Here is a 56133-nt window from a genome sequence, read left to right on the forward strand (position 1 = left end):
CGAAGCGGTGGCCCTGCGGTCGCTCGAGACGGGCCACGATGTCTTCCGCCCCGGAGCGCGCGGTCGAGAACCAGGTCGACTCGGCGCCCGACGAGACGGCCCGTTCGCGCTCCCGACTGGCGAAGGCGTCCTCGAGACGTTCGAGCGCGGCGTCGACGTGTGCCGTCGAGTACCCGTTCTTGGTCAACCCGAAGGCCGTGCGTCGGATGCGGGCGGAGTCGATGCCGAGGCCGGTCTCGCCGGCGTAGGCCTTCCGGGCCTCGACCAGGAACGCGTCGACCTCGTCGACGTCGTAACCCCGCTTGCCCTTGGGAACGATCGGGAATGTGCTGCTCACGGCCACCATCATGCCGCATGGGCCGATGGCAAGCCGCTGGACGCGCGGCCGGTCAGTACCGGCGGACGGGCGTCACGCGAAGAGGAGGTACAGGGCGTAGGCCGCGGCGGCCGAGGGCAACGTGCTGTCGAGCCGGTCGAGGAACCCGCCGTGTCCGGGAAGCCAGGTGCTGATGTCTTTGATGCCCAGGTCGCGCTTGATGAGGGATTCGGACAGATCGCCGATGGTGGCGGTCACGATGATGACGCCACCGAAGACGAGACCGAACCACCACGGCTCGTCGAGCAGGAAGACCGACAACAGCACGGCCGCGATGAGGCTGGCGGCCACCGAACCGGCGAAGCCCTCCCAGGTCTTCTTGGGACTGATGCGGGGCGCCATCGGGTGCTTGCCGAAGTTCAGGCCGGTCGCGTAGGCACCGGTGTCGACCGCGATCACGACGATGAGAGCCGACAGGGTCCACCACTGGCCGTCGGGTCGAGCAGCCATGAGGGCCATGAAGCTGCCGAGGAACGAGCAGTAGATCTGGACGAACGCACCGGCACCGAGATCACGACCCAGCGCGGAGGCGCCGGCTCGGTGCGACGGACGGGCCGTCTCGACGAGGCGCCACACGGAGACGACGACGATGCCGCCCACCAGAGCGGCCCACTGGCCGCCGGCTCCGCCGTAGAAGGCCGCGGGGACCACGGCCACGCCGGCGAGGACGCTCGGGAGGCGGGGCACGTCGCGCCCGGCGAAGCGCAGGGCACTGGCGAGTTCGAAGCACAACGAACCGATCAGGGCCGCCGCCACGATGATGAAGAACGCCTTGACGAAGATCAGGCTCAACAAGACCGCGGCCCCGAGCAGGACACCCACGGCGATGGCGGCCGGAAGGTTGCGACCGGTGCGCGCCGTCAACTTCTCGTTGCGCGAGTCGAGGCGCGCCTTGCCTGCCCGCAGTTGGCTCTCGATGTCGTGGCGGGCCGCTTGCGCTCGAGCGTCGAAGTCGGCCCGGCGACTACCGAGAGTGCTCTTCTGAGCCGGTGACGAGTCGTCGGGGCCGGCGCCGTCGGGTCGCTGTCTCATCAGACCTCGAGCAGCTCCGCTTCTTTCTTCTTCAACGCGTCGTCGATGGAGTCGATGTACCCCTTGGTGATCGACTCGAGCTCTTTCTCGGCACGAGCGACCTCGTCGTCGCCGACCTCGGTCTTCTGGGCGTCGAGCGCCTCTTTCGACTTGCGACGGACGTTGCGCACCTGCACCTTGGCGTCCTCGCCCTTGCTGCGCACGAGCTTGACGAACTCTTTGCGACGCTCTTGCGTCAGCTCGGGGATGGTGACTCGGACGATCGTGCCGTCGTTCGTCGGGTTGGCCCCGAGGTTCGGGAAGGTCGCGATGGCCTTCTCGATCTCTTTGAGGGCCGTCTTGTCGTAGGGGGTGACGATCATGGTGCGCGCCTCGGGCACCTGCAGCGAGGCGAGCTGGGCCAGCGGGGTCGGGGTCCCGTAGTAGTCGATCGGGATCTTCTGGAACAGAGCGGGGTTGATGCGGCCGGTGCGCACCGTCCCGAAGTCGTTCTTGGCGGCGTCGAGCGCCTTGTCCATCTTCTCGCGCGTCTCGGTGAGTACGTCGTTGATCGCCACTGGTGCTCCTTGTTCGGTTCGCGGTCGAGTTTAGTCGTCTAGTTGCTGACGATTGTTCCGATGCGTTCGCCGCGGATGGCGCGGGCGATGTTGCCCTCGCCTTCCATGCCGAACACGTGCATGGGCATGCCGTTGTCCATGCAGAGACTGAAGGCGGTCGAGTCGACGACCTTGAGCCCCTGCATCAGCGCCTCTTGGTACGTGAGCTGGTCGAGCTTGACCGCCGACGGGTCGTGCCGGGGGTCGGCCGAGTAGACGCCGTCCACGCCGTTCTTGGCGACGAGCACCTCGGAGGCCCCGATCTCGAGGGCTCGCTGGGCCGAGACGGTGTCGGTCGAGAAGTACGGCAGGCCGGCGCCGGCACCGAAGATGACGACGCGCCCCTTCTCGAGGTGCCGCTCGGCGCGACGGGGGATGTACGGCTCGGCGACCTGGGTCATCGCGATGGCGGACTGGACGCGGGTGGCAGCGCCGGCCTGCTCGAGGAAGTCCTGGAGGGCGAGGGCGTTCATGACGGTGCCCAGCATGCCCATGTAGTCGGCCCGGCCCCGGTCCATGCCGCGCTGACTGAGTTCGGCACCGCGGAAGAAGTTGCCGCCACCTACCACGATGGCGATCTCGACGTCGGTCGCCGCGTCGGCGATCTCACGGGCGATGGAGCCGACCACGTCGGGGTTCACGCCGAGCTGGCCGCCGCCGAAGGCCTCACCCGAGAGCTTCAGCAGGACGCGTCGTCGTCCGGTCGTTTCCGATGTCATGCGAGTCTCCGTCTCGTCGTGGCCGTAGCCAGGTTAGCGAGTTCGGGCTGGTCGCCGTCCGTCGCCGATGATGCACCCGACGTCGTCACCTCGGCCGGGCATGGGAACGGGGTCCGAGACACGTTCGTCTCGGACCCCGTCACGGTGCTGTCTAGGCGCCGACCTTGATGCGGGCGAAGCCCGTGATCGTCAGTCCGGCCTCGGCGACCACCTTGGCGACGGACAACTTGTTGTCCTTCGCGTAGGCCTGGTCGAGCAGGGCGATCTCCTTGAAGAAGCCGGTGAGGCGTCCCTCGATGATCTTGGGCAGGGCCGCTTCCGGCTTGCCCTCGTTCTTCGCGGTCTCCTCGACGATGGCTCGCTCCTTGTCGACCTGCTCGGTCGGCACGTCGTCGCGCGACAGGTACGTCGGCGCGGCGAAGGCGATGTGCTGAGCGATCGACCGAGCGGTCTCGGCGTCGTCACCCGTGTAGCCCACGACCACGCCGACCTGCGGGGGCAGGTCCTTCGAGGTCTTGTGCAGGTAGATGGCGAACTGCTCGCCCTCGATGCGGTTGACGGTGCGCAGTTCGACCTTCTCGCCCATGAGCGCGGCCTCGTCGTTGACGAAGGCCTCGACGGTCTGGCCGCCGATCGCGGCGGCGTTGCCCTCGGCGGCACTGGAGGCTCCGCCCGCGTGCACCGCCTCGAGGACCTGGTCGGCCAGGGCGACGAACTTCTCGTTCTTCGCGACGAAGTCGGTCTCGCTGGCGAGCTCGATCAGCGTGGCGTACCCCGAACCGGGCTTGGCGGCGACGAGACCCGCGGTGGTCTGACGGCCCTCGCGCTTGGCGACGCCCTTCAGTCCCTTGACGCGGAGGATCTCGACGGCCTTCTCGATGTCGCCGTCGGCTTCTTCGAGGGCGTTCTTGCTGTCGACCATGCCCGCGCCGAGGCGGTCACGGAGGATCTTGACGTCAGCGATGGTGTAGTTGGCCATGTGTCTGACTTCCTTTCGTGGAGTCGGAAGGGTGAAGGAGAGGACTACTTCGAGTCGGCGTCGGCCGGCTCGGCCGCGGTGGCCTCGGTCGCCTCGGCGACGGGCTCGACGACCGGCTCGCCCAGGGGCTTCGCGGCGACCTGCGCGTCGGCGTCGTTCTCCTCGACGGGGGCCTCGGCCACGGGGGCCTCGGCAGCAGGTGCCTCGGCGGCGGCGTCGGCGGCCTTGGCCTCGCCCTGCGCGAGCAGCTCGGCCTCCCATTCGGCCATGGGCTCGACGGGCTGGTCGGCGTCCTCGGGCTTCTGGTGACGCTGCACCAGACCCTCGGCGGCAGCGTCGGCGACGATGCGCGTCAGCAGGCCGACGGAACGGATGGCGTCGTCGTTGCCCGGGATCGGGAAGTTGATCTCGTCGGGGTCGCAGTTCGTGTCGAGGATGCCGATGACCGGGATGCCCAGCTTCTTGGCCTCGTCGATCGCGAGGTGCTCTTTCTTGGTGTCGACGACCCAGAGGGCGGACGGCGTCTTGGTGAGGTTGCGGATTCCGCCGAGCGTCTTGTGGAGCTTGTCGAGCTCACGCTTCTTGATCAGCAGTTCTTTCTTGGTGAAGCCCTGCGTGGTGTCGTCGAAGTCGATGTCCTCGAGCTCTTTCATGCGGGCGAGGCGCTTCGAGACCGTCTGGAAGTTGGTCAGGAGGCCACCGAGCCAGCGCTGGTTGACGAAGGGCTGGCCGACGCGGTTCGCCTGCTCGGCGATGGAGCCCTGGGCCTGCTTCTTCGTGCCGACGAAGAGGATGGTGCCGCCGTGTGCGACGGTCTCCTTGACGAAGTCGTACGCCTTGTCGATGTAGCCGAGCGACTGCTGCAGGTCGATGATGTGGATGCCCGAGCGCTCGGCGAGGATGAAGCGCTTCACCTTCGGGTTCCAGCGGCGGGTCTGGTGTCCGAAGTGGACGCCGCTGTCGAGCAGCTGGCGGATGGTGACGACGGCCATGGTCGTTCTCCTTGTTTCTGGGCACACCCGCGGGTGTGCCTGCTTGTCGGTTGTCGGGCGACCGGTCGGTCGCCACTGCCTGGTGCCCGGGCACACGTCCGCCGAGCCCACCGTGAGGCGGTTCGGACCGAATGGACGTGGAGGCCGGGAGCGGCGCGAGGCGACCAGGTCGCCTCGACGTCGGTGCGTCCGGGGACGCACAGGGCACGCGAAGTCAGCCTGCTGAGCAGGCTGCATCGCTCATGTTAGCACCACCACGGGCCCGGTGAGGTGGAGGTCGACCCCGGGCGGGGACCCCGACGTGCACGAACGTCCCGCCCAGGATCTGGACGGGACGTTCGTGGATCGTGTCGGGCTCAGGCCTTCGCCGACCGCCCCGCATCGGCCTGGACGGCCGAGGTGCCCATCTCCTCGAGCGAGCGCCCCTTCGTCTCGGGGATCTTCGCCAGCACGAAGAAGAACGACACGAGCGCAAAGAACGCGAAGATGCCGTACGACAGCGTGAGGCTGAGTGCGGCGAGGGTGGGGAACGACACCGTCACGATGAAGTTGGCGATCCAGTTGGCCATGCTGCCCACGCCGAGTGCCGTGGCACGGATGCTGTTGGGGAACATCTCGCCGAGCAGCACCCACATGAGCGGGCCCCACGTGGCACCGAACGACACGACGAAGAGGTTGGCCGCGACGAGGGCCACGGGGCCCCAGGCGCCGGGCAGCGACGGGTCGCCGCTCGCCGAGGTGGTCGCCTGGCTGAAGGCCAGGGCGGTGACGGCGAGGCTGACGAACATGCCGATGGAGCCGGTGAGCAGCATGGGCCGACGGCCGACCTTGTCGACGAGCCCGATCGCGATGAACGTGACCGCGACGTTGACGACCGCGGTGATGGTCGAGATGAGGAACGAGTCCTCTTCCTGGAAGCCGACGGCCTGCCAGAGGGTGGTCGAGTAGTAGAAGATCACGTTGATGCCGACGAACTGCTGCAGCACGGCGAGGATGATCCCGACCCAGACGATGGGCTGGAGGCCGAAGCGGGTGCCGCGGATCGACGATTTCTTCTCGAGCTCTGCCTCGGTGCGGATCGAGTCCGTGATCTCCTTCAGGCTCGTCTCGACCGTCTCTGCCGGGACGATCGTCTGTAGGACCTTCTTGGCCTCGGCCTCGCGTCCGTCACCGGCGAGGTACCGCGGCGACTCGGGCAGACGCCAGGCCAGGATTCCGTAGACGACCGACGGGACGATTCCTACCAGGAACATCCAGCGCCACGCGGCGAGGCCGAAGAGCGACGGCTCGGATGCGCCACCCGCCGTGACCGCGAAGAGCTGGTCCGACAGCAGGGCGGCGAAGATGCCGAGGGTGATGGCGAGTTGCTGGAACGACGCCAGGCGACCGCGGATCGCCTTGGGCGACACCTCGCTGATGTAGGCGGGCGCGATGACCGACGCGATGCCGATGCCGAGGCCGCCGATGACGCGCCAGAGGACGAGGTCCCAGACGGCGAAGGCCGCGGCCGCACCGATCGAGCTGATCAGGAACAGACCGGCACCGATCAGCATCACCTTGATGCGACCCATCTTGTCGGCGAGGCGGCCGGCGACGTAGGCACCGATGGCACAACCGATCAGGGCCGAGGCGACCGCGAAGCCCGAGGCGAACTCGGTGAGACCGAACTCGTCGGTGATCGACTGGACCGCGCCGTTGATGACGGACGAGTCGAAACCGAACAGGAACCCGCCGATGGCCGCCGCCACGGCCAGCGCGGTCACCCGCCTGTTCAAGCTCTTCGTCGTTGCAGTGGTGTTCGACACCTGTACTCCTTCACGGCTCGAGGAGCAGGGCTCGTGGCCACGACTCCCCCACAAACGATGTGCACGGGGTGTTCGTGCACGGGTGAACCTTACGCCTCGCCGAGAAAGCTTGCGCAACCGGCAAGGTGCCGGTATGCGCTCTCACCTGCGGCCGACGACGCGGCTTCTCGTCACCCTCACGACGGCGGCCCTCGTCACGGTCCTCGCCGGGTCGCTCTCGGTCACGCCCGCGGTCGCGAACCCCCGGACAGCGAATCCCCGGGCAGCGAGCGCAGGAGGCGCGGTGTGGGCCTGGCCGGTCGCCTCGCCCCATCCGGTGGTCCGGCCCTTCGTCGGGCCGCCGAACCCGTGGTCGCCGGGGCACCGCGGCATTGACGTCGGGACGGTCGAGAGCTCGGTCGTGACGGCCCCGGACGACGGCGTCGTGCACTTCGCCGGGGTCGTGGTGGACCGGCCGGTCCTGTCGATCGCCCACCCGGGCGGGGTGCTGAGCAGCTTCGAACCGGTGGTGGCCGGTGTCTCGAAGGGCGACGCCGTCACGCGGGGGCAGACCGTCGGTGTGCTCGAGCGAGGGCACTGCGCCGACCGACCGTGCCTGCACCTGGGGGCGCGGATCGACGGCGAGTACGTCTCGCCCCTGGTGTTCCTGGGCGGGATCGAGCCGTCGGTGTTGCTGCCGACGACGCCCCGCTGAACACCGCCCGGCACCGGCCGGCACCCGCCGGGTCGACGACCGCAGCACGGTCGGGTGCTCGGAGGGTCCTCGGGCGTCGTGGGCGTCGTCGGGTGGAGCGTCGTCAGGCGCGCGGGTGTGCCGACCGGTAGCTGTCGCGCAGGCGGTCGGTCGAGACGTGCGTGTAGATCTGCGTGGTGCCGAGGCTCGCATGACCGAGCAGCTCCTGGACGGCCCGGAGGTCGGCCCCTCCGTCGAGCAGATGGGTGGCGGCCGTGTGCCTCAACGCGTGTGGCCCCGCCGGCCCGCCGCCCGGGAGGTCTGCGAGCAGCCCGGCGACCAGTCGGTAGACGGCCCTCGTGCCGAGCCGCCCCCCGGTCGACCCCACGAAGAAGGCGCCGTCCGTGACCGGGGTGACGAGCGTCGGGCGGGCGAGGTCGACGTACCGCCCCAGGGCCTCGGCCGCCGGCACCCCGAACGGCACGACGCGCTGCTTCGCCCCCTTGCCGGTCACCCGCACGGTCAGCCGTTCGAGGTCCACGTCGCCGAGGTCCGCCCCGACGAGCTCCGACACGCGCAGGCCCGCGCCGTAGAGCAGTTCGACGACCGCGAGGTCCCGGCGTGCCCTGGGGTCGCCCGTGTCCGCCCGGACGGCGAGGGAGGCCAGCAGGCCGTCGACCTGCTCGCGCGTGAGGACGCGCGGCAGGCGACTCTCGGGCTTCGGCGCACGCAGTCGGGCACCGACGTCGACCGGTGTGCGGTCGGTCTCGTCGAGCCACCGGGTGAAGGCCCGGACGCTCGCCGACCGCCGGGCGAGGGTGGCCCGGGCGAGCCCGGCCTGCGTGCCCTGCCAGAGCCAGTCGCGAAGCAGGTCGAGGTCGAGGTCGCCCACCTCACCCGGGCGACCGAGCCGGTTCTCGGCGAAGGCGACGAGGGAGTCGAGGTCGGCCGCGTACGACCGCACCGTGTGGTCGCTGAGCCCCCGGCCGTCGTGCAGGTGGTCGGCGAACCGTTCGACCTCGCCCAGGAGGCGCGTCACGGCAGCGCCCGCCCCTCGCGTCTCGATCCCGGCTCGTGCATGCCGACAGGCTAACCATCGCGGCGCCCCCTCACTCGTCGCCACCCCGAGCCGGAGCGCCGGGCCGCACCCGACAGGTCGAGCTCGGCGAGCACGTCGCGGACCGTCTCGAGCGACAGCCCGCTTGCGACGGCCAGTTCGTCGGTCTCCCGGGTCGCCGTCGTGCTGAGCGCGTCCAGCACCCGCATCGTCTCGGGGTCGAGCCGTCGGCCCTCGTACGAGGCGACGACGAGGTCGGTCGACACCCCCGCGAGTGCGAGGACCTCGTCGGCACCCGTCACGCACTCGGCCAGACCGGACCGGATCAGGGCGTGGCAGCCGACGGACGACGGCGAGGTGACCGGGCCGGGCACGGCCCCGACCGGACGACCGAGCGACTGCGCGTGGGCGGCCGTGTTCAGCGACCCCGAGCGGCCGCCGGCCTCGACCACGACGGTCGCGGCCGTCAACGCCGCGATCAGCCTGTTGCGTTGCAGGAACCGCCACCGCGACGGCTTGCCCCCGCACGGAGCCTCGGAGATCACCAGACCCGTCTCGATGACGCGTCGCAGCAGGGCGTCGTGACCGGCCGGGTAGAGGTGGTCGACTCCCCCGGCCATGACGGCCACCGTCGTCGCCGAGGCGGCCAGGGCCGCCCGGTGGGCGGCACCGTCGATGCCGTAGGCGGCACCCGAGACGACCGCGAGACCCCGGTCGGCCACGCCGCCGGCGAGCTCGGCCGACACCTGCTCGCCGTAGGCCGTCGCCGCCCGCGAGCCGACGATCGCGATGCTCGACGTCGGCGCCGGAACGGACGCCGGACCTCGTGCCCAGAGGGCCACGGGAGTGTGATGGCCGAGGTCGTCGAGGGCCTCGGGCCACAGCGGGGTGCGCGGCACGAGCAGCCTCGATCCCACCACGGTCGCCGTGCGGAACGACCGGAGGATCACGCTGGTCTCGAGACGGGGCCGCCATCTCGTGAGCGCCCGTACGAGGTCGAGCCGCTCCACGTCGTCGCGGGTGGCCCCTGCCTCGATCAGGGCTCCCGCGAGCAGACCCGCGCGGGGGTCGTCGTGACCGACCGCCGCTTCGAGCACGAGGCGGAGCCCCACGGTCGGTCCGAGCAGTGACCGGACGACGCCACCCACCGCGTCACCCGGTTCGACCACACCTGTCCAGGCGCCCAGGGCGAACGCCTCGAGGGTCTGTGCCTCGCTGAACTCGTGGGCGCCGGGCAGGAGGGGCCGGACGAGGTCGGCCAGCTCGGCGGGGGTCGCCCGGAGCAGGTCGCTCACAGCGACTGCCGCATGCTCAGGGCCCGGACCACGTGACGGCGGACGGGGGCGGGTTCGTCGTCGAGGTCGGCGAGGGTCCAGGCGACCCGCAGCACGCGGTCGTAACCCCTCATCGTCAGGGCACCGGTCTCGAGCGCCCGGTCGACGGGCTGTGAGTCCGCCACGGCCAGGCGGTTCGCCGGATCACGCAGCCAGGTTCCCGGGACCTCGCCGGACGACCGCCAGGGTGTTCCCTCGAGTCGGCGGGCGGCACGGCCGCGCGCCCGGTCGACGCGTTCGCGGGCCTGGCGTGTCGTCGTCGGGACGACGTCGGCCGATGCGCGGAACTGCGACGAGCTGATGCGGGCCACCCGCAACTGCAGGTCGATGCGGTCGACGAGAGGCCCGGAGAGCTTGCCCAGGTAGCGACGCCGCTGGTGCGGGGAACAACTGCAGTCGAAGTCGCGGGAGCCGTATTGCCCGCACGGACAGGGGTTCGCCGCCGCGACCAGTTGGAACCTCGCGGGGAAACGCGCCACCGCCCGTGACCTGTGGACGACGGTCTCGCCCGACTCGAGGGGCTGGCGAAGACAGTCGAGGACCGTCTGTCGGAACTCGGGCGCCTCGTCGAGGAACAGCACGCCCCGGGTCGCCCTCGACGCGGCGCCGGGCCTGATGACCCCGCTGCCCCCGCCGACCAGGGCCGCCGCGCTGCAGGTGTGGTGGGGCGCCTCGAACGGCGGCCTCCGGTCGAGATCGCCCGTGACGGCGACCCCGGCCAACGAACGGATCGACGCGACCTCGAGGGCCGAATCGGCGTCGAGGTCGGGCAACAGACCGGGCAGACGGGCCGCCAGCATGCTCTTGCCTGCGCCGGGCGGCCCCACCATGAGGAGGTGGTGGCCGCCGGCTGCGGCGACGACGAGCGCCTCGACGGCGTCGACGTTGCCGATGACGTCCGCGAGGTCGAGTGCGGCCGGCACCGTCGGTTCGGTGCGCGATCGCGTGATGGCCACGACCGGCTCGGGTTCGAGCCCTGCACCGTGCCAGATCGCCGCCTCGCGCAGGCTCGGCACGGCCACCACGCGGATGCCGGGGACGAGGGCGGCCTCGTCCGCGTTGTCGGTCGGCACCATGACGGTGGCGGCCCCTGCCCGGCGCGCACCCAACACGGCGGGCAGGACTCCGTCGACGGGCCTGAGCCGGCCGTCGAGCCCGAGCTCGCCCAGGTGGACGACGCCCTCGACGGACTCGGCGGGGACGAGTTCGGCTGCGGCCAGGGCCGCGATGGCGATGCCGAGGTCGAAGGACGACCCCTGCTTGGGCAGCGACGCCGGTGACAGGTTGACGGTCAGCTTGCGCGCCGGCAAGGCGCACCCGGAGTTGGTCGCTGCGGACCGGACGCGGTCACGGGCCTCACCCAGCGACGTGTCGGGCAGTCCGATGATCACGAACGCCGGCAGCCCGGCACCCATGTCCGCCTCGATCTCGACCAGGGCTCCGTCGACGCCCAGCAGGGCGACCGCCCGCGTCCGCGCCACGCTCATGCTCCGGCCCCGCGGACGTGGTCGATCCGCTCGTGCCCCGCGCACCGCTCCACCGTGATGCCCACGACGTCGATGCGCACCCCCCGGGGCGTCGAGGTGGGATGCGCCTGGCACCAGGCCCCCGCCAGCCGTCGCAGACGGGCCAGCTTGGTCGGCGTCACGGCCTCGAGCGCGTGACCGTAGCCGGTGCCAGACCGCGTCTTGACCTCGACGACGACCACCTCGTCGCCGTCCAGGGCGACCACGTCGATCTCGCCCTCGCGGCACCGCCAGTTGCGCTCGACGACCCGCATGCCCTGCGCCTCGACGTACTCGGCCGCGACGTCTTCGCCGCGCCGACCCAATTCGTCCTTCTTCGCCATGTCTGACCTCCTGCCAGCAGGCTGGCGGAGGCGCGCCCCTCGGAGGGCCGGCGGAGCATCGGCTGGGGACGCCACCGACCCGGCCGCGGCTGGGGACGAGCCGAGTCGAGACGCGACGAGTCCCGCGCCAGGAGGTCGCGTGGCGACGGACGACTACTCGTCGAGTGCGAGTTCTTTCGGGAGCTCGAGGTCGCGGCTCGTGAGCTCTTCGACGTTCACGTCCTTGAAGGTGAGCACCCGGACCGACTTGACGAAGCGGTCGGAGCGGTAGACGTCCCAGACCCAGACGTCGGTCATCGACAGTTCGAAGTAGAAGTCGTGCTCGGTGTCACGCCGGACCAGGTCGACCTCGTTGGCCAGGTAGAAACGCCGCTCGGTCTCGACCACGTAGCGGAACTGCGACACCACGTCGCGGTACTCGCGGTAGAGCGCGAGCTCGACCTCGCGGTCGTAGTCTTCGAAATCGTCCTCGTCCATCGGAGTCGAGCTTACGCGGCCCTCGGGGCAGCGGACGCCGTCGTCCCTCTGCTGCCGGCGTAGGCGCTCGAGGTCAGTGCAGCCAGGTGAGGCGGTGCAGCGGCGACGGACCCAATTCGGACAGGGCCCCGTAGTGCGCCGACGAGCCGTAGCCCTTGTTGCCGGCCCAGGCGTAGCCCGGGTGGACGCCGTCGGCCTCGATCATCAGCCGGTCGCGTTCGACCTTGGCGATGATCGACGCCGCCGCCACCGACGCGCAGTCGCGGTCGGCCTTGACCCTGGTCGTGATGCGCGGAGGGGTGGCGAGCTGGGGTGACAGGTAGTCGTGGTTGCCGTCGAGCACCACCACGGACTGCATGATGCCGACACCGGCGTGGTGCAGCGCCGTGAGGGCACGCTTGCCGGCGAGCCCGAGGGCGACGACGATGCCCAGCCGGTCGACCTCGTGCGCTTCGGCGAAGCCCACCGCGTGATGGGACACCCACGACGTCGCCAGCGGGTAGAGGGCCTCGCGTCGCTTCTCGGACAGGAGCTTCGAGTCGCGCAGACCCGCGGGGACGTCGAGGCACTCGACGTGGACCGCCCCGAGCCCGACCGCGACCGGCCCGGCGATGGCGCCCCGACCGACCTCGTCGCAGCCGATCACCCAGGTCGCGCCGGCGGCGTGCAGCTCGCGTTCGTAGTCGAGGGTGGGGTCGACGACGGGGCTCATTCGCCCTCTCGCTCGGTGCCGCGGAAGACGTCGGGGTAGTCGCCGAGCCACGTCCAGCGCTCAGTGGGCCAACTGATGACGAAGGCGCGTCCGACGACGTCGCTCATCGGGACGAACCCCTTGCTCGGAGTGGCGCCGTTGTACCGGCTGTCCTTCGAGTTGTAGCGGTTGTCGCCCATCACCCAGAGGGAGTCGGCGGGCACCGTGACCGAGAAGTCGTCGGCCGAGACCCGGGTCTCGCCCGGGGGCAGGTTCACGTAGGGCTCGTCGAGGGGGACGCCGTTGACCGACATCTGGCCGAAGTCGTTGCAGCACTCGACGGTGTCGCCCGGCAGGCCGATGACCCGCTTGATCAGGTGGTCGTTGCTGTCTTGTGCGCCGAGCCCGACCAGCGTGAGGAACCACGAGAAGCCGTCGGACACCGGGTTGCCGGTGGTCGTGCTGATGGGAGCCGTGCCGTCGAGCCAACCGCCCGGGTCGGTGAACACGACCACGTCGCCCCGCTTGACGTCGACGAGGTCGGGTACGAGCTCGTTGACGATGATGCGGTCGTTGATCTGGAGCGTCTGCTCCATCGACCCGGAGGGGATGTAGAACGACCGGATCAGGAACGTCTTGATCAGGAACGAGATCAGGAGGGCCGCCAGGAAGATGACGAGCACGTCGCGCACGAAGGTGCCGATGCCGCGCTTTCCGCCGTCGTCGCGTCGAGGACGCAGGGCGCGCCTCACTGTGTCATTCGTCATTTAACCACCCGAGCTCCCCGCCATCTTAGATGGCGGGGAGCTCGCGTGATGTCGCTGAGGGGCGTGACTAGTTGTCGCGCTTCTCCTTGATCTTGGCCTTCTTGCCACGCAGTTCGCGCAGGTAGTAGAGCTTGGCGCGACGGACGGCACCGCGGCTGACGACCTCGATGTGGTCGATGACCGGGGAGTGCACCGGGAAGGTGCGCTCGACGCCGACCTGGAAGCTCACCTTGCGGACCGTGAAGGTCTCGCGGATGCCCTCGTTCTGCTTGCCGATGACGACACCCTGGAAGACCTGGACGCGCGAGCGCGTGCCTTCGATGATGTTGACGTGCACCTTGACGGTGTCGCCGGCGCGGAAGTCGGGGACGTCCGAGCGGAGGTTGGCGGAGTCAACCGCGTCGAGGATGTGCATTGTCGTTCGCTCTCTGCAACCGCCACAGGTCGACTGCGTGTCTGGGGCGCGTCACGCGCCCGTCATGATGAAGAAGGTGTGCTCTGGATCGGCAGACTCCCCTGTGGCAGAGTCGTGCGCAGGCACAAGCGCCTATTGTGCCACAGCGCGGGCACCCGTGTCAGCCTCGCGGCGTGATGGTGATGACGGGGCCGTCGTCGCCGTAGCCGGGCCGACGCCCCGCGGCGGCCCCGGTGCCCGACGCGACCCGCTCGAGATCGGCGAGCGACGTCGCCATGCGGGCCCGCGCCTCCTTCACGAACTGCCAGAGGGCGCAGGCGAACAGGCCCACGCCCGCCGCGATCGTCACGACGGCGCAGAGGGCGAACAGGGCGGTCGAGAGGTCGAGGGACGAGACCCCGCCGGCGACCTGCGTGAAGGCCGACGCGGACGCGGACTCGGCGGAGCTGTCGACGATGAAGAACCCCAGGCCGAGCTGGCCGAGCCAGGACAGGGCGAGCAGACCCGCGTCGGCCCACGACACGGCCTTCGCCCGCCGGACGCTGCGGCGGCCCACCACCACGCCGGTGGCCACCGCCTGCCCGACGAAGAGCAGGGGAACGAGCAGCAACTGGCCGACGAACTGCAGGCCCAGCGGGACGCCGAAGAACGCCCGACCCAGCAGCACCCAGAGCGGCAGCACGAAGACGGCCACCCAGAGGAGGCGGTAGAAGATCCTGCGCGTCGTCATGCGGTCGAGGCTACGAGGGCTTCGTGAAGAATGGCTGCATGATCGAACTGCGCACCCCCGACGAGATCGAACGCATGCGACCCGCCGGAGCCTTCGTCGCCTGCGTGCTCGAGGCAACCCGTGCGGCCGCGCGACCCGGCGTCGACCTGCTCGACCTCGACGCGCTCGCGCACCGCATGATCCGCGAGGCGGGGGCCGAGAGCTGCTACGTCGACTACCACCCGTCGTTCGGGGCGAGCCCGTTCGGCAAGGTCATCTGCACGTCGGTCAACGACGCGGCCCTGCACGGCCTGCCGCATCGCTACCGCCTGCGCGACGGAGACCTGCTCAGCCTCGACTTCGCCGCCTCGGTGGACGGTTGGGTCGCCGACTCGGCCGTGTCGTTCGTCGTCGGCGAGCGGGCGTCGCCCGAGGACCTCCGCCTGATCGAGACCTGCGAGGTGGCCCTCGACGCCGGCATCGCGGCCTTGAGGCCGGGCGCCAAGCTCGGCGACGTCTCGGCTGCGATCGGACAGGTCGCTCGCGGGGCGGGTTACGGCGTCAACCTGCAGTTCGGCGGCCACGGGGTCGGACGCACCATGCACGGCGACCCCCACGTGCCGAACGACGGGCGCGCGGGGCGCGGGTGGCCCGTCCGACCGGGCCTCGTCGTCGCGATCGAGCCGTGGCTGATGCGCGGCACGGACGCGATCGTGACCGACGCCGACGGCTGGACGCTCCGCAGCGTCGACGGCTCGCGGGCCGCACACGTCGAGCACACCGTCGCCGTCACCGAGGACGGGCCGCTCGTGCTCACCGCGCGCGGGTGACCCGGACGGGCCGTCCCCGGCGGACCCTCCCCGGCGGGTCGGGCCGGGACGCCCGGACCGCGCAGGCTCGGCCCGATCAGTCGAGCAGGTCGGGCCGTACCCGGCGGGTGCGCTCGAGCTGCTGCTCGCGACGCCAGGTCGCGATCGCCGCGTGGTTGCCGCTCAGCAGCACCGGAGGCACGTCGAGACCCCGCCAGGACGCCGGCTTGGTGTAGCTGGGGTACTCGAGCAGGCCGTCTTCGTGGCTCTCTTCGGTGAGGCTCTCGGGGTTGCCCACGACGCCCGGGACGAGACGACCGATGGCCTCGATCATCGCCGTGACGGCGACCTCGCCACCGTTCAGCACGTAGTCGCCCAAGCTGATCTCGCGCACCGTCGCCCGGCTTGCGGCGTGCTCGACGACGCGCTGGTCGATGCCCTCGTACCGGCCGCAGGTGAAGACCAGGTGCGGAGCGAACGCGAGCTCGCGAGCCGTGGCCTGGGTGAAGGGCGTGCCGGCCGGCGACGGAACGATCATGATCGTGTCGTCGGGCGTGGACGTCTCGCCGAAGACATGGTCGAGCGCCTCGCCCCAGGGCTCGGGCCGCATGACCATGCCTGCCCCGCCACCGTAGGGGGTGTCGTCGACGGTGCGGTGCCGGTCGTGCGTGAAGTCACGCAGGTCGTGCACCTCGACGTCGAGCAGCTTCTGCTGCCGCGCCTTGCCGAGCAGCGAGATGTCGAGCACCCCGAAGAACTCGGGGAAGATCGACACGATGTCGATGCGCACGGGTCAGCGCTCGTCGTCGGGAGCGGACTCGCCGTCGGAGGCCGGCTCGTCGACACCGTCGGCGACCGACCGGTCGACGTCGTCGGAGGCCGGCTCGTCGTCGGTGTCGTCGGCCAGCTCTTCGAAGAGCCCCTGCGGCGGGGTCACGACGACCACGCCGCCCTCGACGTCGACCTTCGGCACGAGGGCCGATACAAACGGGACGAGGACTTCGCCCGACGCGGTGTCGACCGCGAGCAGGTCTTGGGCCGGCAGGTGGTCGACCCGGGCCACGGTGCCCACGACGACGCCGTCACGCTCGACGCGGAGGCCGACCAACTGGTGGTCGTACCAGGCGTCGTCCTCGTGGGGCAGCTCGTCGGCGTCCTGGTCGACCCAGAGGATCGCCTTGACGAGCGACTCGGCCGCCGTGCGGTCGTCGACCCCGTCGAAGAAGCCCACCGGGTGGCTGTTGTACCAGCGCAGCTCGGTGAGGGTGAGGGTCTTGTCGTGCCAGGCGCTGTCGGCGGGCACCTGGAGGCGGAACACGGCACCCGGCACGAAGCGCTGCTCGGGGGTGTCGGTGAAGAGTTCGAGCTTGAGGGCGCCCTTGAGGCCGTGGGCCTTGGTCAGGCGCCCCACCCGGAGTTCGGTCTTGCGGTCGGACGGCACGGGTCTAGAGATCGCCGTCGACGACGTCGACCCGGACCCGCTTGCCGTCGGCCAGCGCGGTGATCAGGGTCCGGAGGGCCTTGGCGGTGCGACCGGCACGGCCGATGACGCGACCGAGGTCGTCCGCGTGGACGTGCACCTCGAGGACGTCGCCTCGTGGGGAGTTCTTCTCCACGACCTGCACCTCGTCCGGGTGATCGACGATCCCCCGGACGAGGTGTTCGAGTGCAGGTGCGAGCACCGACTACGCCTCGGTGGTCTCGGCGTCGTCGCTGGACTCGGCGGGAGCCTCGGCCTTGGCCGCGGGCTTCTCGGTCTTGGGCACGAGGACCGGCTTCTTCTTCTCGTCGGCGACGAAGGCCTCTTTCGGAGCCTTGGTCTTGACGGTGCTGACGGCGTCGGCGTCGCCCTTGAACTTGCCCCAGTCGCCCGTGAGCTTCAGCAGAGCGGCGACCTGCTCGGTCGGCTGAGCGCCGACGCCGAGCCAGTACTGCGCACGCTCGGACTCGACCTCGATGAACGAGGGCTCCTCGGTGGGGTGGTACTTGCCGATCTCTTCGATGACGCGACCGTCACGCTTGGTGCGCGAGTCGGCAACGACGATGCGGTAGTAGGGGGCGCGGATCTTGCCCATGCGCTTGAGACGGATCTTGACAGCCACAATTCTCCTGTGTGATGTGATGTGGGCGAGTTGCCAGCCGTGAGCGTGGGGGCACACTCGGCTCGAAAGCTCTGATGGGAGTCGAACGTCGTCTGATTAGAGGGTCGGACGACAGAAGACTCGACCTCCCATTGTTGCAGACGAAAGGCCATCTGCACGAATTGCGTCCCGTCGTGTCCGGCACCGCGCCTCCTCGGCGTCACCGGACGTCACGGGCGGCGCAGGCCGGCCCGCCGGACGGCCCCGACCGGCACCCGACTGGCAGGATGGAACCGCCCTGACGCCCATGGGAAGGCCACGCGGATGCGCATCGATTTCACGACCTCAGAGCGGTCGACCCTCGGCGTCGAGTGGGAGCTCGCCCTCGTCGACCACGAGTCGGGAGAACTGGCGCCGCACGCCCCGGCGATCCTCGCCGACCTGGCCCACGTCAACGACGGCGGTCCGGAACGGTTGACCACCGAACTGCTCACCAACACGGTCGAGGTCGTCACGGGCGTGCACCGTCGGGTCGCCGACGCCGTCGACGACCTCAGGGGCACGATCGACCTGGTCCGGGGCCCGGCCTCCGTGCTCGGCGCCGACCTCATGTGCGCCGGGACGCATCCCTACAGCCGCTACGCCGACCAGGAGGTGACGCCCGACAAGGAGCGTTACGCCACCCTGATCGACCGGACGCGGTGGTGGGGCCGCCAGATGATGATCTGGGGCGTCCACGTCCACGTCGGCATCGACGACCAGGACAAGGTGCTGCCGATCCTCAACGGCATGCTCACCTACCTGCCGCACTTCCAGGCGCTGACGGCGTCCAGCCCGTTCTGGGTGGGCGAGGAGACCGGGTACGCCTCGAACCGCGCCCTGATGTTCCAGCAGCTCCCGACGGCGGGCTTGCCGCCCCAGTTCGCGACCTGGTCCGAGTACGAGGCCATGGTCGCCGACATGACCCACACCGGCGTGATCGACGACCACAGCGAGTTGCGCTGGGACCTCCGCCCCTCACCGAAGTGGGGCACCCTCGAGACGCGCGTCTTCGACGGCATCGCGACGACCGACGAGCTCGCCGCCGTGACGGCACTGGTGCAGTGCCTCGTCGACGACATGTCCGAGCGGCTCGACCGCGGCGAGACCCTGACGAGCATGCAGCCGTGGTTCGTCCGTGAGAACAAGTGGCGCGCCGCCCGCTACGGCATGGACGCCATCGTGATCCAGAACGCGGCCGGCGACGAACGACTGGTGACGGACGACCTGCGCGAACTCGTGACGTCGCTCGAGCCGGCGGCCGAACGCCTCGGCTGCCTCGACGAACTGCACTCGCTCGCGACGATCACCGACCGCGGGGCCAGCTACCAACGTCAGCTCACCGTCGCCGCCGCGCACGGGGGCGACCTGCGCCCCGTCGTGGCGTCGCTGGTCCGCGAGTTCGACGAAGGGCTGTCCGCAGCCGAGTGACCAGCCGCCTGCGGTGCGGCGGGCACACGACGACGCCCGCCCCGCAGCAGGCGGGGCGGGCGTCGAGGGCCGTCAGGAGGCGCGGGTCGGCTCAGCCGCGTCCGAGCATCTTCTGCAGCGACGCGAGTTCTTCGGGTGAGGGCGCCGCGCCACCCGCGGCGGCCCCGCCGCCGCCGAGCCCGAAGCCCGAGCCGCCCGGAGCCGAGGACGCCGACCTGGCACTCGTGGTGAGGGCGGCGTTCTGTGCGGCACGCTTGGCCGGGTTGCCGGCCTTTGAGCCCTTCTTCTTGGGCTGCGCCTTCTTGCCGGCGTACGAGGCCCCGGGGATCGGCCCCATGCCGGGCACCTGGGGCACGCCGCCCTTGGCGACGGTCTTCATCATCTTCGACGCCTGCTCGAAGCGCTGGACGAGCTGGTTGACGTCGGTGACCGTCATGCCCGAACCGCGGGCGATGCGGAGGCGACGCGAGCCGTTGAGCAGCTTGGGCATCGCTCGCTCTTGCTTGGTCATCGACTGGATGATCGCCTCGGTGCGGACGATCTCGCGTTCGTCGAAGTTCTCGAGTTGCTCGCGCATGCCCTTGGCACCCGGCAGCATCCCGAGCATGCCCTTGATCGAACCCATCTTGCGCAGCTGCTGCATCTGCGTGAGGAAGTCGTCGAGCGTGAAGGAGTCGGTCGCGATCTTCTGCGCGACCGCCATCGCCTCTTCTTCGTCGAAGGCCTGCTGGGCCTGCTCGATGAGCGAGAGGATGTCGCCGAGGTCGAGGATGCGGCTCGCCATGCGGTCGGGGTGGAACGGCTCGAAGTCGTCGAGCGACTCGCCCGTCGAGGCGAACATGATGGGGCGGCCGGTGACCGAGGCCACGCTGAGTGCGGCACCACCGCGGGCGTCTCCGTCGAGCTTGGAGAGCACGACGCCGGTGAAGTCCACCCCGTCTTGGAAGGCCTTGGCGGTCGCGACGGCGTCCTGACCGATCATCGCGTCGATGACGAAGAGCACCTCGTCGGGATCGACCGCCTTGCGGATGTTCGCGGCCTGCTTCATGAGCTCGGCGTCGACGCCGAGACGGCCGGCCGTGTCGACGATGACGGTGTCGTACTGCTTGTCGCGGGCGTACTTGATGGCCTGCTTCGCGACTTTGACGGGGTCGCCGACGCCGTTGCCCGGCTCGGGCGCGAAGACGTGGGCACCGGCCTGCTCACCGACGACCTGCAGCTGCGTCACCGCGTTGGGGCGCTGGAGGTCGGCCGCCACGAGCATGGGCGTGTGGCCGTCCTTCGCGAGCCACTTGGCCAGCTTGCCCGCGAGGGTCGTCTTGCCGGCACCCTGGAGGCCCGCGAGCATGATCACGGTCGGCGGGTTCTTCGCGAACTCGAGCCGGCGCTGCTGACCACCGAGGATCTGCACCAGTTCTTCGTTGACGATCTGGACGACCTGCTGCGCCGGGTTCAGGGCCTTGCTGACCTCGTCGCCGAGGGCGCGGTCGCGGACCGTGTTCGTGAAGGCCTTGACGACGTCGAACGCGACGTCGGCGTCGAGCAGGGCACGACGGATCTCACGCACGGTGCCGTCGACGTCGGCGGGGCTCAGCTTGCCCTTGTTGCGGAGGTTCTTGAACGTTTCCGCGAGGCGGTCGGAGAGGGTTCCAAAAGTGGCCATGGTGCGCCCATCTTAACCGACCGTCGGCCTCCTGTGCTGCGTGGCCGCGCCTCCTCGGTCCGTCGTTGTTGTACCGAGTGCATCAATGGGCTTAGCCTCGGCGTGTGACCACGACGCGACGCACGGGCCTCACGGGCCCGCCACTCGACTACGACGAGGGCCTGCGCCTGCAGCGCGAGCTGCACGCCGACGTCGTGGCCGGCCGGCTGGACTCGGCCCTCGTCCTCTGCCAGCACCCGTCGGTGTACACGGCGGGCACGCGGACGCAGCCCGCCGACCTGCCGCGCGACGGCTCCCCCGTGACCCGGGTGGACCGCGGCGGACGCATCACGTGGCACGGCCCCGGCCAGCTCGTGGCGTACCCGATCGTGCGCCTGCCCGAACCGCTGGACGTCGTCGCCCACGTCCGGGCGCTCGAGGCGTGCCTGATCGCCGTGTGCTCGGGCGTCGGGGTGTCGGCCGTCCGCGTCGAGGGGCGCAGCGGCGCCTGGGTGCGCGGACCGCTCGGCGACGAGAAGGTCGCGGCGGTCGGCGTGCGGGTCGCCGAGGGAGTGACGATGCACGGCGTCGCCCTCAACTGCGACGCCGACCTGTCGTCGTACGCCGGGATCGTGCCCTGCGGCATCACCGACGCCGGCGTGACCAGCCTGACCCGCGCCTCCGGGAGGCGCGTGGCCGTGACCGACGTCGCGGACGCCCTCGAGACCTCCCTGACCGCCTACCTGACCAGCCTCGAGACCGCCGGCCGCGTGCCGGCCCGACCCGACCCCGTGGGAGCCCACCGATGACGACGACCGCCCCCGAGGGACGACGCCTGCTGCGCGTCGAGGCCCGCAACGCCGAGACCCCGATCGAGAAGAAGCCGACCTGGATCAGGACGACCGCGAGGCAGGGCCCCGAGTACCGCGCCCTGACCGAGCTCGTGGTCGACAAGAAGCTGCACACGGTCTGCCAGGAGGCCGGCTGCCCGAACATCTTCGAGTGCTGGGAGGACCGCGAGGCCACGTTCCTGATCGGCGGCTCGCAGTGCACGCGGCGCTGCGACTTCTGTCAGATCGACACGGGCAGGCCGAGCCCGATCGACCGCCGCGAGCCCCTCTCGGTCGCCGAGTCGGTGCGCGAGATGGGGCTGCGCTACGCGACCGTGACAGGCGTCGCGCGCGACGACCTCGACGACGGAGGCGCGTGGCTCTACGCCGAGACCATCCGTCGCATCCACGAGCTGAACCCGGGCACGGGGGTCGAGATCCTCGTCCCCGACTTCAACGGTCGCCCCGACCTGCTCGCGCAGGTCTTCGACGCCCGTCCCGAGGTCTTCGCCCACAACGTCGAGACCGTGCCGCGCATCTTCAAGCGCATCCGCCCCGCGTTCACCTTCGAGCGGTCGCTCGACGTCATCCGGCAGGGGCACGACGCCGGCCTAGTCACCAAGTCGAACCTCATCCTCGGCATGGGCGAGGATCGCGACGAGGTGATCGACGCCCTCGAGCGCCTGAGGGAGGCGCACACCGACGTCATCACGCTGACCCAGTACCTGCGTCCCAGCCCGCGACACCTGCCGGTGGCGCGATGGGTGCACCCGGACGAGTTCGTCGACTTCCGGGAGATCGCGGAGGACATGGGGTTCAGCGGCGTGCTGGCCGGGCCGCTCGTGCGCTCGTCGTACCGGGCGGGCCGCCTCTGGGCGAGGGCGACCGAGGCGCGGGGCGAGGTCGCGCCCGAGGCCCTGCGACACCTGCTCGAGGCCGGGGCCGGGCGCCAGGCCGTGTGACCCGTGCCCGCCGGGGCTCGCTACGCGATGAGGTTCTGGACGAACACGTGCGGCGTGAAGCCCGTGAGGTCGCCGATGCCTTCGCCCTGCCCGACCAGCTTGATCGGGATGCCCGTCTGTTCTTGCACCGCGAGGACGAAGCCGCCGCGGGCCGAACCGTCGAGCTTCGTCAGCACGAGGCCCGTGACCCCGGCGTGCTCGATGAAGGCCTGCGCCTGGGCGAGGCCGTTCTGACCCGTCGTCGCGTCGAGCACGAGCAGCACCTCGGCGATCTCGGTCTGCTTCTCGACGACGCGCTTGATCTTGCCGAGCTCGTCCATCAGGCCCGACTTCGTCTGCAGGCGCCCGGCGGTGTCGATCAGGACGATCTCGATGCCCTCGCGCATGGCGAGCTCGACCGTCTGGAACGCCACGGACGCGGGGTCCTGCCCCTGTTGCTGCGGGCGGACGATGCGCGCCCCCGCCCGATCGGCCCAGGTCGCGACCTGCTCGACGGCCGCGGCCCGGAACGTGTCGGCCGCGCCCACGACGACCGAGCGGTCGTAGTTGCGGAGGAACTTGGCGAACTTGCCGATGGTGGTCGTCTTGCCGACGCCGTTGACGCCGACCATGAGCACGACGGCGGGTCGCGCGCTGAGCTTCAGGGTCGAGTCGAGCTTGGAGAGGCGCTCTTCGAGGGTCTCGCGCAGCATGCGCTTGAGGTCGGCGGGGTCGGTGGTCGAGTAGCGCTGCACCTTCGCCTGCAGGTCGTCGATGATCTGCTCGGTCACGTCCGGGCCGAAGTCGGCGCCGATCAAGGCGGCCTCGAGGTCGTCCCACGTGGTCTCGTCGATCGTCTTCTTGGCGAACATGCCACGGAGGGCACCGGAGAGGGACCAGGGAGAAGCCATGCGGGCCAGCATATTCGGCCCCGGGCGAGACCGCGGACGTGCAGAGGCTGTAAGCTCGCCAGGTTGAAGGGGAGTACTCCCACGCGGTGGCGTCGTCAATACGGAAGAGACCGATCTCGACCCGGTGCACCGGTTCGCAGCCGTCCTGATCAGGACGCGTCGCGAGTGGAGGAGACCTTCGGTACCCGCTGCGTACTGGAGGTACACACATGGACGTCCACTTCTTGACCTGGGCGATCACCATCGCCGGCATCATCGGCCTGCTGTTCTTCGACTTCTTCAGTCACGTGCGCACGCCGCACGAGCCGACCATCCGCGAATCGGCCATCTGGTCGGGCGTCTACATCGGCATCGCCGTCCTGTTCGGCGTCGGGGTCGGCGTCTTCTCGAACTGGACCTTCGGTGGCGAGTACTTCGCCGGCTACATCACCGAGAAGGCCCTCTCGGTCGACAACCTGTTCGTCTTCCTCATCATCATGACGAGCTTCGCGGTGCCCCGCATCTACCAGCAGAAGGTGCTGCTCGTCGGCATCGCCATCGCCCTGCTGTCGCGTGGTCTGTTCATCGCGGCGGGCGTCGTGATCATCGAGAACTTCTCGTGGGTCTTCTACCTCTTCGGCATCCTGCTCTTCTGGCTCGCCTACAGCCAGGTCAAGGGCGGCCACGGCGACGACGAGAAGGACGAGGCGGACAGCAAGCTCATCCGCGCCCTGCGCCGCGTCATCCCCACCTCGCAGGACTACGACGGCCAGAAGCTGACCACCAAGGTCGACGGCAAGCGCCTCTTCACCCCGCTCTTCCTCGTGATGGTCGCGATCGGCCTGACCGACGTGCTCTTCGCGCTCGACTCGATCCCGGCCATCTTCGGCCTCACGCAAGAGGCCTACATCGTCTTCACGGCGAACGCGTTCTCGCTGCTCGGCCTGCGCCAGCTGTACTTCCTCATCTCGGGCCTGCTCGAGCGCCTCGTCTACCTCGCCCAGGGCCTCGCGGTCATCCTCGCCTTCATCGGCGTCAAGCTGCTGTTCCACGCCCTGCACGTCAACGAGGTGCCGTTCATCAACGGCGGCGAGCCGATCACCTGGATCCCCGAGATCCCGATCTGGTTCTCCCTCGGCTTCATCGTGCTGACGATCGCCGTCGCGACCGTCGCCAGCCTCGCGAAGACCCGTCGGGACGCCCGCGCGAAGGCCGGCGTCACGGCGAGCACCGACGACGACCACTGATCCCCCGACGGGCGGTCCCCACCGGGGCCGCCCGTCGCCACTCCCCGCGGCACCCCCGCGGCCGCACCACGGAACGGAACACCCCGATGCGCCTCGAACTCATCCGCCACGGTCAGACCGACTGGAACCTCGCCGACAAGCTCCAGGGCTCCTCGGACATCCCCCTGAACGACACGGGCCGCGGCCAGGCCCTCGAGGCGGCTCGCCTGCTGGCCGGCGTCGAGTGGAGCGCCATCGTGTCGTCGCCGCTCGGGCGTGCCCGCGAGACCGCGGAGATCATCGCCGCCGAACTGGGCATCGAGCTGGGTGACGCCTACGACGAACTGATCGAGCGCGACTACGCGTCGCACGAGGGCCGCACCCCCGAGTCGCCGATCCCCGACCAGCCGAACGCGGACTACCCCGACATCGAACCGCGGGAGTCGGTCGCGGCCCGCGGCCTCGGCGCCCTCGAGATGATCCGCGACACGCGGCTGCCCCTCGACGGTGACGACGCCCACATCGTCGTCGTCTGCCACGGCACGATCATCCGGTTCACCCTCGCCGAGATCCTCGGTCGCGAGGTGCCGCACATCGAGAACGCCGCGGCGAACACGGTCGAGTGGGACGGCACCGCCTGGCACGTGCTGAGCATCAACGGCGGGGTCGTCGACACGCCGATCGACTGACACCCCGGTGCCCCACGGGGCGCGACGAGAACGCAGGAGGCGCGGCCACGCAGGTCGCGCCTCCTGCGTTTCACGTCGGGGCCGGGCTCAGGAGGCGTCGGCGATGTCGCGCTCGGCCGTGCCGCCCGCGGCGGTGCCGGGCTCGGCGACGACGCGCTGGCCGACGACGGCACTGACCCCGTCCTGACGCATCGAGACGCCGTAGAGCGCGTCGGCGATCTCCATCGTGCGCTTCTGGTGCGTGATGACGATCAGTTGGCTCGACTCGCGGAGGTCCTCGAAGATCGTCAACAACCGGCCGAGGTTGGCGTCGTCCAGGGCCGCCTCGACCTCGTCCATGATGTAGAACGGGCTCGGCCGGGCCTTGAAGATCGCGATCAGCAACGCCACGGCGGCCAACGACCGCTCGCCCCCGGACAGCAGCGAGAGCCGCTCGATCTTCTTGCCGGCGGGCTTCACCGTCACCTCGATCCCGGTCGCCAGCAGGTCGTCGGGGTCGGTCAGGTGGAGCGAACCGCTGCCCCCCGGGAAGAGGATCGGGAAGACCCGGTCGAAGGCGGCCTGGGTGTCGGCGAACGCGCTCGCGAAGATGGTCTGCATCTTGTCGTCGATCTCGTCGATGATCGTCAGCAGGTCCGCGCGGGTGCCGGTCAGGTCGGAGAGCTGCTCGGTCAGGAAGAGATGGCGCTGCTCGAGCGCCGCGAACTCCTCGAGGGCCAGGGGGTTCACCCGGCCGAGCCGGGCCAGCTTCTTCTCGGCCACGGCGAGCCGGCGCTGCTGCGTCGCCCGGTCGAAGGGCACGCCCCGAGGAGGCGCGGTGGCGGTCCCGGCGAGGGGCGCGTCGTCGAGGCCGGCGGCACCGTCGGCTCCCCGGGCGGCACGGCCAGCGCCGTCCCCCGTGGCGTCGTCCTCGCCCGCGGCGCCGTCCTCGCCCGCGGCGTCGACGTCGACCAGGTCGACCTCGTCGTCCACGGACGGGCGGGTCGCGACCTCGTCGTCGCTCGGCACGAGGACGTGTGGGCCGTACTCGGCGACGAGGACGTCCTCGACGAGGCCGAGCTCGGAGCCGGCCCGTTCGAGCAGCCCGGACAGGTGAAGAGTCTTCTCGTAGATCTCCATCTCGAGGCCGTGCACGCTCTCGGTCACGGTGGCGAGCCGGTCGCGCAGCTCGCGCTCGGCTCCGCGGAGCGCCTGCAGCTCGGTGTTCTGCTCGGTCCGGGCCGCCTCGGCCTCCGCCAGGACCGCGCGCGCCTCGGCCACCGACCGGGCCGCGGCGTCCAGGGTCGGCGGCAGGGCCTCGAGCACGGACGACGTGGCGGCCATCTGGCGATGCCGCACCACCGTCTGACGGGCCTGGAGTTCGGCGGCCGCCCGCTGCTCGTCGAGTTGTCGCTGCAGGGCCTCGGCCCGGGCGATCTCGGCCCGGACCCGTTCGCGGACGGTCTCGAGGGCGATGCGGCGCTCGGTCTCGACGGCGCGCGCCGTCTCGACCTCGGCCAGCAGGCCGTCGCGCGCCGACGCGTCGAGCAGCGGACGCGGGCGGGCGGCGTGTTCGTCGTGGGCGGCCGCCGCGGCGTCGACGGCGCGGCTCGCGGCGTCGACGGCCTCGACCGACGCGTCGAGCGCGACCGAGAGCCGATCGACCTCGGCCTCGGCGGCCTCGACCCGGGCACGCAGACGACCGAGCTGCTGCCCGTGGGAGGTGACCCGCGCCTCCTCGTCCCGGGCGGCGGCCGCTGCCTCTTTCGCTCGGGTACGCGTCGTGGCGAGCCGTTCCCGGAGCTCGGCGAGCCCGGGAGCGAGCCGCTCGATCTCGGTGGCCACGCCGGTGAGCCGCTCGGCGGCCGCATCGCGCTCGGCGACGAGCTCGAGACGCGACCGCTCGACGCCCGACCCGCCGCGCAGCACGTAGTCGGTCAGCACCTCGCCGGCCCGCGTGATGACGGTCACGGGGATCGGGTGGCCGGCGAGTGCCCGCCAGGCCGAGCGAGCGACCGCGAGGTCGTCGGCCACGACGGTGGCGGCCAGCAGTCCGAGCACCCCGGGAGGCGCGGTGACGACGGCCGTGGCGGCGACGGTCCCGGCCGGGAGATCGACGTCGAGCGTCGACCGGAGCCGCTCGGGCTCGGCCACGACGACCTCGACCCGACCGAGCTCGGCCTCGGTGGCGTGCGCGACCGCGTCGACGGCGGCCTCGACGTCGTCGGCCAGCACCGAGTCGACCACGCTGCCGAGCGCCGCCGCGACGGCGGCCTCGTAGCCGGGACTCACCTGGACGTGCTCGGCCACCAGGCCGCGGATGCCCGGTCGGCCCGCGGCGACCAGGGCGGCCGTGGCGTCGTTCTGGTCGAGGGCCAGCGAGAGCGCGCTGCGGCGGGCCGCGAGGGCGTCGCGCTCACGCTCGGCCGCGTGCAGGCGGTCGCGCCGCTCGTCGACGCTCGCCGTGAGGGTCGACAGCTGTTCTTCGGCCTCGGCCTGGACGGCGGCGTGGTCGACGCCGTCGGCGTCGGCCCGCGGGGACCGCTGCTCGAGCTCGGCGTACTCGGCCCGCCCGGCGTCGCGACGCGCCTCGGCGGCCTCGAGTGCCGCGCGCTGCCGCAGCTGCTCGCCCCGGACGGCCGCGAGCCCCGACCGTGCCGCCTCGAGGGCGCCGCGCAGGCGGGTCGCCTCGAGGTCGTGCTGCGAGACGAGGACGCTCTGGGCCTGGATCTCGACGTCGAGGGCGTCGAGGGAGGCCCGGGCCGTGGCCAGGTCGGCCCCGGCCTGCCCCACCGCCGCCTCGGCCTGCGAGACGTCGCCGCGCAGGCGCTCGGCCTCGTCGCGGGCGTCGGCGACCATGCCCGAGCTGACGGTGGTCGCCACGGCGGGTCGGTCCCCCTGCTGAGCGAGCAGCTGGAGTCGCTGCTGCGCGAGGCTCGACAGGCTGCGCAGGCGCTCGTGGACCGATTCGAGTCCGAAGACCACCCGGCGGGCCTCGTCGACGGCGTCGCCGACCATGGCCTGCTCGAGGCGGTGCTCGCGCTGCTTGTTCTCGTCCAGGCGGCCCTGCAGGACGAGGCGCTCGCTCTTGCGCTCGGCCTCGCTGCTCGACCGGGCCGTGAGCGACTCGCGGAGGGCGACGACCTCGTCGGCCAGCAGACGGGCGCGGGCGTCGCGGACGACCGCCGCGATGGTCTGCGCCTCACGGGCGATCTCGGCCTGGCGCCCGAGCGGCTTGAGCTGGCGGCGGATCTCGCCCGCGAGGTCGCTGAGGCGCGTGAGGTTCGTCTGCATGGCCTCGAGCTTGCGGAGGGTCTTCTCCTTGCGACGACGGTGCTTGAGGATGCCGGCGGCCTCCTCGACGAAGCCCCGGCGGTCCTCGGGAGTGGCGCGCAACACGGCGTCGAGCTGCCCCTGCCCCACGATGACGTGCATCTCGCGGCCGAGGCCGGAGTCGCTGAGGAGCTCTTGCACGTCGAGCAGCCGACAGCCCTCGCCGTTGATGGCGTACTCGCTGCCCCCGTTGCGGAAGAGCGTCCGACTGATCGTCACCTCGGTGTAGTCGATGGGCAGGGCCCCGTCGGAGTTGTCGATCGTCAGCACGACCTGCGCCCGACCGAGCGGACCGCGGGTCGACGTGCCGGCGAAGATGACGTCCTCCATCTTGCCGCCGCGCAGGTTCTTCGCCCCCTGCTCGCCCATCACCCAGGCGAGGGCGTCGACGACGTTGCTCTTGCCCGAACCGTTCGGGCCGACGACGCAGGTGACCCCCGGCTCGAAGGCGAACGTGGTCGCGGAGGCGAACGACTTGAAGCCCTTGAGCGTGAGGCTCTTCAGGTACATGCGCCGCGCCTCCTCGGGACTCGTGACGGGTGGTGACCCGCGCTCAAGGATAGGGGCGGAGGCCCCGCGGACCGGGGAGGCGGACGCCCCCGGCCGTCGGGGTTCAGCGCGTGCGCACTCGCTGGCAGCGGGGGCAGAAGTGGCTCGACCGGTTCATGAAGGCCTCGCGCACGATGAGCGTGCCGCACCGAGGGCACGGACGCCCCTGCTGCCCGTACGCCGCGAGGCTGTGGCTGAAGTAGCCCGACTGGCCGTTGACGTTGACGTACTGGGCGTCGAAGCTCGTGCCCCCCTCGCCGAGGGCCTTGAGCAGCACGACCCGCACCTCGGCCAGCAGCACCCGCGCCCGAGCCCTCGACAACGACTCGGTGGGCTGTTCGGGGTGGACCCGCGCGGCCCAGAGGCTCTCGTCGGCGTAGATGTTGCCCACCCCGCTCAGCAGACCCTGGTCGAGGAGCGCCCGCTTCACCGCCGTGCGGCGGTCCAGCAGACGGGTGATCACCCGCGCTTCGTCGAAGGCGGGGTCGAGCGGGTCGCGCGCGATGTGCGAGACCTGCTGCGGGACGCGGCGCACCCAGGCGGCCGGGTCGGCGTCGGTGCCGACGGCCGTGGTGGCGGTCGTGGTGCCGGGTGTGGCCTCCCCCGCGGCCAGGACGTCGGAACCCAGGAGGCGCGGGCCGGCGAACCCCGCCGCGCGCCCGTCCAGGGTGGGCACCGTCTCGTCGAGGGCCATCGAGCCGAAGATGCGCTGGTCGACAAAGGCGAGCCGCACGGGGCCGAGCGACGGGCTCTCGACGTCGAGCCGGATGCGCATCAGACGGTCGGGCTCGGCATCCCGGCTGCGGAGCAACACCTGCCCGCTCATGCCGAGATGCGCGACCAGGGCCAGGGGCTGCTCGTGCCGCTCGACCGGTTCGAAGGGGAACCAGAGGAACTTGCCCCGGCGGACGGCCGAATCGATCGTGCCGCCGACGAGCCGGTCGACGAAGTCGTCGCTCGGACCACGGTGTCGCTTGAGCGACCGCTGGTCGAGCACCTCGACGGCCGTCACCACGGCGCCGGACACCACCGGGTGCAGACCGGCACGGACGACCTCGACCTCGGGCAGTTCGGGCACGGTCAGTCGACGGAGGCGGCGGCCCGACGGGCGGCGGCGACGCCGGCAGCCGACGCGTTGAGGGACGTCCACGCCCCGAGGGCGGCGGCCATCTCGGCCTGCTTCTTGCTGCTGCCGGACCCCTCGGCGACTCCCTGGTCGTCGCCCAGGGCGACGACGGCGTGGAACCGTTTGTCGTGGTCGGGCCCGCTGTCGGTCACCGAGTACGAGGGCATGCCCCGGCCGAGGGTCGCTGCCAGTTCTTGCAGGCTGGTCTTGGGGTCCATCGCGGCGCCGAAGCGATCCGGGTCGACCAGCAGAGGAGCCACGAGACGCAGCACGAGCGCCGTGGCGGCTTCACCGCCGGCCTCGAGGTAGGTCGCCCCGATGATGGCCTCGACCGTGTCGGCCAGGATCGAGTGCTTGTCGCGACCACCGGTCAGCTCTTCGCCGCGACCGAGGCGCAGGTGCGGGCCGAGGCCGATGATCCGCGCCACCTCGGCCAGGGCGACGGTGCTGACCAGGCTGGCCCGACGTTTGGCGAGGTCGCCCTCGTCGAGGTCGGGGTTCTCGGTGAAGAGCATGACCGTGACGGCCTGGCCCAGGATCGAGTCGCCGAGGAACTCGAGGCGCTCGTTGTTGCCCACGCCGCCGTGCTCGTACGAGTACGACCGGTGGGTCAGCGCCTGGTCGATCAGGTCGTCGCTGAGCTCGATCTGCAGTCGGGACAAGAGAACAGCCCGGTCGGCACCAGGGCTCGACTCGGGCTGACTCATGCGCTCACCGCGAGGGTGGACGGGTTCACGTCGGTGATCAGACGTCGGCGACCTTGCGGCCCTTGTACTCCATGTACAGGGCAGTGCCGGCGCTGTCCTCGACGACCTTGGCACGGTGCGGGAGGCTGTAGGTGACCTTGCCGTTCTCGATCGTCTTGACGAGCTGGACCGGCGTGGCCTTCCACTGCGAACGACGAGCGTGCGTGTTGGAGCGTGACTGCTTGCGCTTCGGGACGGCCATGGGTTTCTCTTCTCTCTGTCGGCACCCTCACGGGTGCCTGGGTCTGACGATGGTGGGTGACGCGGTGGTGTTCAGTGCTGCTCGTCGGCCGGGCGCTGGTCGTCGTGACCGGTGCCCTGTGACGTGCCGTCGGCGGGTGCCGATTCAGCCTGGAACCCTGCCAGTGCCGACCAGCGGGGGTCGGCGATCTCGCGGGGCTGGTAGTCGGGGATGTCGTCCACGCGCTCGCCCGTTTCGGGGTCGAGGCCCGGACAATCCGGCCGACAGACCGGCTGGAAGGGCAGTGACAGAACCACTGCGTCTCTGACCACGGGTTCAAGATCCACGTGATCGTCTTGAACCTGATAGTCAAAAGCTTCGTCGACATCGTACGCGAAAAGCTCGGCGAAATCGACTTCGACGGGCTCGGAGATGTCACGGAGGCACCGGCTGCACTCGCCGACCGCCGTGCCCGACACGTGTGCGGACACCAGGATGCCGTCGTGCAGCCCCTCGAGCTTGACGTCGATAGCGATCTCGGCACCCTTCGGCACCGAGATCTGGCCCTCGCCGAGTTTCTCGGGCACGACGACGTCGAGCTCGTGCTCGCGCATTTCGCCCGGACGGTGCACGAGGTCGAACACCGGGACGGTGTAGGGGGTCTGGGTGAAATGAGGCACGAACGAAGAGTTTACGCCGTCGAGCCGGACGCCGCCTCCGTGCCCCCGACGAGCGACCGCGGCGCGATCGTGGCGGTGAGTCGCTGCCCCACGGACGACGAGGCACGGAGCCCGGCGATGACCCGACGCGCGTCCGCCTGCACCCGTCGGGCGGCCGATTCGGCCCCGAAGCGCTCGGCCTGCAGGGCGTCCAGCAGCGCGACGGACGCGGCCCGCGCCTCCTGGGCCGTGGCCGTCCGGCCGGCGGACGGTGCCGGTGACGTCGTCGCCGTCGCCGCGGCACCGTCGCCGAGAGCCGCCAGTCGCTGCGCCAGCAGGTCGACGACGGCCGGAGGGGTCATCGCGGCCGTCACCGGGACGCCGAGGTCGCGAGCGGTGTCGACCACCTCGTGCCAGGCGTGCAGGGCCAGGTCGGGAGGCGACGCCGACAGGCGGCGGCGACGGCGACCGGCCCGCAGCCCCGAGGGAACGACGAGGGCCGCCAGCGCGAGCGCCGCGAGCACCGACAGGGCGATCGTCGGCACGGGACCGCCGCCGGCTCCCTGGCCGGAGGCGGTCGACGTCGGCGTGGCACTCACGCCCGGGACCGCGCTCGTCGGGGCGGCCGACGCCGAGGGCGCCGTGCTCGCGTCGGGCGCGGTGCTGGCGTCGTCGCTCGGGACGTCGCTCGGTTCGACGCCGGTCTGCTGCAGGTACTGCTGCGGTGCGCCGAGGCCGACGGTCGGCTCGAAGGGGACCCACCCGAGTCCGGCGAAGTACAGCTCGGGCCAGGTGTGCAGGTCGTCGCTGCTGACCCGGAACGCGGCGTCGTCGCCGACGCCCTGCAGGTCGCCCGGCAGGAAGCCCACGGCCACCCGCGACGGGATGCCCAGCGTCCGCGCCATGACGGCCATCGCCGAGGCGAAGTGCACGCAGTACCCGCTGCGGACCTGCAGGAACGTCTCGATCGCGTCGAGGCCGCTGCCGTCGTAGCCGCGCTCGACCGGGGTGTCCTCCGAGTAGGTGAAGTCGCCGTCGCGGAAGAAGTCCTGCAGCTCGACGGCCGCGTCGAAGGGGTTCGCGGAACCGGCCGTCACCTGCGCCGCGAGGTCGGTGACGGACTGCGGCACCTCGTCCACCGAGAGATAGGGCGCCATGTCGGGCCCCGTGTCGTCGAGCGAGGCGACGACCTGCTCGGGGCTGGGATCGACGGGCCGGCTCGTCACCTCGTACTCGAGGCCCTGCGTGCCCTCGGAATCGCTGCGGACGGTGACGCCGCTCTCGTCGACGAACCGCCACCCGTCGTCCAGGCCCTCGATGGTCGCGGGCGGCACCGGCACGGGCAGGTACGGGCTGCGGAGCGCCCCGATCGTGACGTCGGTCGTGACGTCGCGTCGAGCGGTGCCGGGGTCGATGCCGGGAGCGTCGGGCAGCGCGTCGAGCGTGTTGAGCGGGTCGAGCGGCACGTCGGCGGGGCTCCAGGTGCGGCCCGAGAAGTCGACGAGGTCGACGAGCTTGAGGTAGCTGCCCTGCGGGTCGTCGGTCCGGTACGACAGGACGGTGACCGGGGCCCCCCGCCGGAGGTCGTCGCCGAGGTCGATGATCGGGTTGACGCCGGTCGCGAGTCCGGTCCCGGTGCCCGAACCGGTCAACGGCGCCACGCCCGTGAGCGGGACGACGGCCGTCAGCAACCCCGCCACGGCGACGGACGCGGCGGCTCCGACGAGGCCGGCGCGCGAGGGTCGTCGGCCGGTGGACACCATCAGCAGCACCAGGAAGGCCAGCACGGTGGCCACCACCCAGGGCCAGCTCGTGACGACGCCCGGGACGAAGGTCGGCACCGCCAGCACGAGGGCGGGGAAGACCCCGGTCACGACCGGCAGCTGCCCCACCGACGACAGCAGGTCGGTGACGACGGCGATGACAAGCACCGAGAGGGCGACCGTGACCAGCAGGCCGTCGTTGACCTCGACGGGGGCCGAGCCCTCGACGATCGCCGCGTTCGCCTGCGCGGACAGCTCGGGGAGGCGCGCGAAGGTGGACCCCGTCGGCACGACGCCCAGCAGGGCCGTGCCGCCTGAGGCGAACGCCGTCGTGACGAGGGCGCCCAGCACCGCCCCACCGACGACGCCCAGCCAGGAGGCGCCCCCAGCGCCCGCACGACGAGGGAACCGCCCAGCACGACGGCGGCCACCACGGCCCCGGCCACCCACCAGCCGATCCCGACGAAGACGGGGTGCAGGCTCGCGAGCGACAGGACGAGCACGAGCCAGAGCAGGGCCGTGGTCTGCCCGCGAACGGCGCCCGTGGGCTCGGCACCGAAGAACCCCGTGCGGGTCGGCGACTCAGTCATCGAGGACTCCCGACGTCGTGATCAGGCGGCCGACGTCGACGCTCGAGTCGGTCTCGACGACCCGCCAGCCCGAGTCGCGCAGCGTACCGGCCACCTCGTCGGGGGCCAGCACGCGGTCGTCGGCCCGAGCACGACCGTCGGCGGGGCGGGTGGGTCGCGAGGTCAGGCCGGCGCCGAGGGGCAGCGCGGCCGTGACGACGACCGCGACCGCCGACGACCCGGGGGCCCTCGAGGCGACGAGCAGGTCGAGGTCGGGTCGGCCCAGCCCGGAGACGACCGCCACGACGGGCTCCCGGGGTGACGGGGCCGGAGCGGGCGCCCCGGGCGCGTCGTCAAGCCGCAGGTCGGCGAGGTCGTCGAGGAACATCGTGGGCGAGTCGGGATCGTGCCGGGCGACGAGCGTGCCGCCGGGTGTCGTCAGCACGGTCGCCGAGCCCGCGTGGCCCACCTCGACCGCGACCGTCGCGGCGAACGACACCGCCCATTCGAAGGCGTCGCTGACGAGAGGAATCGCGGCCGACGCCGCCCTGACCCCGACGCTGCTCGTCGGGGGCAGGGTCGGACGGGCGTCCGGCCATCCCTCGGCCGCGACGGCGATGACGACCCGCGCACTCGGCAGGCCGTGCTGCTCTTCTTGCCGCACCATGAGCTCGCCGTGCCGTGCCGTGGCCTTCCAGTGCACCCGTCGCATCGGATCGCCCCGGCGGTACTCGCGGGTGACCGGATCGTCCTCGCCGCCGGCCAGGCTGTGCTCGCGCTGACGCCTCGACCCGTCGCCCAGCGCACGGGACTCGCGGCCGAGTCCCACCTCGACGACCTCGGGCACCACGACGAACTCCGCCACGCCGGAGGCCACGACCCGTCGACGGGCCACGCCGTACGACTCGACGAGGTCGACGTGCAGCGGGCCGATGCGGTGTCGGCCGCGCGGCAGGTCGTGGTGGCGGAAGACCGCCGAGGAGGCGCGGCCCGGCACCAGCAGGACGGCTGCGGCCTCGGCGTCGGACAGTCGTCCGAACGGCAGCTGTTCGCGGACCCGCACGGTGCCGGAGGTCCGCCCCCCACGAGGGAGGACCGCGACCGTCTCGACGGCGGACCACCCCGCGACGCCCCGGTCGGGAGTGAAGCGACGGGTGACCCGCACGTCGGCCGTGCGGAACAGCAAGGAGATCGTGACGGCCACGATGAGCACGACCAGGGTCGTGCCGGCGAAGACGAGGGCGGGGGCCTGGAGCAGCCAGCCCACGAGCACGACCAGCACCCCGGCGGCGAGCACGCCGACGCCACGGCCGGTCGGCCTGGGGACCCCACCCCGTCCCATGCTCAGCGCGCGTCGGCCGCGTCGCCGAGCGGGACGGCGGTCTGCTCGACGATCTCGGCCACGAGGTCGTAGGCCGCCGAGGCGGCACCGGCACCGGCTCGACCGGCGAGGATCACCCGGTGACCGAGGACGGGACCGGAGAGGGCGTCGACGTCGTCGGGGACCACGTAGCCGCGGCCGTTGAGCGCGGCCCAGGACTTCGCCGCGCGCATGAGCTGCAGGGTCGCGCGGGGACTGGCCCCGAGCCGCACGTCGGGGTGGACCCGGGTCGCCTGGACGATCCGCACGGCGTACTCCTCGACGGCCTGGGCGGTGTAGACGGTGCGGACGGCGGCGATCATGCGCGTGAGCTCGTCGAGCGACACCAGCGGGCGCAGGGTGTCGAGAGGGCTGACCCGCTCGCGTTGCTGCAGCATGCGCAGCTCGCTGCGGGCGTCCGGGTACCCCAGCGAGATGCGGGCCATGAACCGGTCGCGCTGGGCCTCGGGCAGGTTGTAGGTGCCCTCCATCTCGACGGGGTTCTGCGTCGCCACGACGAGGAAGGGCGACGGGAGGGGATGCGTGATGCCGTCGACCGTCACCTGGCGCTCTTCGAGGCTCTCGAGCAGCGCCGACTGCGTCTTCGGCGAGGCACGGTTGATCTCGTCGCCGATGACGACGTTGGCGAAGACCGGACCGGGCTTGAACTCGAAGCCGCCGCTCTGCCGGTCGTAGACCGAGACGCCCGTGATGTCGCTCGGCAGCAGGTCGGGGGTGAACTGGATGCGGGTCACGGTCGCGTCGACGGCCTTGGCGAGCGCTCGGGCGAGCTGGGTCTTGCCGACGCCGGGGACGTCCTCGATCAGCAGGTGGCCCTCGGCGAGCAACACGGTCAGCGCCGTCGAGATGGCGCCGTCCTTGCCGTCGATGACGGTGGCCACGGCCTCGAGGACGCCCCGTGCCCGCTGCTGGACCTCGTCGAGCGACATCGTGGGCCCGGAGCCGGCCGCCCGGACGTCGGCGGGCTCGACGGTGGGGTCGTTGGTCGTGGTCATCGCGGCGTCCTCGTCGGGTGGGGTCGGGGTCAGGTCGTGCTGAGGTAGGCGGCGACGGCCGCCGGAACGTAGGGCGACACGTCGCCGCCGAGCGAGGCCACCTGTCGCACCAGCGAGCTCGACACGTGCGCGTGGGCGGGATCGGGCAGCAGGAAGACGGTCTCGACACCGGCCAGACTGCGGTTCATGATCGCCATCGGGGTCTCGTAGGCGACGTCGACCTGCGAGCGGATGCCCTTCACGAGCACGCTCGCCCCGACCTCGGTGCAGTAGTCGACGAGCAACCCGACGCTCCAGCTGTGCACCGTGACGGTGTCGGGCAGCCCCGCCGCCCGGAGCGACTCGGTGAGCAACGAGACCCGCTGCGCCAGGGGCAACAACGCGCTCTTCTCGGGGTTGTGCACCACGAGGACGTGGACCTCGTCGAAGATGTTGGCGGCCCGGGCGATCACGTCCACGTGACCGAGGGTCACCGGGTCGAACGAACCCGGGACGACGGCGATCCTGCTCATCCGGTCACTGTAGCCCGCCGACCCCGGACGGATGCCCAGGGCGAGGACCGGGTCGAGGACGCGTCACGCGTCACCACCGGCTCAGTTCTTGCCCATGGCCTCGCGGCCCCGGTCGTCGAGGCGCCGCGCGATGGCGGCGGCGAGGGCGGGGTGGTCGACCAGGCGGGGATCGGCGTCGAGGACCTCGGCCGCGTGCTCGCGGGCGAGTCCGATGAGGTCGCCGTCGCGGGCGACCCTCAGCAGCCGGAGCGACGAGCGGCCGCCCGACTGGAGGTTGCCGAGCACGTCGCCCTCTCGGCGCAGGTCGAGGTCGACCTGCGCGAGCTCGAAGCCGTCGAGTGTGGCCGCGACCGCGTCGACCCGCTCGCGGGCCACGGTGTCGGCCGCCGCGTGGGTGACGAGCAGGCAGAGGCCCGGGTGGCCGCCACGGCCGACGCGGCCGCGCAGCTGATGGAGCTGCGAGACGCCGAAGCGGTCGGCGTCGAGCACGACCATGGTCGAGGCGTTCGGCACGTCGACCCCCACCTCGACGACCGTCGTCGCGACGAGGACGTCGATGTCGCCGGCCGCGAAGCGGCGCATGACGTCGTCCTTCTCGTCGGACGACATGCGGCCGTGCAGGGGCTCGACCCGCAGGCCCTGCAACACGGGGATGGTGGGCAACCGGGCCATGACCCCCTCGACGCTGGCGCGTTCCGGCGCCGGTGCGTCGGAGGGCTCGGCACCGTCGGGGTCGTCACCGGGCACGACCTCGGCGTCGGGCGGGTCACCCGGCTCGGCCGTCACCGCGTCGATCGCCGGGCACACGACGAAGACCTGTCGCCCCTTCGCGACCTCTTCGGCCGAACGTTGCCAGATGCGGCCGCCCCAGGTCGGGTGGTCGGCCAGGGGGACGACGAACGACTCGATCGGCTGACGGCCCTTCGGCAGCTCGGCGATGGTCGAGACGTCGAGGTCGCCGAAGACCGTCATGGCCACGGTGCGTGGGATCGGCGTCGCCGTGAGGACGAGAACGTGCGGCGGCGTGGCACCCTTCTTGCGGAGCGCCTCGCGCTGGTCGACGCCGAAGCGGTGCTGCTCGTCGACGACGACGAGGCCGAGGTCGAAGAACTCGACGGCCTCGCTGATCAGTGCGTGGGTGCCCACCACGACGTGCGCCTGCCCGCTGACGATGGAGAGCAGTGCCTTCTTGCGCTGGGCCACCGTCATCTGGCCGGTCAGCAGGGTCGGGCGCAGTCGGGCGGCGAGGTCGGGCCCGAGGGTGGCCGTGATCGACCGCAGGTGCTGAGCCGCGAGCACCTCGGTCGGAGCCAGCAGGGCCGACTGCCCACCGCTCTCGGCCACGGCGAGCATCGCCCGGAGGGCGACGAGGGTCTTGCCCGAGCCGACCTCGCCCTGCACGAGGCGGTTCATGGGCACCTCGGCCTCGAGGTCGCGGGTGATCTCGTCGCCGACCAGGCGCTGGTCACCCGTCCGCTCGAACGGCAGGGCCGCGTCGAAGACGGCGAGCAGGCCGTCGGGGGCGGCACGACGGGGGGTCGCGGCCGATCGACGCACGAGGGCCCGCTGTTGGAGCAGCGCGCTCTGCAGCACGAAGGCCTCGTCGAACCGCAGGGTGTCACGAGCCGTGAGGTGGTCACGATCGCTCTCGGGCCGGTGGATGCGCTCGTACGCCTCGGACACGGGCATGAGGTCGAGCTCGGACCGGACCGACGCCGGCACCGCGTCGTTGATCGGCGGCAGTCCGTCGAGCAGCACCTCGACCGACTTCTGCACCTGCCAGGACGCCACGGAGGCGCTGGCCGGGTAGATCGGGATGGGCTGCTTCGCCCACTTCTGGGCCTGCTGGTCGCCGACCCCGGCGACGGCCTCGTGCGAGGCGTCGAAGAGCTCGTAGTCGGGGTGCGCGAGCTGACGGAGCCCCCGGTAGTCGCCGACCTTGCCCGCGAAGATGCCGCGGGCGCCGGGCACGAGGTCCTTCGCCCGCCAGGCCTGGTTGAAGAAGGTGAGCGTGAGGATGCCCTGGCCGTCGCCGATGCGCACCTCGAGGATCGACCCGCGCCGGGCCCGCATCGTGCGTTCGCGGACGTCGAGCACCTGGGCCACGATGGTGACGGACTCGCCGAGCGGCAGCTGGTCGAGGGCCGTGAGCTCGCCCCGGCGGGCATAGCGCCGAGGGAAGTGCGTCAGCAGGTCGCCGACCGTGCGCAGGCCGAAGGCCTTCTGCAGGGCGGTGGCCGTCCGGCCGCCGAGGGCCCCGGCCAGCGACGCGTCGAGGGGTGAGTCGGGCACGCACACCACGCTAGCGCCCGCCCCCGACAGCGCCCGCCCCCGGCGGACGCGCCGCCCGGCGTCAGAGGGTGAAGGAGTACCCGCCGGAGGCGCGGGTCGCCTTCGCGAGGTCGGCCCCGTGCCCGTCGTCGTTGACCTCGAGGGCCCTCAGCTGCCGCCCCACCCCGCGCGCGGACTGCTTGCAGAAGCCGACGGCGAGGTGACGCTCCGCGTCGGAGTCGGCCCGCGCCTCCTGGAGGGCCGTCGAGGCGCGGGACAGGACGGCCGTCTGCGCGTAGATGCCGCTCGCCGCGTCGGCGAGGCGCTTCTGCACGAGCTGCTTCTCCTGGACCTTCTTGCCGTGCTTGCGGAGCGCGCCCTCGGTGCGCTCGCGCAGTCGCGAGACCTGGTCGCCGAGCTCGGCGGCCTGCTTGGCGAGCGCGGGATGGACCCCGACCGGCCGTTCGGGCCGGATGCGACGCTGGACGCGGCCCGCGACGTACGGCGCGAGCACCCCGAGCGCCCGCCCCGGGTCGCCGATGCGGAGCGACGCCACGTCGGGCAGTTCCTCGCTGAGCGTCTTGAGCCCGTTGAGGGCGACGAACGCGCGGAGGACGTCGTTGGCCCCCTCGAAGATCGGGAAGATCCGGAAGTCGCGCAGGGCCTTCGACAGCGGGTGACCTTCCATGTACGCCTCGCCGCCGTGCAGCTGGACGGCCCGGTTGAGGGCGTACCAGCCGGTGTCGCTCGCCGCGACCTTGGTCAGGGCGGATTCCAGGGCGAAGTCGGTGTCGCCGCGGTCGACGAGGCCCGTGGTCAGGTACGACATCGATTCGACGCCGTAGATCTGCTGGGTCATCCACGCGAGCTTGTCGCCGACCATCTCGAAGTCCGCGAGCGGTCTGCCGAACTGGTGCCGCGCCTCCGTGTGCTCGAGGCTCAGCTCGAGGAACCGCTTCATGCCGCCCGCGATGGCCGTGCCCATCGACATGCGACCGTTGTTGAGCGTGTTGACGGCGATGCGGAAGCCGTCACCGGGCTCGCCGAGCAGGTTCTCGGCGGGCACGCGGACGTCCTTGAAGTGCACGCGCTGCAGGTGGTTGGCCTTGAGGCCGTGCGTCTCGAACCGCGGGCCGGCGCTCAGCCCCTCCATGCCCTTCTCGACGATGAGCGCGACGTGCCCGAGGTCGCTCTGCGCGAAGACCGTCAGGACGTCCTTGTCGCCGTTGCCGATCCACCGCTTCTCGCCGTTCAGGAGCCAGCTGCCGTCGCTCTGCCGCTCGGCCCGGGTCTCGAGCGCGTAGGCGTCGCTGCCGACGTTCGGCTCGGTGAGCACGAACGCCGCGAGCTTGCGGCCGCTCGCCAGGTCGGGCAACCAGCGGGCCTTCTGGTCGTCGGTGCCGAAGAGGTGCAGCGGCTTGGTGCCGATCGACTGGTGCACCCCCATCACCGTGGCCAGGGTGCCGTCGACCCGACCGAACTCCTCGTACACGCGGCAGTAGGCGCTCTGGCCGAGCCCGAGACCGCCGTACTCCTCGGAGACGAAGAGTCCCATCAGGCCCCGCTCGCCCAGCTCGCGCACGAGGTCGTCGCCGATCCACCCCTCGCGTTCCGCCTTCAGCGGGTCGTAGCCGGCGAGCACCTCGCGGGCGGACGCGGACACCGTCTCGACCCGGGACTTCTCGGCCGCCGTCATGTGCGGGTACGGGAAGGCGAGTTCGGAGGCGATGCGCCCCGCGAACAGCGACTTGGTGAACGAGGGCCTCACGGTGCGATCGACGCTGGTCATGGGACCCGATGCTGCCGACGCGGGCGGGCGGCGACAACTCGGTTGTGCAGGTCCGACGACCGGGCGCGGGAGTCGACGGTCGCGCGTTGTCGGGATGCTCGAACCCGACGGGCGACGGGTGGCGGGCGTCGACCTGGCAAGGTTGACCCCATGTCCCGCATCATCTCCGGCTTCGCCGACAACCTCTCGCTCGTCGTACCCAAGGTCGGGACGCGGCCCACGAGCGACCGGGTCCGCGAGGCGCTGTTCTCGTCGCTGGACGCGCGCGACGAGATCCGGGGTCGGCGCGTCCTCGACCTCTACGCCGGGACGGGCGGCCTCGGGCTCGAGGCGGCGTCGCGAGGAGCCGCCTCGGTCGTGCTGGTCGAGAAGGCCCCCGGCGCCGCGAAGGTGCTGCGTCGCAACGTCGAGTCGGTGCTGGCCCGGGCTCCCCGCCCGCCGCGCGGCACTCCCCCGCGCGTCGACGTCGTGACCCAGCCCGTGCGGTCCTACCTCGAGGGCGGCTCGGCTCTCGTCGACCTCGTCTTCTTCGACCCGCCCTACGAGTTGTCGGCCGCCGACCTCACCGCCGACCTCACGGCCCTGCTGCCCTCGCTCGACGATCAGGCCCTCGTCGTGGTCGAGCGCGCCTCGCGCGACGGCGAACCGGGCTGGCCCGAGGGCCTCACCCTCGACGTGAAGAAGCAGTACGGCGACACGACCGTCTGGTTCGCGCTGCGCGACTGACCCCCGCAGGAGGCGCGGGTCGGCTCGTCAGCCCTGCGCCCCCGACCACAGGCGGTACGGGTCCCACCCGCCGGCCTCGCCGGGTTCGGAACCGTCGACGGTGACGCGGGGCGCGCCTCCTGCCGGGTCACGGACCGTGCCGACGGCGCGGAACCCACCGGGCAACGCCACGTCGGGCGGGAACGTGGCGAACAGGGAGTGGTCCTCACCACCCGAGAGCGCGAGCCGTGGGTCGTCGCCGAGGGCAGGGCCCCACAGGTCGACCACGACACCGCTGGCGCGGGCCACCCGACCGGCGTCGAGGGCGAGGCCGTCCGACAGGTCGAGCATGGCGGTCGCCCCTGCCAGCGCCGCCGAGCGGCCGTCGGCCACGGGCGGGGTCGGGGCGAGGTGCCAGCCGACGTCCGGGTCGCGCTCGCGCAGGGCGGCGGCCGCGGCGGTGTCGGGCGACCCGTCGTGGTCGACGCCGAGACGGAACAGCAGGTCGAGCCCCCGCGCCGAGCGGCCGAGCGCGCCCGACACGGCGACGACGTCGCCGACGCGCGCCCCGTCCCGCCGCACGGGCGCGCGCCCCTCAAGGTCACCGAACGCCGTCACCGCGACCGTGAAGGTCGGCGACACCGAGAGGTCGCCGCCGACGACCCCCGCGCCCGGGGCCATCACGGAACACCCCGCGCGCAGACCGTCCGCGAAGGCCTCGAGTTCGGTGACGCCCGTGTCGCCGGGCACCGCGAGGGCGACCACCAGCGCCGTGGGCCGAGCGCCCATCGCCGCGACGTCGGACAGGTTCGACGCCGCGGCCTTCCAACCGAGGTCGTACGACGTCGACCACGCGCGCCGGAAGTCGGGGCCGTGCACCATGAGGTCGGTCGTCACGACGAACCGACCGTCGGGCGCCGCGACGACGGCGGCGTCGTCACCGGGACCGAGCAGCGTGTCGTCGCCGCGGGGCAGGCGGGGCAGGATGCGGGCGAGGGTGGCGAGCTCGCCGACGCCCTCGACGGCGTCGGCGTCGTCCGGGCGGGGGTCCGTGGAGCGTCGTTCCATGTGCTGAACGGTAGCCTGGATGCGATGTCGAACCCGTCCTCGCGCCTCACCGCGCGCCTCCGTCCCCGCCTTCGCGTCCCGGCCCTCGTGCTCGTCGGGGCCGGTCTCGCGACGACGCTCGTCGGCTGCTCGCAAGCGGTCCCGATGCAGCCCGCCGCGGGGGCGAACGACCCGGCCTGCGCGCAGGTCACCGTCCACCTGCCCGAGGTCGTCGACGACGGCCAGGACCGCCGCGAGACCGACGCGCAGGCGACCGGCGCCTGGGGTTCGCCGACGAGCGTGCTGCTGCACTGCGGCGTCGAGACGCCCGCCGTGTCCGACCTGCCCTGCTACGACATCCAGGGCGTGGACTGGCTCGTCGACCAGGACCCCGACGATGCCGACACCTCGATCCTCACCACGTACGGCCGTGAGCCGGGCGTGCAGGTGATCGTCGACACCACCAAGGCGAACGGCGGCAACGTGCTGCGCGACCTGGCCGACTCGGTCGGCTACCTGCCGAACGACGGCAAGGAGTGCGTCGGCGCGGGCGACCTGCCGGGCTCGGCCGGATCGGCCGACGACCCGTCGGCGACACCCACGCCGTAGGCCCGGTGGCCGGGACGGACGGGTTCCGTCAGCGCTCGGTCTCGAGGCCGAGGGCGATGAGCTCGTCGATCAGCTCGGGGTAGCTGAGGCCACTCGCGAGCCAGCAGGCGGGGAACATCGAGATGGGCGTGAAGCCGGGCATCGTGTTGACCTCGTTGACGACCCAGCCGTCGTCGGTCAAGAAGAAGTCGACGCGGGCGAGGCCCGTGCCGTCGATGGCCTCGAAGGCCAGAGCGGCGAGACGCTGCATCTCGGTCAGGTCGCCGGGTGCGAGGTCGGCGGGGCAGACCAGGTCGGCCCCGGGGGCACCGAGGTACTTCGACTCGAAGTCGTAGAACGTGTCGCCCGCGAGGACGATCTCGCCCGCGACCGAGGTGCGAGGAGGCGCGCCGTCGCGTCCGCCGAGCACGGCGCACTCGATCTCGCGGCCGACGACCGCGGACTCGACGAGCACCTTGTGGTCCTCGGCGAAGGCCTTCCGCATGGCCGCCGGGAGGCCGGCGGGCGAGTCGACGCGCGACACCCCCACGCTCGATCCGGCTCGGGCGGGCTTGACGAACAACGGGTACCCGAGCGCCTCGACGTCGGCGGCCACGCGCTCGGGCGCGGCGTCCCAGTCCCGACGACGCACGGTGCGCCAGGGGGCGACGACCACGCCGGCGGCCTGCAGCACGGTCTTGGTGAAGTGCTTGTCCATGCCGAGCGACGAGGCGAGCACGCCCGCGCCGACGTAGGGCAGCCCGGTCAGCTCGAGCAGGCCCTGCACCGTGCCGTCCTCGCCGAACGGACCGTGCAGGATCGGGAACACCACGTCCACCTCGCCCAGCAGACGCGTCGTGCCGTCGGGCTCGGTGACGGTCAGCTCGCGGGTGGTGGACGACTCGGGCCAGTGGATGCGGGTGCCGTTGTCGACGACGGTCGGCAGCGTCTCGGCGTCGAGCTCGAACCGTGCCGCGTCGTCGGGCTGGAGCGTGAACGCCCCCTCGACGGTGATGCCCACGGGCACCACGTCGTAGCGGGAGCGGTCGATCGCCGAGAGGACTCCCCCGGCCGTCGCGCAGCTGATCGAGTGCTCGCTCGAGCGGCCGCCGAAGAGTACGACCACGACGGTCTTCGCCACCCCGGGTGTCGAGGCACCGACGGACGAGGCGTCGTTCGCGGCGACGCGCGGGGTCGTGGTGGGCTCGGTGCTCGCCATGAGGGGCCTTTCGTCGGTGTCACGGCCCGCGGGCCGACCCGCGGTGGGCGGGCTCTGGTCGTCACGCCTCCCGGCACGACCGACCAGCGGTCACTCGCCCTGCGGCTCGTCCGTCTCGGTCAGGTGCGGGGCGATGTTGCGCGGGTCGAGTGTACCGGCGAGCACCTCGGCCACCTGCTGGACGATGGGCATGTCGACGCCGCGGGACCGCGCGAGTTCGAGGATGGGAGCGACCGAGGCCAGTCCCTCGGCGGTCTGATTCATCTGGCGCACGACGTCGCCGAAGGCGTATCCCTGCCCGAGCAGTCGTCCCGCGGTGTTGTTGCGCGAGAGGGGCGACTCGCACGTGGCGATGAGGTCGCCCAGGCCGGCGAGGCCGGCGAGGGTCTCGGCCTTGGCCCCGAACGACACCGCGAACGCGGTCATCTCGGCCAGTCCGCGCGTGATGATCGAGGCCTTGGTGTTCTCGCCGTACCCCACGCCGTCGACGATGCCGATGGCGACGGCGATCAGGTTCTTGAGGACCCCGCCGAACTCGGTGCCGATCACGTCGGTGTTGACGAACGAACGGAAGTACGGGTTGGTGGCGGTGGCGGCGACCAGGGTCGCCGTGTCGAGGCTGTACGACGACACGACCGCGGCCGTGGGCTGCCGCTTCGCGATCTCGAGGGCGAGGTTGGGCCCCGACGCGACGGCGATCAGGTCGCGGTCGATGCCGAGCTCGGCCTCGATCACCTCGCTCATGCGCAACCCGGTGGCCTTCTCGACGCCCTTCATCAGGCTGACGACCGGCACGCCGGACGGGACCATGCCGCGGATGGCGGTCAGGTTGTCGCGGAGCGTCTGGCTGGGGACCGACAGGTAGACCTGCTCGGCACCCGCCAGAGCCTGTTCGACCGAGGGGGTGGCGACGAGGGTGCGGGGCAGGTTGATGCCCGGCAGGTAGTCGCTGTTGCGCTTGCTCTCGGTGATCTCGCGGGCCACCTCGGGACGGCGGGCCCAGAGCGTGACGTCCGCGCCCCCCTCGGCGAGGACCTTGGCGAAGGTCGTGCCCCAGCTGCCCGACCCCAGGACGGCGACCCGGCGCGGGATCGAGTCGCGCATGACGATCGAGATCGCCTCGGTCGTGACCGCCCCTTCTCCGAGGGCCTCGATGGCGCCTTCGCGTGACTCGGAGCTACTCAAAGCGGCCTGTCTCCTTCTGGTGGTTCTTGGTGGGGTTCCAGCGTTCGACGGGTGCCTTCTCGCCCCGCAGCTGCTCGACCAGCTCGGTGACGGCGTCCATCACGAGGGCGGTGGCGGCCGTGACCGAGGCCTGGTCGAGGGGACGATCGCGGAAGGCCGAGAGGTCGACGGGGTCGCCGATCACGACGGTGATGCGCTTCCGGGGGAAGGCGTGCAGCCGACTCGAGTAGCGACCCATGAGGTGCTGACTGCCCCAGTGCGCCATCGGGACGAGCGGCACCCCGGCGGCGAGGGCGAGGCGCACGGCACCGCTCTTGCCCTTCATGGGCCAGAGGTCGGGGTCGCGGGTGAGGGTGCCCTCGGGGTAGACGATCACGCCACCGCCCCGGGCGACGAGCAGACGCCCGGCCGCCAGGGGGTCGTGGTCGTGGGTGCGACCCGCCCGCTCGACGGGGATGTGCCCCATCGCGTGCATCATGCGACCGAAGACGGGGACCCGGAAGAGGGACGCCTTCGCGAGGAAGCGCGGCACCCGCCCGAGAGACCACATCACACGGCCCACGACCACCGGGTCGATGTTCGTGTAGTGGTTCGGGGTCAGCACGAACGCACCCTCGGCCGGCAGCTTGTCGCCGTCGACGACGTCGATCCGGGCCATCAGGTCGAAGAGCGGTGCCGCCGGAGTCGCGAGGACGCGGAAGAACGCACCCTTCTCCTTGCGACGCCTCCGCGCCGGGACCGGGACGACGGGAGCGTCGGGGTCGGCTGTCGACACCGGCCGATCAGCCCTTGAAGTCGAAGTCGGCGCCCAGCTTGCGCAGCTTCGCGATGAAGTGCTCGTAGCCGCGGCTGATGATGCCGACGTTGCTGATCTTGGACTCGCCCTCGGCGGTCAGGGCCGCGATGAGGTGGCTGAAGCCGCCCCGCAGGTCGGGAACGCGGATGTCGGCACCGTGCAGGGCCGTCGGTCCGTTGATGACCGCGGCCTGCTCGAACTCGCGACGCGCGACGCGACGGTCGTGGCCGGGCAGTCCGTCCTTGTGCACCGTGATGTCGGCGCCCATGTCGTTGAGGGCCTCGGTGAACTGGAAGCGGTTCTCGTAGACCGTCTCGTGCACGACCGAGGTGCCCTGCGCCTGCGTCAGGGCGACGATGAGCGGCTGCTGCCAGTCGGTCATGAACCCGGGGTGGACGTCGGTCTCGACGACGACGGGCTTGAGCTCGCCACCGGGGTGGAAGAAGCGGATGCCGTCCTCGTGGACGTCGAAGTCGCCGCCGACCTTGCGGAAGACGTTGAGGAACGTCATCAGGTCTTTCTGGTCGGCGCCCTCGACGAAGATGTCGCCCTTGGTCGCGAGTGCGGCCGAGGCCCAGCTCGCGGCCTCGTTGCGGTCGTTGATCGCCCGGTGCGTGTAGCCGCGGAGCTTCTCGACGCCCTCGATGAAGATCACGCGGTTCGGCTCGACCGAGACGACGGCGCCCATCTTCTGCAGGATCGCGATGAGGTCCATGATCTCGGGCTCGATGGCGGCGTTGCGCAGCTCGGTGACGCCCTTGGCGAGGACCGCGGTCAGCAGCACCTGCTCGGTGGCCCCGACGCTCGGGTAGGGCAGCTCGATGTTGGCACCGGTGAGCCCGTCGGGCGCGGTGAGGTGGATGCCGTTGTACGACTTGTCGACGACGGCGCCGAAGGCGCGGAGGGCGTCGAGGTGGAAGTCGATGGGCCGGTCGCCGATGCGGCAGCCGCCGAGGTCGGGGATGAACGCCTCGCCCAGGCGGTGCAACAGCGGCCCGCAGAAGAGGATCGGGATGCGGCTCGACCCGGCGTGGGCGTCGATCTCGGCGAAGTGGGCGGACTCGACGTTGGACGGGTCGAGGATCATCTCGCCGCGGGCCGGGTCGGTGATGCGCACCCCGTGGACCGAGAGGAGGCCGCGGACGACGTTGACGTCGCTGATGTCGGGGACGTCCTTGAGGATGCTGGGGGTGTCTCCCAGGAGGGCGGCGACCATGGCCTTCGTGGCGAGGTTCTTGGCACCGCGCACCTCGATGCGACCGATCAGCGGTTTGCCGCCCCGGATGACGATCTCATCGGAGGTGAGCCCCACACGGGCACCTGCTGCTGCTGCGTCTTGGACGAGAGAGTTCACTTACTTCACCGGCAATGTCTTCGGGCGCCAGGCGGCGCGGCGGGATTCGAATTCTGTGATGGCCGCTTCGTCGCGGAGGGTCAGGCCGATGTCGTCGAGGCCTTCGAGGAGTCGCCACTTAGTGTAGGCATCGACTTCGAATCCGACGGTGAGGCTGCCGACCGTGGCGGTCTGCGCCACGAGGTCGACCGTGATCTCGACGCCCGGCTGCCGGTCGATCTCGGCCCAGATGCGCTCGACGTCGTCCTCGGCGACGGCCGCCGCGAGGAGCCCTTGTTTGCCGGAGTTGCCTCGGAAGATGTCGCCGAACCGCGAACTGATGATCACGTCGAAGCCGAAGTCGCGCAGCGCCCAGACGGCGTGCTCACGGCTCGAGCCGGTGCCGAAGTCGGGACCCGCGACGAGGACGCGCGCGCCCTGGAACTCGGGTCGGTTCAACACGAACTCGGGGTCGTTGCGCCACCCGAAGAAGAGGGCGTCCTCGAAGCCGGTCTTGGTGACCCGCTTGAGGAACTGAGCCGGGATGATCTGGTCGGTGTCGACGTTCGAGCGCTTCAGCGGCGCGGCGACACCGGTGACGGTGGTGAACTTCTGCATCAGCGGACCCCTGCCCGATCGGTGCCGTCGGCGAGGACGGGTTCGTCGGACGTGCGGACGGCCGTGGAGGCCGCCGCGTCGTCGTCGGCCTGGAGGTCCCACGGCGAGGACAGCGTCCCGCGCACCGCGGTGGCCGCGGCGACGAGGGGCGACACGAGGTGCGTCCGACCGCCCTTGCCCTGGCGACCCTCGAAGTTGCGGTTCGAGGTCGACGCACATCGCTCGCCCGGTGCGAGCTGGTCGGGGTTCATGCCCAGGCACATCGAGCACCCGGCGAAGCGCCACTCGGCACCGAAGGCGGTGAAGACCTCGTCGAGCCCCTCGGCCTCGGCCTCGAGGCGGACGCGAGCCGACCCCGGCACGACCATGACGCGCACGCCCTCGGCCTTGGTGCGCCCGCGGATGATCGACGCGAACGCACGGAGGTCTTCGATGCGGCTGTTGGTGCACGACCCCATGAACACCGCGTCGACCGGGATGGCCTTCATCGGCGTGCCGGCCTCGAGGGCCATGTACTCGAGCGCCCGCGTCGCCGCGGCCTTCTCGTTGGGGTCGACGACGGTCTCGGGGTCGGGCACGGAGTCGCTGAGCGACACGCCCTGGCCCGGGTTGGTGCCCCACGTGACGAAGGGCTCGAGCGTGTCGGCGTCGAGGAAGATCTCGGCGTCGAACACCGCGTCGTCGTCGGTCGGCAGGGTGTCCCAGTAGGCGATCGCCTCGTCCCAGTCGGCACCCGTGGGGGCGTGCGGACGACCCTGCAGGTAGTCGTACGTGATCTGGTCGGGAGCGACCATGCCGGCCCGGGCACCCGCCTCGATCGACATGTTGCAGATCGTCATGCGCCCCTCCATCGAGAGGGCGCGGATCGCGCTGCCGCGGTACTCGAGCACGTAGCCCTGGCCGCCGCCGGTGCCGATCTGCGCGATGACGGCGAGGATGATGTCCTTCGCGGTGACGCCGGGGCGCAGCGTGCCCTCGACGGTGACCGCCATCGTCTTGAACGGCTTCAGCGGCAGGGTCTGCGTCGCCATGACGTGCTCGACCTCGCTGGTGCCGATGCCGAAGGCCATGGCGCCGAAGGCCCCGTGGGTCGAGGTGTGCGAGTCGCCGCAGACGACGGTGATGCCCGGCATGGTCAGTCCGAGCTGCGGGCCGACGACGTGCACGATGCCCTGCTCGGCGTCGCCCAACGGGTGCAGGCGGACGCCGAACTCGGCCGTGTTGCGACGGAGCGTCTCGATCTGCGTGCGACTGGTGAGGTCGGCGATCGGCTTGTCGATCGCCAGGGTGGGTGTGTTGTGGTCCTCCGTGGCGATCGTCAGGTCGGTCCGACGCAGCGGCCGATCGGCCTGGCGCAGTCCGTCGAACGCCTGGGGGCTGGTGACCTCGTGCACGAGGTGGAGGTCGATGTAGAGAAGGTCGGGGGCGCCGTCTTCGCCCTTGACGACGACGTGGTCGTCCCACACTTTCTCGGCCAGCGTCCTACCCACGGGCACGCCCCTTCTCCTGTATCGACGGAAAGATGATCCGTGGAGTCTACGCCAGTGCCTCCGGCACGTTTCTCGACGGTCGTGGGGTGAACCCCGCCCCGAGGGCGGCCATTCCCGGCGCACCCGGGGGCTGCGGCGAGCGCGTGGGACGAGGGCTCCGAATAGCATGACGACACCCGTCGGGCGGACGACGGCTGCGCTCGACGAGGAGGCCGACCATGAGCCACCCCGAGCGCGCACGCGACCACCCCGGGGAGGCGCGGGTCGTCGGTCGCTGGCACCGCGCCTCCCCGGGTCGTCGCGTCGCCGCCGTGCTCGGCGCCCTGGTGGTGGCGTCCACGATCGTGGCCGCCGGGGCGGTCTCGGTGGCTCCGCACTACGGGGACGGCCGCCCGTGGACGGGGCTCGCGGTCGACGACCTCCGACGGTCGCCGGACGCGACCGGTTGGACGCTCGACCTGGCGGCGACGCTCGCGCCCGACGCCCCGCGGCGGTGCCTGAACTTCTGGACGTCCCCCGCGGTCGACGGACTCGTGGCGGTCGGCACCTCGGTCGACCTGGACTTCGGGGACGCCCTGGGGGCGCCGGCCTGCCGCTCGTACGCGTCCGAGGCGAGCACGAGCCTCGTCGGGCTGGTCGAGACGGCCACGGGCACGGTCCGCTGGGTGCACGACCTGGCCCGAGACGTCCCCGACACCGACGCCCTGAGCATCCCCGCGACGCAGGTCGTCCCCTCGGCCGGTCGCGTGCTGGTGCAGACGCAGACGACGGGGGCGACCGTGCTGGCCGCCCTCGACCTGCGTGACGGCTCGCTCGTCGAGTCGACCCGCGGCCGGCGCGACCTGCCGAGCGTGAGCGTCGACTCGCGGGGACCCCTGCAGTTGCGCACCTTCTCGGGCATCGCCGGGTCGGGCGATCGGTACCAACTCGTCGAGGCCTCGCGTCTGGCCGACCCGGTGTGGGAGGGCGGGGTCGACTCGGGCAGTTCTCCGGCGCTGCTGAACGACGGCGCCCTCGTGTCACGGGGCGGTGAGACCGTGTTCGTCGACGCCGCCACGGGCCGGGAACGTCCCTTCGCGGCCTCACCGGACGAGATCGCCGTGCCGCCCGTCGGCTCGCCCGTGACGACCGGGGACGGGCGCCGCGTCGTCGCCTTCGGCATCGAGAGGACCAGGGCCGACGGCACCGTCGAGGCGCTCGACGAGGACGGGGAGGCCGTCTGGAGCCGACCCACCTCCGGGCGCCGTCTGGCCGTCACGCCGTCCTGCGTGGTCATCGTCACCGACGGCGACACGGCCGCGGAATGCCTCGATCCCCGCGACGGCTCGGTCCGCTGGAGGACCGACCTCGGCGCCCCGTTCGCGGTCGAGGCCGTGCCGGGTCAGCGCGCGACCGACGTCTTCGTCGTCGTGCAGCGGTCGGGCGGGTCGCGCCTGCTCGCCCTCGACGGCGCCGACGGGCACACCCGCTTCAGCTCGTCCGTGGGGCTGCTCGACGACCTCGCGGCGGCGGGCCGGTCGGTGCTCTACCTGCAGACGGAGGACGGTCGCTCGTCGGGGCGGGAGGTCGCGGCCCTCGACCTGGACGACGGTCGGCCGCTGTGGGCGACCTCGTCCTCGGGCACCGTGGTGTTCTGGGGCGGTCATCTCGTGCGCATCGACGACCAGGGGGTCGCCCGACGACTCGTGGACACCGCCCGCGTCGGGGCGACGTCGTGAGGGCGGGGCGTCGACTCGCCGTGGCCTACGCCGCCGTGGTCCTGGCGACGCTGGCGACCACGGTGCTGGTCGCGCCGACGCAGCCCGAGTACGGGTCGGACCCGCCGTGGCAGGGCATCGCCGTCGACGACCTCCGACAGGAACCCGGCACCACCGGGTGGCGCGTCGACCTCCGTGCCGCTCTCGCCCCCGGGGCCCCCGCCGAGTGCCTCCGCTACCGGGCGACGCCCGTCGCGCAGGGGCTCGCGCTCGTGAGCGCGGCCGGCGCCTGGACCTACGGATTCGCCAACGACGGCGACTGCGCCACCCCGACCCAGGGAGTCGGCACGCGCATCGGAGCACTCGACGTCGACCGCGGCACCTTCCGCTGGGTGCACGACGTCGCCGACGACCTCGCCGGGCTCGGCCTGACCGGCCCGGCCCTCGTCTCGTCCGTGACGGCGGTGCACGAGGCGGGCCTCGTGCTCGTCCGGGCCTCGGTCGACGGCGAGCAGGTGCTGATGACGTTGTCGGTCGAGACCGGGCGACCCGTCGAGGTGGTCGAGACCGGTTCGGCGGGTGACGGGGACCAGTTCCAGACCGTGGGGGCCGTCGTGGTGACCGGTCGGCAGCAGGGCGTCGGCGGCGTCTACCGCTACGACCTGCGCGACGCCCGCGACCTCGACCGCGTGACGTGGAGCGGACCCGCCTCGACCACGGGCGTCGCCCTCGCGCTGAGCGACCGGTTGGTCGTCGCGCGGGCCGACGGCTCGGTCCAGGTCGACCTCGCCACCGGTACCGAGCGCCCCTGGGCGGCACGGCTCGACCGCCTCATCGGCTACGTCGTCCACGACGACGTCGTCTACGCCCCCGAGGAGGCGCGGCCACGGGACGAGGGGACGCCGGCTTCGTCGCGTTGACCGCCGACGGCGAGCGCCTCTGGAGCTCGGACCGGGACGTCCGGGGCGGCTACTCGGTGACGCGCTCCTGTCTCGCCGTCACCGACGTGCGCGCGCAGACGGTGACCTGCCTCGACCTCGCGACGGGAGACGTGCGGTGGACCGACCCGGCGTCGAGCTCGTCCGCCGTCGACGGCCTGCCCGGCCAGACCGACGACCGCGTCTTCGCGACGGCGACCGCCGCAGGCCCGGGGCCCGTGGTGGTCCGTGCGCTCGACGGCTCCAGCGGCTCGGCCGGCGCCCGCCTGTCGCTGCCCGACGGAGCCGTCCTCGCGGCGGCGGGCCGGACGGTCGGCTACGCCCTGGCCTACGGCACCTCGGGTGGGCGGTCGACCCTCGTCGCGTTCGACCTCTCGAGCGGGCGCGCCCTCTGGGAGCACGCCGCGGAGCTGCAGGTCTACGCCTGGGCGGGGCGGCTGGTGGACGTGGACGTCGAGGGGGTAGCGCGGGTGCTGGTCTCCCCCGAGCGCCTCGCCGTCCCGACGGTCTCCTCCGGGGGGTGACGCTTCGCCCACTCCGTTCGAACACGTGTTCGAATCGGGCGTAGGGTGTCGGCATGAGCCTCCCCTTCACCGCCTCGCTGCTGGACGGCCTGTCCGACGGCCCCGACCTCGCGCCGCTCGTCGGGCGAGTCGACCACCTCGACCTCGGCGAGGGCGCCTGGCTGGACGTCGTCCCGGGCTGGGCGTCGAATTCCGACGCCCTGTTCGAACGTCTCGTGACCGACGTGCCGTGGCGAGCCGACCGCCGCCAGATGTACGACCGGGTGGTCGAGGTGCCCCGGCTCGTCTCCTCCTACGACGCGGGCGACGCGCTCCCCGATCCGGTGCTCGCCCAGGCTCGAGACGACCTCAACGCGTACTACGCGCTCGAGCGTGGCGCCCCCGTCGAGCAGCGCTTCGACCGGGCGGGGCTGTGTTTCTACCGGACGGGCGACGACAGCATCGCCTGGCACGGCGACCACGTGGGGCGCACGATCGACCGCGACACGATGGTGGGCATCCTCTCGCTCGGGGCACCGCGCACGCTCGCGGTGCGGTCCCGATCGACCGGCACGACCCGGCGGTTCCCGCTCGGCCACGGCGACCTCCTGGTGATGGGCGGCAGCTGCCAGCGGACCCACGAGCACGCCATCGCCAAGACCAAGAAGGCCGTCGGCCCGCGAATCAGCGTGCAGTTCCGACCAGTGTGGCCCACCTAGCCCGCCTCTGACGGACCGGCCGGCCGCGCGGACCACGGGGCCGTCGCTCGTATGCTGTGCACACGATCGACGACGAGGTGGACGAGTATGCCGGCAACCCGTGACGACGTGGCGCGTCTGGCAGGCGTCTCGTCGAGCACCGTGTCGTACGCCATCAGCGGGCGACGGACCATCTCCGTCGCCACCCGCCGCCGGGTCGAGGCGGCGATGGCCGAGCTGAACTACACCCCCAACGCGTTCGCCCGGGGTCTCGCCGGAGCACGGGGCGGCATCCTCGCCCTGCACTACCCCTACGGACGCCGCGGCGTCACGTCGTCCGAGTTCGAGTACGTGGCGGCGGCCACCGACCGGGCGAGAGAGCGCGGCTACCACCTGCTGCTGTGGTCGAACCCCATCGACGACGTCGAAGGACTCGGCAGCCTCGTCAGCGAAGGCCTCGTCGACGGCGTGATCCTCATGGAGCTCACCGCGCGCGACGACCGCGTCGCCGTGCTGTCGCGGTCGCGCCTGCCGTTCACGAACATCGGTCGCCCCGACGACGTCGAGGGACTCTGGTTCGTCGACGCCGACTACGACTCGCTGGCCCGACAGGCCGTCGACCACCTCGCCGACCTCGGCCACCGACGCGTGTTCTTCCTCGGTCAGAGCATCCGGGCCCCCGAGCGCGGGTCGGGTCCGCTCGACCGCACGACGAGGGCGTTGCGCGGCCCGGCCGACGAGCGGGGCCTGTCGCTCGAGACGCACGCCGCCACCGACTCCGTCCCGGGCGGCCGCCGGGCCTTCGACGCGTTCGCCGCCTCGACGGCCCGCCCCACGGCCGTGCTGGCGTTCAACGAGATGGCCCTCGCCGGCTTCGTGCAGGCCGCCGCGGCGGCAGGCCTGTCCATCCCGGACGACCTCACGGTGGTCGCACTGAGCATCGGCGACCTCGCCGCCGAGATGACCTCGCCGCCGCTCACGACCGTCAACCCTCCCGGAGCCGACATCGCGGCCGCCGCGGTCGACGACCTCGTCGACCGCATCGAGGGTCGACGTCACGACGCCCCCCACGTCCTCGTCGCACCCCGTCTGGTCGTGCGGGGCACGTCGGCCGCCGCCCCGTCGGAGCGGGCTCGATAGCAGACGCGGTTGCGCGCCTCCTGCGAGTATGTGACACTCATCGTCGACGCGCGTCGACGACGACGTGCGGCGGACGATCACCCCGACAGCACGGGCCGTCCGCTCTTGCGACTCAATGAGGAGACACCAATGCGAGCATCCCTGCACCGCCGCTTCACGGGCCCCCTGGCCATCCTGGCGGCGTCGAGCTTCCTGTTGGCCGGATGCTCCGGCACGGCCGACCCCAACGACCCCAACGCCGGAGGCGCGGGTGGCGGTGACGTCGGAACCGCCGACGGCGTGGTCAACGTCTACGGCACGATCAACGGCGACGAGGCGACCCTGCTCGAGCAGTCGTGGGCCGACTGGGAGAAGGCCAACGACATCGAGATCAAGTACACGGGCGACAAGGAGTTCGAGAAGCAGATCGGCATCAAGGTGCAGGGTGGCGACACCCCCGATCTCGCGATCTTCCCCCAGCCCGGCCTGCTGGCCGACACGGTCGCCTCGGGCAAGGTACAAGAGCTGCCCGCCGACGCCCTGGCCAACGTCAAGGAGGGCTGGTCCGAGGACTGGCAGAAGTACGGTCAGGTCGACGGCAAGCAGTACGGGGCCCCGTTGATGGCGAGCGTCAAGGGCTACGTCTGGTACTCCCCCGCCAAGTTCGAGGAGTGGGGCGTCGAGGTCCCCAAGACCTACGACGAACTCGTCGCCCTGTCCAAGACCATCCAGGAGAAGACCGGCGGCCCGTCGTGGTGCGCCGGCTTCAACTCGGGCGAGGCCAGCGGCTGGCCCGGCACCGACTGGGTCGAGGACCTCGTCCTGCGCGAGGCCGGACCCGACGCCTACGACTCGTGGGTCGCGGGAGACACCGAGTTCACCGACCCCGAGATCAAGGCCGCGTTCGACTCGGTCGGCGACATCCTGCTCGACCCGACCCTCGTCAACGCCGGCTACGGCGACGTGAAGTCGATCAACTCGACGGCCTTCGGAGACGTCGCGACCAACGTGGCGAACGGCAGCTGCGCCCTGACCCACCAGGCCTCGTTCTTCGAGGGCTTCCTGACGGCGGCGAACAACGCCAGCGGACAGCCGGCGACGGTCGCCGAGGACGGCGACGTCTGGGCCTTCCTCACCCCGCCCATGAAGGAAGGCGACCCCGCAGCCGTCACCGGCGGTGGCGAGTTCGTCGCGGCGTTCTCGAACGACGACGACACCGCCAAGGTGCAGGCCTACCTCGCCAGCGCCGACTGGGCGAACAGCCGCGTCTCGCTCGGCGGAGTCATCTCGGCCAA

The 56133-nt window shown here is 71.5% G+C and carries 55 protein-coding genes (2 of these 55 cut by a window edge); 15 read left to right on the plus strand and 40 right to left on the minus strand.

The annotated features are described in order from the left end of the window. From OVA02_RS13650 to OVA02_RS13680, 7 genes are all read right to left on the minus strand, one after another. Positions 1–346: the 5' portion of a DivIVA domain-containing protein gene (locus OVA02_RS13650; protein WP_056047652.1), read on the minus strand. 209 nt of this gene lie to the left of the window's left edge; 346 of the gene's 555 nt are visible here — the first part of the coding sequence; it begins with the start codon at positions 344–346; its stop codon lies off the left edge, out of view. Positions 347–409: 63 nt separating this feature from the next. Continuing rightward, on the minus strand, positions 410–1408 hold the full coding sequence (locus tag OVA02_RS13655; RefSeq protein ID WP_082460278.1) for a phosphatidate cytidylyltransferase: 999 nt from the start codon (positions 1406–1408) through the stop codon (positions 410–412). Beyond that, positions 1408–1926, minus strand: a complete 519-nt coding sequence (frr, locus tag OVA02_RS13660) for a ribosome recycling factor (protein ID WP_054145670.1) — start codon at positions 1924–1926, stop codon at positions 1408–1410. The genes OVA02_RS13655 and frr overlap by 1 nt, the downstream gene beginning before the upstream one ends. Before the next feature lie 77 nt (positions 1927–2003). Further along, a complete protein-coding gene (gene pyrH / locus OVA02_RS13665) occupies positions 2004–2723 on the minus strand; it encodes a UMP kinase (RefSeq protein ID WP_056046162.1) in 720 nt (239 codons plus the stop codon). A gap of 151 nt (positions 2724–2874) precedes the next feature. Further along, positions 2875–3702 carry a translation elongation factor Ts gene (gene tsf / locus OVA02_RS13670; protein ID WP_056046164.1) on the minus strand — a complete coding sequence of 276 codons (828 nt, stop codon included), beginning with the start codon at positions 3700–3702 and terminating at the stop codon, positions 2875–2877. Between the two features lie 44 nt (positions 3703–3746). Then, positions 3747–4694 (minus strand): 30S ribosomal protein S2, encoded by a 948-nt coding sequence (gene rpsB / locus OVA02_RS13675; RefSeq protein WP_056046166.1) that lies wholly within the window; start codon positions 4692–4694, stop codon positions 3747–3749. Between the two features lie 356 nt (positions 4695–5050). Then, positions 5051–6499 carry a sugar porter family MFS transporter gene (locus OVA02_RS13680; RefSeq protein WP_056046168.1) on the minus strand — a complete coding sequence of 483 codons (1449 nt, stop codon included), beginning with the start codon at positions 6497–6499 and terminating at the stop codon, positions 5051–5053. 133 nt (positions 6500–6632) lie between these two features. Between OVA02_RS13680 and OVA02_RS13685 the strand changes: the two genes are divergently transcribed. Continuing rightward, on the plus strand, positions 6633–7193 hold the full coding sequence (locus tag OVA02_RS13685) for a murein hydrolase activator EnvC family protein (protein WP_056046170.1): 561 nt from the start codon (positions 6633–6635) through the stop codon (positions 7191–7193). 103 nt (positions 7194–7296) lie between these two features. Here OVA02_RS13685 and OVA02_RS13690 read toward each other — a convergent pair whose 3' ends face one another. The 9 genes from OVA02_RS13690 to OVA02_RS13730 all read right to left on the minus strand — a co-directional run bounded on the left by OVA02_RS13690 (position 7297) and on the right by OVA02_RS13730 (position 14492). Further along, positions 7297–8211, minus strand: a complete 915-nt coding sequence (locus OVA02_RS13690; RefSeq protein WP_082460279.1) for a tyrosine recombinase XerC — start codon at positions 8209–8211, stop codon at positions 7297–7299. A 50-nt stretch (positions 8212–8261) separates the two neighbouring features. Then, complete coding sequence (gene dprA, locus OVA02_RS13695; RefSeq protein ID WP_056046173.1) at positions 8262–9524, minus strand: DNA-processing protein DprA; 1263 nt, start codon at positions 9522–9524, stop codon at positions 8262–8264. After that, positions 9521–11050 (minus strand): YifB family Mg chelatase-like AAA ATPase, encoded by a 1530-nt coding sequence (locus OVA02_RS13700; protein ID WP_056046175.1) that lies wholly within the window; start codon positions 11048–11050, stop codon positions 9521–9523. The genes dprA and OVA02_RS13700 overlap by 4 nt, the downstream gene beginning before the upstream one ends. After that, complete coding sequence (locus OVA02_RS13705) at positions 11047–11412, minus strand: YraN family protein (protein ID WP_056046177.1); 366 nt, start codon at positions 11410–11412, stop codon at positions 11047–11049. The genes OVA02_RS13700 and OVA02_RS13705 overlap by 4 nt, the downstream gene beginning before the upstream one ends. A 153-nt stretch (positions 11413–11565) precedes the next feature. After that, on the minus strand, positions 11566–11889 hold the full coding sequence (locus OVA02_RS13710) for a DUF2469 domain-containing protein (protein WP_056046179.1): 324 nt from the start codon (positions 11887–11889) through the stop codon (positions 11566–11568). Between the two features lie 73 nt (positions 11890–11962). Next, the gene (locus OVA02_RS13715) at positions 11963–12601 is read right to left on the minus strand and encodes a ribonuclease HII (RefSeq protein ID WP_056046182.1); all 639 of its coding nucleotides are present in this window, start codon (positions 12599–12601) and stop codon (positions 11963–11965) included. After that, positions 12598–13347 carry a signal peptidase I gene (lepB, locus tag OVA02_RS13720; protein ID WP_056046184.1) on the minus strand — a complete coding sequence of 250 codons (750 nt, stop codon included), beginning with the start codon at positions 13345–13347 and terminating at the stop codon, positions 12598–12600. The genes OVA02_RS13715 and lepB overlap by 4 nt, the downstream gene beginning before the upstream one ends. A 67-nt stretch (positions 13348–13414) precedes the next feature. Continuing rightward, positions 13415–13762, minus strand: coding sequence for a 50S ribosomal protein L19 (rplS, locus tag OVA02_RS13725; RefSeq protein WP_043596315.1), 348 nt, complete (start codon positions 13760–13762; stop codon positions 13415–13417). Between the two features lie 160 nt (positions 13763–13922). After that, positions 13923–14492 carry a hypothetical protein gene (locus OVA02_RS13730; RefSeq protein WP_056046186.1) on the minus strand — a complete coding sequence of 190 codons (570 nt, stop codon included), beginning with the start codon at positions 14490–14492 and terminating at the stop codon, positions 13923–13925. A 38-nt stretch (positions 14493–14530) separates the two neighbouring features. Between OVA02_RS13730 and map the strand changes: the two genes are divergently transcribed. After that, positions 14531–15301: a type I methionyl aminopeptidase gene (map, locus tag OVA02_RS13735; protein ID WP_056046188.1), complete on the plus strand. Its 771-nt coding sequence runs from the start codon at positions 14531–14533 to the stop codon at positions 15299–15301. Between the two features lie 76 nt (positions 15302–15377). Here the strand turns inward: map and trmD are convergent, their stop codons facing one another. Genes trmD through rpsP form a run of 4 tightly spaced genes read right to left on the minus strand, consistent with a single transcriptional unit; the run spans position 15378 to position 17382 of the window. After that, positions 15378–16070, minus strand: a complete 693-nt coding sequence (trmD, locus tag OVA02_RS13740; protein ID WP_056046189.1) for a tRNA (guanosine(37)-N1)-methyltransferase TrmD — start codon at positions 16068–16070, stop codon at positions 15378–15380. 3 nt (positions 16071–16073) lie between these two features. Next, the gene (gene rimM, locus OVA02_RS13745; protein ID WP_267658698.1) at positions 16074–16721 is read right to left on the minus strand and encodes a ribosome maturation factor RimM; all 648 of its coding nucleotides are present in this window, start codon (positions 16719–16721) and stop codon (positions 16074–16076) included. A 4-nt stretch (positions 16722–16725) separates the two neighbouring features. Beyond that, positions 16726–16962 (minus strand): RNA-binding protein, encoded by a 237-nt coding sequence (locus OVA02_RS13750; protein ID WP_043596309.1) that lies wholly within the window; start codon positions 16960–16962, stop codon positions 16726–16728. Between the two features lie 3 nt (positions 16963–16965). After that, positions 16966–17382 (minus strand): 30S ribosomal protein S16, encoded by a 417-nt coding sequence (gene rpsP, locus OVA02_RS13755; protein WP_123570351.1) that lies wholly within the window; start codon positions 17380–17382, stop codon positions 16966–16968. 303 nt (positions 17383–17685) lie between these two features. Between rpsP and OVA02_RS13760 the strand changes: the two genes are divergently transcribed. Further along, on the plus strand, positions 17686–18831 hold the full coding sequence (locus OVA02_RS13760; RefSeq protein ID WP_123570352.1) for a glutamate--cysteine ligase: 1146 nt from the start codon (positions 17686–17688) through the stop codon (positions 18829–18831). A 91-nt stretch (positions 18832–18922) separates the two neighbouring features. On the opposite strand, the gene ffh is transcribed toward OVA02_RS13760, so the two are convergent. Beyond that, a complete protein-coding gene (gene ffh / locus OVA02_RS13765; protein ID WP_056046198.1) occupies positions 18923–20494 on the minus strand; it encodes a signal recognition particle protein in 1572 nt (523 codons plus the stop codon). A 104-nt stretch (positions 20495–20598) separates the two neighbouring features. On the opposite strand from ffh, the gene lipB reads away from it, so the two are divergent. Together lipB and lipA are read left to right on the plus strand one after the other, a co-directional pair. Continuing rightward, on the plus strand, positions 20599–21282 hold the full coding sequence (lipB, locus tag OVA02_RS13770; protein WP_056046200.1) for a lipoyl(octanoyl) transferase LipB: 684 nt from the start codon (positions 20599–20601) through the stop codon (positions 21280–21282). Beyond that, positions 21279–22265, plus strand: coding sequence for a lipoyl synthase (lipA, locus tag OVA02_RS13775; protein WP_056046201.1), 987 nt, complete (start codon positions 21279–21281; stop codon positions 22263–22265). Before lipB ends, lipA begins: the two co-directional genes overlap by 4 nt. A 20-nt stretch (positions 22266–22285) precedes the next feature. On the opposite strand, the gene ftsY is transcribed toward lipA, so the two are convergent. Next, positions 22286–23167 carry a signal recognition particle-docking protein FtsY gene (ftsY, locus tag OVA02_RS13780; protein WP_369794381.1) on the minus strand — a complete coding sequence of 294 codons (882 nt, stop codon included), beginning with the start codon at positions 23165–23167 and terminating at the stop codon, positions 22286–22288. A 197-nt stretch (positions 23168–23364) separates the two neighbouring features. On the opposite strand from ftsY, the gene OVA02_RS13785 reads away from it, so the two are divergent. Beyond that, on the plus strand, positions 23365–24381 hold the full coding sequence (locus tag OVA02_RS13785; protein WP_056046204.1) for a TerC family protein: 1017 nt from the start codon (positions 23365–23367) through the stop codon (positions 24379–24381). 86 nt (positions 24382–24467) lie between these two features. Beyond that, the gene (locus OVA02_RS13790) at positions 24468–25049 is read left to right on the plus strand and encodes a histidine phosphatase family protein (RefSeq protein ID WP_056046205.1); all 582 of its coding nucleotides are present in this window, start codon (positions 24468–24470) and stop codon (positions 25047–25049) included. 87 nt (positions 25050–25136) lie between these two features. Here OVA02_RS13790 and smc read toward each other — a convergent pair whose 3' ends face one another. From smc to OVA02_RS13845, 11 genes are all read right to left on the minus strand, one after another. Continuing rightward, positions 25137–28871: a chromosome segregation protein SMC gene (gene smc, locus OVA02_RS13795; RefSeq protein ID WP_056046207.1), complete on the minus strand. Its 3735-nt coding sequence runs from the start codon at positions 28869–28871 to the stop codon at positions 25137–25139. Between the two features lie 103 nt (positions 28872–28974). Then, positions 28975–29988 carry an Fpg/Nei family DNA glycosylase gene (locus OVA02_RS13800; RefSeq protein ID WP_056047661.1) on the minus strand — a complete coding sequence of 338 codons (1014 nt, stop codon included), beginning with the start codon at positions 29986–29988 and terminating at the stop codon, positions 28975–28977. A gap of 2 nt (positions 29989–29990) precedes the next feature. Then, positions 29991–30743, minus strand: a complete 753-nt coding sequence (gene rnc, locus OVA02_RS13805) for a ribonuclease III (RefSeq protein WP_056046210.1) — start codon at positions 30741–30743, stop codon at positions 29991–29993. A gap of 37 nt (positions 30744–30780) precedes the next feature. Next, positions 30781–30984 (minus strand): 50S ribosomal protein L32, encoded by a 204-nt coding sequence (gene rpmF, locus OVA02_RS13810; protein ID WP_043593937.1) that lies wholly within the window; start codon positions 30982–30984, stop codon positions 30781–30783. Between the two features lie 71 nt (positions 30985–31055). After that, positions 31056–31643 (minus strand): YceD family protein, encoded by a 588-nt coding sequence (locus OVA02_RS13815; RefSeq protein ID WP_307785131.1) that lies wholly within the window; start codon positions 31641–31643, stop codon positions 31056–31058. 11 nt (positions 31644–31654) lie between these two features. Further along, complete coding sequence (locus tag OVA02_RS13820) at positions 31655–33835, minus strand: DUF3488 and transglutaminase-like domain-containing protein (RefSeq protein WP_267658699.1); 2181 nt, start codon at positions 33833–33835, stop codon at positions 31655–31657. 132 nt (positions 33836–33967) lie between these two features. Further along, entirely contained in the window at positions 33968–35296 is a 1329-nt protein-coding gene (locus OVA02_RS13825) for a DUF58 domain-containing protein (protein ID WP_267658700.1), read from the minus strand. Between the two features lie 2 nt (positions 35297–35298). Further along, entirely contained in the window at positions 35299–36330 is a 1032-nt protein-coding gene (locus OVA02_RS13830) for an AAA family ATPase (RefSeq protein WP_420709596.1), read from the minus strand. 29 nt (positions 36331–36359) lie between these two features. Next, entirely contained in the window at positions 36360–36842 is a 483-nt protein-coding gene (coaD, locus tag OVA02_RS13835) for a pantetheine-phosphate adenylyltransferase (RefSeq protein ID WP_056046215.1), read from the minus strand. An 81-nt stretch (positions 36843–36923) separates the two neighbouring features. Beyond that, a complete protein-coding gene (locus OVA02_RS13840; RefSeq protein WP_267658701.1) occupies positions 36924–39134 on the minus strand; it encodes an ATP-dependent DNA helicase RecG in 2211 nt (736 codons plus the stop codon). A 61-nt stretch (positions 39135–39195) separates the two neighbouring features. Beyond that, the gene (locus OVA02_RS13845) at positions 39196–40902 is read right to left on the minus strand and encodes an acyl-CoA dehydrogenase family protein (RefSeq protein ID WP_123570362.1); all 1707 of its coding nucleotides are present in this window, start codon (positions 40900–40902) and stop codon (positions 39196–39198) included. 150 nt (positions 40903–41052) lie between these two features. Here OVA02_RS13845 and rsmD point away from each other — a divergent pair, with 150 nt between their 5' ends. Continuing rightward, complete coding sequence (rsmD, locus tag OVA02_RS13850) at positions 41053–41628, plus strand: 16S rRNA (guanine(966)-N(2))-methyltransferase RsmD (RefSeq protein ID WP_056046219.1); 576 nt, start codon at positions 41053–41055, stop codon at positions 41626–41628. A 27-nt stretch (positions 41629–41655) separates the two neighbouring features. On the opposite strand, the gene thiL is transcribed toward rsmD, so the two are convergent. Then, positions 41656–42675, minus strand: a complete 1020-nt coding sequence (gene thiL / locus OVA02_RS13855) for a thiamine-phosphate kinase (RefSeq protein WP_267658702.1) — start codon at positions 42673–42675, stop codon at positions 41656–41658. 24 nt (positions 42676–42699) lie between these two features. Between thiL and OVA02_RS13860 the strand changes: the two genes are divergently transcribed. Further along, positions 42700–43263 (plus strand): DUF3515 family protein, encoded by a 564-nt coding sequence (locus tag OVA02_RS13860; protein ID WP_159826255.1) that lies wholly within the window; start codon positions 42700–42702, stop codon positions 43261–43263. A gap of 28 nt (positions 43264–43291) precedes the next feature. Here OVA02_RS13860 and OVA02_RS13865 read toward each other — a convergent pair whose 3' ends face one another. The 6 genes from OVA02_RS13865 to leuC form a co-directional block, all read right to left on the minus strand. Continuing rightward, the gene (locus OVA02_RS13865; protein ID WP_267659712.1) at positions 43292–44383 is read right to left on the minus strand and encodes a D-alanine--D-alanine ligase family protein; all 1092 of its coding nucleotides are present in this window, start codon (positions 44381–44383) and stop codon (positions 43292–43294) included. 168 nt (positions 44384–44551) lie between these two features. Continuing rightward, a complete protein-coding gene (locus OVA02_RS13870) occupies positions 44552–45565 on the minus strand; it encodes an NAD(P)H-dependent glycerol-3-phosphate dehydrogenase (RefSeq protein ID WP_043594016.1) in 1014 nt (337 codons plus the stop codon). 73 nt (positions 45566–45638) lie between these two features. After that, positions 45639–46421 carry a lysophospholipid acyltransferase family protein gene (locus tag OVA02_RS13875; RefSeq protein WP_267658703.1) on the minus strand — a complete coding sequence of 261 codons (783 nt, stop codon included), beginning with the start codon at positions 46419–46421 and terminating at the stop codon, positions 45639–45641. A gap of 7 nt (positions 46422–46428) precedes the next feature. Further along, complete coding sequence (gene murA / locus OVA02_RS13880; protein ID WP_267658704.1) at positions 46429–47796, minus strand: UDP-N-acetylglucosamine 1-carboxyvinyltransferase; 1368 nt, start codon at positions 47794–47796, stop codon at positions 46429–46431. Then, positions 47797–48393, minus strand: coding sequence for a 3-isopropylmalate dehydratase small subunit (gene leuD, locus OVA02_RS13885; protein ID WP_056046227.1), 597 nt, complete (start codon positions 48391–48393; stop codon positions 47797–47799). It abuts the gene before it with no gap. Further along, positions 48393–49883 (minus strand): 3-isopropylmalate dehydratase large subunit, encoded by a 1491-nt coding sequence (gene leuC, locus OVA02_RS13890; protein WP_056046229.1) that lies wholly within the window; start codon positions 49881–49883, stop codon positions 48393–48395. The genes leuD and leuC overlap by 1 nt, the downstream gene beginning before the upstream one ends. Positions 49884–50101: 218 nt before the next feature. Between leuC and OVA02_RS13895 the strand changes: the two genes are divergently transcribed. From OVA02_RS13895 to OVA02_RS13920, 6 genes are all read left to right on the plus strand, one after another. Beyond that, positions 50102–51601: a PQQ-binding-like beta-propeller repeat protein gene (locus OVA02_RS13895; RefSeq protein WP_267658705.1), complete on the plus strand. Its 1500-nt coding sequence runs from the start codon at positions 50102–50104 to the stop codon at positions 51599–51601. Between the two features lie 20 nt (positions 51602–51621). Next, the gene (locus OVA02_RS13900; protein ID WP_267658706.1) at positions 51622–52500 is read left to right on the plus strand and encodes a hypothetical protein; all 879 of its coding nucleotides are present in this window, start codon (positions 51622–51624) and stop codon (positions 52498–52500) included. Continuing rightward, the gene (locus tag OVA02_RS13905; RefSeq protein ID WP_267658707.1) at positions 52497–53042 is read left to right on the plus strand and encodes a PQQ-binding-like beta-propeller repeat protein; all 546 of its coding nucleotides are present in this window, start codon (positions 52497–52499) and stop codon (positions 53040–53042) included. The genes OVA02_RS13900 and OVA02_RS13905 overlap by 4 nt, the downstream gene beginning before the upstream one ends. 53 nt (positions 53043–53095) lie before the next feature. Continuing rightward, complete coding sequence (locus tag OVA02_RS13910; RefSeq protein ID WP_056046233.1) at positions 53096–53740, plus strand: alpha-ketoglutarate-dependent dioxygenase AlkB; 645 nt, start codon at positions 53096–53098, stop codon at positions 53738–53740. An 87-nt stretch (positions 53741–53827) separates the two neighbouring features. Further along, positions 53828–54859, plus strand: coding sequence for a LacI family DNA-binding transcriptional regulator (locus OVA02_RS13915; RefSeq protein ID WP_267658708.1), 1032 nt, complete (start codon positions 53828–53830; stop codon positions 54857–54859). A gap of 129 nt (positions 54860–54988) precedes the next feature. Further along, a protein-coding gene (locus OVA02_RS13920; RefSeq protein WP_267658709.1) for an ABC transporter substrate-binding protein crosses the window boundary here: on the plus strand, positions 54989–56133 show its 5' portion. It continues 214 nt past the right edge of the window; only the first 1145 of its 1359 coding nucleotides appear in the window; its start codon is at positions 54989–54991; its stop codon lies off the right edge, out of view.

Source organism: Frigoribacterium sp. SL97 (assembly GCF_026625765.1).
Taxonomy (GTDB): domain Bacteria; phylum Actinomycetota; class Actinomycetes; order Actinomycetales; family Microbacteriaceae; genus Frigoribacterium.

Excerpts from the sequence above, each read along its gene's own strand:
- OVA02_RS13655 (WP_082460278.1), bottom strand. The coding sequence starts at position 1,408 with ATGAGACAGCGACCCGACGGCGCCGGCCCCGACGACTCGTCACCGGCT.
- frr (WP_054145670.1), bottom strand. The coding sequence starts at position 1,926 with ATGGACAAGGCGCTCGACGCCGCCAAGAACGACTTCGGGACGGTGCGC.
- pyrH (WP_056046162.1), bottom strand. The coding sequence starts at position 2,723 with ATGACATCGGAAACGACCGGACGACGACGCGTCCTGCTGAAGCTCTCG.
- tsf (WP_056046164.1), bottom strand. The coding sequence starts at position 3,702 with ATGGCCAACTACACCATCGCTGACGTCAAGATCCTCCGTGACCGCCTC.
- rpsB (WP_056046166.1), bottom strand. The coding sequence starts at position 4,694 with ATGGCCGTCGTCACCATCCGCCAGCTGCTCGACAGCGGCGTCCACTTC.
- OVA02_RS13685 (WP_056046170.1), top strand. The coding sequence starts at position 6,633 with ATGCGCTCTCACCTGCGGCCGACGACGCGGCTTCTCGTCACCCTCACG.
- OVA02_RS13700 (WP_056046175.1), bottom strand. The coding sequence starts at position 11,050 with ATGAGCGTGGCGCGGACGCGGGCGGTCGCCCTGCTGGGCGTCGACGGA.
- OVA02_RS13705 (WP_056046177.1), bottom strand. The coding sequence starts at position 11,412 with ATGGCGAAGAAGGACGAATTGGGTCGGCGCGGCGAAGACGTCGCGGCC.
- OVA02_RS13710 (WP_056046179.1), bottom strand. The coding sequence starts at position 11,889 with ATGGACGAGGACGATTTCGAAGACTACGACCGCGAGGTCGAGCTCGCG.
- OVA02_RS13715 (WP_056046182.1), bottom strand. The coding sequence starts at position 12,601 with ATGAGCCCCGTCGTCGACCCCACCCTCGACTACGAACGCGAGCTGCAC.
- lepB (WP_056046184.1), bottom strand. The coding sequence starts at position 13,347 with ATGACGAATGACACAGTGAGGCGCGCCCTGCGTCCTCGACGCGACGAC.
- rplS (WP_043596315.1), bottom strand. The coding sequence starts at position 13,762 with ATGCACATCCTCGACGCGGTTGACTCCGCCAACCTCCGCTCGGACGTC.
- OVA02_RS13730 (WP_056046186.1), bottom strand. The coding sequence starts at position 14,492 with ATGACGACGCGCAGGATCTTCTACCGCCTCCTCTGGGTGGCCGTCTTC.
- map (WP_056046188.1), top strand. The coding sequence starts at position 14,531 with ATGATCGAACTGCGCACCCCCGACGAGATCGAACGCATGCGACCCGCC.
- OVA02_RS13760 (WP_123570352.1), top strand. The coding sequence starts at position 17,686 with ATGCGCATCGATTTCACGACCTCAGAGCGGTCGACCCTCGGCGTCGAG.
- ffh (WP_056046198.1), bottom strand. The coding sequence starts at position 20,494 with ATGGCCACTTTTGGAACCCTCTCCGACCGCCTCGCGGAAACGTTCAAG.
- lipA (WP_056046201.1), top strand. The coding sequence starts at position 21,279 with ATGACGACGACCGCCCCCGAGGGACGACGCCTGCTGCGCGTCGAGGCC.
- ftsY (WP_369794381.1), bottom strand. The coding sequence starts at position 23,167 with ATGCTGGCCCGCATGGCTTCTCCCTGGTCCCTCTCCGGTGCCCTCCGT.
- OVA02_RS13785 (WP_056046204.1), top strand. The coding sequence starts at position 23,365 with ATGGACGTCCACTTCTTGACCTGGGCGATCACCATCGCCGGCATCATC.
- OVA02_RS13790 (WP_056046205.1), top strand. The coding sequence starts at position 24,468 with ATGCGCCTCGAACTCATCCGCCACGGTCAGACCGACTGGAACCTCGCC.
- smc (WP_056046207.1), bottom strand. The coding sequence starts at position 28,871 with ATGTACCTGAAGAGCCTCACGCTCAAGGGCTTCAAGTCGTTCGCCTCC.
- rnc (WP_056046210.1), bottom strand. The coding sequence starts at position 30,743 with ATGAGTCAGCCCGAGTCGAGCCCTGGTGCCGACCGGGCTGTTCTCTTG.
- rpmF (WP_043593937.1), bottom strand. The coding sequence starts at position 30,984 with ATGGCCGTCCCGAAGCGCAAGCAGTCACGCTCCAACACGCACGCTCGT.
- OVA02_RS13825 (WP_267658700.1), bottom strand. The coding sequence starts at position 35,296 with ATGGGACGGGGTGGGGTCCCCAGGCCGACCGGCCGTGGCGTCGGCGTG.
- OVA02_RS13830 (WP_420709596.1), bottom strand. The coding sequence starts at position 36,330 with ATGACCACGACCAACGACCCCACCGTCGAGCCCGCCGACGTCCGGGCG.
- coaD (WP_056046215.1), bottom strand. The coding sequence starts at position 36,842 with ATGAGCAGGATCGCCGTCGTCCCGGGTTCGTTCGACCCGGTGACCCTC.
- OVA02_RS13845 (WP_123570362.1), bottom strand. The coding sequence starts at position 40,902 with ATGACCAGCGTCGATCGCACCGTGAGGCCCTCGTTCACCAAGTCGCTG.
- rsmD (WP_056046219.1), top strand. The coding sequence starts at position 41,053 with ATGTCCCGCATCATCTCCGGCTTCGCCGACAACCTCTCGCTCGTCGTA.
- thiL (WP_267658702.1), bottom strand. The coding sequence starts at position 42,675 with ATGGAACGACGCTCCACGGACCCCCGCCCGGACGACGCCGACGCCGTC.
- OVA02_RS13860 (WP_159826255.1), top strand. The coding sequence starts at position 42,700 with ATGTCGAACCCGTCCTCGCGCCTCACCGCGCGCCTCCGTCCCCGCCTT.
- OVA02_RS13870 (WP_043594016.1), bottom strand. The coding sequence starts at position 45,565 with ATGCGCGACTCGATCCCGCGCCGGGTCGCCGTCCTGGGGTCGGGCAGC.
- leuD (WP_056046227.1), bottom strand. The coding sequence starts at position 48,393 with ATGCAGAAGTTCACCACCGTCACCGGTGTCGCCGCGCCGCTGAAGCGC.
- OVA02_RS13895 (WP_267658705.1), top strand. The coding sequence starts at position 50,102 with ATGAGCCACCCCGAGCGCGCACGCGACCACCCCGGGGAGGCGCGGGTC.
- OVA02_RS13910 (WP_056046233.1), top strand. The coding sequence starts at position 53,096 with ATGAGCCTCCCCTTCACCGCCTCGCTGCTGGACGGCCTGTCCGACGGC.
- OVA02_RS13915 (WP_267658708.1), top strand. The coding sequence starts at position 53,828 with ATGCCGGCAACCCGTGACGACGTGGCGCGTCTGGCAGGCGTCTCGTCG.